The following is a 57671-nucleotide window of genomic DNA, read 5'->3' on the forward strand; positions in this document are numbered from 1 at the left end:
ATGCATTACATCGGCGCCGAATAAAGCTTCTTCTTCGCCGGATTTAAGCCGGATAGACATTTGGCCAATGCTGTGGCCGGGTGTCGGAATGAATGTAAATAAATCAAGGAATTCTCCGCCCTCAGGGCCAATGGTCTGCGTTACGCCGGCTTCAACAACAGGCAATACGCTTTCTTCGTAAACGTTAAAGTTTGCTTCGTTTGCTTTGTTGTGGCTGTCCTCGCTGGAGTAATATTGCTGCTCTGCGAGGGGAAATACGTATTTGGCATTGGGGAAGGTCGGTACCCATTTTCCATCCACAAGCTTTGTATTCCAGCCGACGTGGTCCACATGCAGATGCGTCAGCAGAACGTAGTCCACTTCCTCCGGTGTAACCCCAGCCTCCTTCAGCCGCTCGAGATAGGGGAGCCGGAGATTGGCGAGATCGGGATTTAAAGGCAAGTTTTTATCGTTTCCTGTAGCCGTATCGATAAGGATCGTATGCTTCGGGGTTTTCACCACCCACGTTCCAATGCTGACGATAAGCTGAGAATTGCCATCGATCAGGCCAGCCGGAAGAGAGTTCCGATTCTCCTCCAGGAACAGCGGGTTCCACGATCCCGGAAAATATACTTCCGGCGGAATACCGTCAAGCATCATCTCCGTGACACGCGTCACGGTAACATCACCGACTCGATAGATCTTGGGAATATTAGCGGTCATTCTATTAACTCCTTTCGTCCTTCTGCATATCCCTTTAATCCGGATAACAAGGTGCATCAATGTGTTTCGTTTCTTTTATCCATGAAAATTTCGCTGTAAATGAAAATAATTCTGTTGAAATGAACGGTGCTCAGATACCCGGGTAAGATTCGTTCGTCAACCTTAATTAAATGGTAGTCCAATAATGGCGCCAAATCAACGTTTTTACACCGTAATTCCGCACTAGTGAAAGGGCTTGATATTGCTCATGTTTACGCCTATTATAAAGTTATAAATTTCGCCGACAGCGAAATTTTATCGAAATTTAGGAGGCTTGCATATGAATTCGATCGGCGAAGCCATTCGAAGCACGCGAAAAAAACAGAAATTAACGCTCAAGAAGGTAGCTCAAGCGGCCTCTGTATCCTTATCTTTTCTCAGTGAAATTGAACGCGATAAGGCGAATCCGTCCATCAGTGTTCTGAAGCGCATAGCGAATGCATTAAACGTGAATTTTACCGATTTGTTCGGCGAGGAGAAACGAAGCATTATCGTTAGGAAAAACGAGCGCAAACCTTTGGTGCATTCCGAAGGTTCCCGTATTACCTGGTACGCGCTCAGTCAAGGAAGCAGCAACCGAATGGGACCGATATGGGGAGTGTTGGAAGAAGGAGCGGCTTATGGCGACATCGGCGTCGGCCATAGCGATGGCGAGGAATTTCTATTTGTCCACTCCGGGCGTTTGGAGTTTATGCTGGGCAATGAACGTTACACGCTCGAAGAAGGGGACAGCATCTATTATGATGCCAGAATCCCCCATAGTTATAAGAATATCTGGGATGGCGAAACGCTGCTAATAGCGGTTGCTACTCCGCCTACTTTTTGACGGAACGGAATTGGAGGTACATCCGTACGAACCGCAGAGGATCATTTATAAAGAACAGCGGAAGGGACCCCCTTTAGTATTTTTCGCCGATGGCGACGTTAAGCTGAGCCGTATCATGTAAAGCTACGGGCGCATCTTGCAGAGGAGCATGAGATCGAAGCGGAAATTACGCCTCAGTATCGGTAATCCAAGCCGGCTTGCTGGACAGGGAGATGACGCCGGACGTGCGCTGGCCTTGAAGATTCGAATATCCAGCCGACTGAACCGTCATCTTTCTTTATACTGACATTCCTGCAATGGGATACGGCATCGAAAATGAACTGGCGGTGCGTTTCCACTAGAGCTGTCCTCAAAACCAAGATAGCCATAACGTAGAGGAATTATGGAATCAAGTTTTATCTCAGCCTGAGAATAAGAACTTGATTCCATTGACATAATGGACGGTACTTGTTTTCAATCATAAACAGACCTTGCCGTAGCTGGGTAAGGGGGAGGCATTACACACCTCAAACGAATTACTACACGGTAATATTTCCGCACCAGCGAGTGATTCCTTCATTTATGGTTTGCATTGGATTCGGATCGGATAGAGAAATCGCCCAGGCAATATGTCCATCCGGCCGAATCAGCGCCGTGTGGACGTCGTTCCAATCCGCGTCTGCCTCAGCCACAGATGCATGCACAACTTGAAGGTTGCTATACGTTTCCCATTGACCGCTATGCTGTTCATTAGAATGGAAATGCAACAGAAGAAAAGTACCTTTGTGCAGGAGCGGATAGGAGTTCATCAATCGTCCATCTTTCAGCTTTAAGCTGAGATCCTTGAACCGTTTCCCGTTTAAAGGATGGGAAGACGCTTCGGCGTCGGGTGCATAATGTACATCCATGGCGGAAATCTGTGCAGCGATTTGATAATTAGCCTCCGGTATTTGAATCAGATCAGACAGCATGCTTCGCAGTTCCGTGATGGAAGGAGTCACGTCCAGAAGCAGGGTTTGGACCTCGGTATTCCGGAGCAAGGCCGTATTCCATGGGAAACGTTCGGCATGATAACTGTCCAATAGCCAGTCCGGAGCCCAGCCTTTGATTGCTCCTGCAAGCTTCCAGCCTAAGTTCATCGCTTCTTGTAAGCCGACGTTCATTCCCTGTCCACCAGCGGGAAAATGAATGTGCGCCGAATCTCCGGCCAAGAACAATCGACCATTCCGATAGCGTCCCGCTTGCCGCGTCGCATTTCCGAAACGGGACATCCATTTCACATCGTTCAATCCCAAGTCGCTTCCGGTCGTACGGATGAGCGATGAACGAAACTCTTCCAATGTAACGGTCTCATCCTTAGAGATGTTACGTCTCTCCATATCGATCATCAAGACTCGATAGATATGATCATTGATTGGCATGATGCTGACCAATCCTTGTTCTGTAATCCGGGATATGACACTCATAGGAGCCAAATCAGATAGAACGGCATCGCCCAGAATCGCTGTGAAGGTCGCATCTGTACCTTCAAAGGATATATTTGCATGTTTGCGGACCAAACTTCTAGCTCCATCCGTGCCTACCACATAAGCTGCTCTTAACGTTGTTTCGCCACGAGGTCCCGCGATCTTAACGTCAACTCCATCCTCATCCTGATGCACAGATAGAGCCTCAACTTCTCTCCAGACCTTTGCGCCAAGGCTAAGCGCCCATTCCTCCAGCACCTTCTCCGTCTCACTCTGCGGTAGAAAGAGCGTGTGGTTGGAGGAAGAATCCAGCGCGGAGAAATCCAAAGGGGTTTCTAATCCGGCGAAATGACCTCTCGAAAGTAAGCGGCCTTGCTTGATTAATTGTGATTTCACTCCACGCATATCTAATATTTCAAGGGTGCGTGGATGTACGGTAAGCGCACGTGAATATGGAGTTGTCTCCTTTAGTCGCTCAATGACGCAGACCTTTACACCGGCTAATGCCAATTCCCCAGCCAACATCATGCCGACAGGACCGCCACCGATAAGAATGACTTCATATTTCATATAAACAACCTCTTTTCTTAAACATTATGGGAAGATCACGATAGCGTCTATTTCGATAAGCCATTCAGGATCGGCTAGTGCTTGAACGCCTATATAGGTACTTGCTGTCTTCGGCCAGTGAGGGCCAAACACATAGAATCCTGCGTCAAAAATAATCGAAATCAATTCTGGGCTGTGGTTCACCACAAAAATATTCATTTTTGCAATGTACAATGGATCCGCTTGCGCGGCTTCCAATGCATACTTAAGATTGGTGAACACTTGAATCGCTTGCGCGTAATAGTCCCCTGAACCGACCAATGCTCCTGTTTCATCTACAGAAACCTGACCAGAGATGAAGGCCAGTTTGGAGGCAGTAGTTACCACGACATGAGAAATGACAGATGTAACCTTATCCGTCAGTGTCTTCGGATTCACGATTTCCATAGGCAGGCATGCTCCATTTCCATATTTATAAATCTTCTCTTGAAAAGTGGATAAGTGTTTCCAGCCACCTCCTTCATCAATTATTGTTTCGTTAGAACCTTTTTTATTGCTTGTTAAAACAAGTGTGATGGAAATTATATATAATTTTTGTTTCATATGAAACAATATTATTGTACTTGGTTGCCATTTATCCTGTCAACCCCAGTCTCAATATGAGTATGCCTGTTTGTTTCTCAGAGAACAATCTATGATATAATAAAACAAATAAGTCGAGGAGCCAGCATAATCATGGAAACTGCCAGTAAGAACAAAACCGCTATTCATGAATTTTTCGTTCAGTTTCTTGAGCAAAAAGAGCAATATGAAACCCGAATAACTGCCACATACCTGGAGGATATCCGGAAGCATATTGAATCGGAATTCAGCTTGAATATGACGGAACTGCACACCATTGCGTGCATTGGAGAGCAGGAGCCGATCAATCTCACTTCCATCGCGGAGAGAATAAATTTAAGTAAAGGAAATACCTCCAAGATCGCAAATAAATTACTAAAGGCAGGTTGGGTGCGAAAGGCCCAGTTCAACGACAACAAAAAGGAAGTGTATTTTCGGCTAACGCCTGTCGGCAAAAAGCTATTTGCCGCTCATGATGAGCTTCACGCGAAGGAAAGGCAAAGAATGTACGAATTTTTGGAAAGATATAACGAAAGCGAGCTCGAATTTATTAAACGGCTGTTTGGAGATATGGTTGACTTCTATCGCTAAACGTACCTCAACAAACCGTACATGAATACGCCGCCTTTTAGAAGGCAAGAAGCGATCCGGCCAAACGAGGCGGGAGATGGGGCCTCCGCCTTCAAAGGATCTCCGATCCGAATAGATGGGGTATGGTACCCACAATCTTTTGATTTTTTGCTGCTGATCAGAAAAAGAGAGTGAGCTCCCTCACAGGCATTGGGCCGGCGGGGGAGCTCGCTGTCTTTCTCTAGAGCTTTATTTGGATTCAATTCGACCAATTGAATGGGGCGTCTCGGACAAAGTCTGTTTCACTGCCGACCAGTTGGTCTGCTCAATATCGAGTACATGTCGAAGGTAAGCCCATGTAACCTTCTGGATCAGGGCGACTCGTTCTGGGTTTTCGTCTGTTGTTTCTTTAACCTCGTAACCAGCGATGCCTCCAAGTGAGTGTTCTGCACCAAAAAGGGTGAGCAGGCTCTCGGCTCCCGGGCTGAGGAAGTAAGGGTCGGTCATCCAATCCGGCCCGCGAACGGTCAGCTGATATTTGTTAGGAGTGTCGTCCTGATCCCCGACGACCACGAGGGTGGGCTTGGTCATGTGCTCGAAGCTCACGTTCAGATGCGGCATCTTCTCGGCCGCGAACGGTGTCAGGCTGTCCCCACCTTGCCCAGCGGTGGCGAATAGCACGCCTGCTTTGATGCGCGAGTCGGACAGGTCCTCTTCCTTCTTAGTCTCGGGGTTGAGGACTCGCAATCCTAACAGGTTGCCCGCCGTCTGGCCGCCGAAGGAGTGTCCGGCTGTGGCAATGCGGCTTCGGTCAAGGCGCCCGCTGAGGCCGGGAACGGCAGATTCCAGGAAATCAAGCTGATCAAGGATGCGCTTCATGTCTTCCACTCGGAAACGCCATATCCGTGGTGTGCGGGGATCGTCCTGAGGGAGACCCAATGTCCTTGAGTCGAGATAGGTAGGTTGAATGACTACGAAGCCGTGTGCAGCCCAGAAGTCAACCAAGGGGCCGTAACCCTCCAACGATGAGCCAGAACCGTGTGAGAAAACAATAATAGGTAAGTTGCGACCGGTCGTCGGCGCGGAGACTCTCACTTGCAGATTCTCGCCACGGCCTGGGGCTGGAAGCACTATCGGCTTCACCGAGACGACTGGAGAGGGTGCGGTAATCTTTAGTTCCATAATAAATGTTCCTGCCCTTCTTAAGATAGATTTTTGCCGGGAGTTTTCTCCCTGACAGATCCCATAATAAAAGTTGGAGTCGAATCCAAGTCAAGGGCCGAAAACAAAATAGTTGATTAAGGATAAATGATGGAAATAAGTTTGACTTGGAGTATGCTCCAAGATGTATAATGCTCAAAACGGCAATTTAGGGAGGAGACATAATGGAAGAACAAACTTTTACGATCAAGCAAGTCGCCGAGCAAACCGGTATTTCCGAGGATACAATCCGCTATTACGAAAAGATCATGCTGCTGCCTCAGGCAGAACGTAAGGAAAACAGGCATCGCTTTTATCGAAGAGAGGACATTTATAGGATCAAGCAAATAACCTGCCTCAAAAAAACGGGAATGTCGCTCGAGGCTATGCGGCCATTTTTGGCTGCCTCAGTCGACTCCGATTCCGTTCATTATCCTGAACTGGTGGATCAATTAAGAAGTCAACGTGAACATATTATGATTCAAATTTCCTCGCTTCAGCAGATCGTTGATTTTATTGACATAAAGCTGAAAGAAGGTAGGGTCCAATAATTAAAGCTCGATACGGGCTTTTTTATACACGATCGAGTTGTAATCAACGCAGTTACAGCTGTGGCGGTTACAACAAATCAAATATTGGAGGTGAAATGATGAAAAATTTAGTTACAGGTGCAACATGAAAATTTGAACATTATTGTATCCGGATACGATTTACGTCCAGGAGAAACCCTCATCATCGTCACTAATAGCGGAATAAATGCGGTTCCGATTGAAGTTGCATTGGAGTGTAAGAAACGCGGTCTGCATGTGTCTGCCTTGACGAACCTTAAACAAATCGGAAGAGCGTTCCCGACATTCGAGCGGTATGCAATTTTTCGAGGTGTCGGATGATGTCCTGGATACCTGTGGTGCCCCCGGAGATGCCAAACTTAGCATGACAAGTATCGGGAACATTAAGCAAACGGGTAATCCATAACGACGATTCCTTCAACAAACGGGCCAATGGATTGCAATAAACTTTGATGCAAGGGGTGCTGAATATAATCCCGGCAAGCCTGTTGATCCTCGAAAGTGACTCTGATTCCCAATGTTAACCCGTGCATATGCTCTATTTCCTCCGTAACGTTAATCCCGGCGCTAAGCTCCACGATCCCCGGAATGTTCCCTTTAAAGTCATATGCGCGCTGTATTGCACTTTCTTTTACTTCAATAGAAACATCGGGCTTGAATTTCAATAGCACGATATGCTCAAACATATTACTCCCTCCTAGGTTTCTGGTTATTTTTGACTTTGGAGCTGCTTCAATTGGGAGAGCTCTTTCATCCATTTCACGAAATTGTCAGTTACAAGATCAAGGTACTGAATGGTAGGATCATCAGTCAGCTCACCCTTCTCGTTAAACTTCTCATGAACAAGACCAATGTACACTTCATTTCCAGGCAACAGCGGCGAGGAAATACCGGATGCGAACAGAATGTCACGCAGATGGCCCTGCGCTTTGACCGAACCCAATAATCCCATGGAAGATCCGACGATCCATGAGGGCTTCCCGATCATGACTCGATCCACGCGGGATAACCAGTCAATCGCGTTCGCCATGACGCCGGGAATAGTCGAATTATATTCCGGAGTGATCCACAACACCGCATCGGCAGCAGCGACTTTCGCCTTAAAATCGATAACCGGCTGCGGCGGAACAGACTCGATATCCTGATCGTAAAAGGGGAGGTCCCGAATGTTCAGCACATCCAACTGAAAAAGATGCTGATAACGGTTTTGAATATAACGGGCTAACTTCAGGTTGTATGATTCCTTGCGAATGCTTCCGACTATGGCGGCTACTTTCATTTTCATCACCTCAATGATAGGGTCTGAATGGAGTTGAGCAGGTGGGGCCGATCATCACTGTCTATCCATTCTTGCTCTTCCTCCTAAGGAGGACATAAACTAGTCTAAATGGACCCGAAGAGGCTAGGAAGAGATCTAGTTATCGTAGGATTGGGAATCCTACGTTCATGAAGGGGTAGGAGGTATGGAGAACATGGCAAACAGATTGGACCGTTATGAGGAATTGTCCCGTTTTTTGCGTTCACGCCGTGAACGAATAACCCCAGAGCAAGCAGGGGTGCCGGATTCCGGACGGAGACGAACACCCGGACTTCGCCGCAGCGAGGTAGCTCTGCTGGCAGATGTGGGATTGGATTGGTACACCTATTTGGAACAAGGGCGTCATATCAACGTATCCGCTGAGGTCCTTGGTCGAATAGCGAAGGTGCTTCGGTTAGATGAGTCGGAACGCAGGCATCTGTACCATCTTGCCCGTAAACAATTTCCCTTGACCGGTACGAAGCAACCCTCTAAGGTAACGCCGGAGCTTCAACGTTTTTTGGATAGCCAGAACCTTTCCCCTACGAATGTGATGGATGCGCGCATGAACATTATTGCCTGGAATGATGCTTACTGCGCAATAAATGGGAATCTCGCGGTTATGTCGGAAAGGGAGCAGAATTTGGTGTGGATGACCTTTACTTCTCCCCGTTTCCGCTATCTAAAGGGAGACCAGTGGGAACTGCATGCCAGGCGAATCGTTGCTAATTTTCATGCCGGGTATGCTCGTCACGTCGACGATCCTTGGTGGTCCGAGCAGTTCGAGGCGCTTTCACAGGCTAGCAGGGAGTTTCGAGCATTTTGGGATTCCCATGAGGTTCTCGATGCTATTGATGCTCCTAAGACGCTGCATTGTCCGAATCTCGGGATCTTGAATTTTGATCTTGTTTCATTTCATTACTTGAACGATTCTAATTTGACCGTTTCCATTCATGTTCCTCATCCCGATGGCACGGTGGATAAGATGCAGCAACTGTTAATCAATTATCAGAGCCAGCATTCAGAGGAGCTTGAATCTTCTTCAAGAGTTTAGAATAGGAAGGCAATCATAAATGGGTTAAACTTAACGGGTACAAGAGCTCAATAATCATAAAGCAGCATAGTATTCATTCGGTTTGAAAAAAAGTCGAGTCTGTGCTATTATCAGAAAAATCCAAACATAGCGAAGAAGAGAAGGCTATGCAATAGCGTTTATGTCCAGAGAGCGGAGGGTTTGCTGAAACCTCCGTCGTAACGCATGTATAGTGTCGTCTCGGAGCTGTTGACCGAACGCGGAAGGCGTGATAACACGCCCGCAAGTAGGATCAACCGGCCTGGCATCCGTTAACATGCTGCAGGTAAAGCATCGGCTTTACCTCATGAGACTGCAATTGCGAGGTTGCAGTAAACCTGGGTGGTACCGCGATTCCCCTTTCGTCCCAAGGCTTCTAGCATTGCTATGAGCCTTGGGAAGGAAGGGGTTATTAGTTTAATACCAACAGGCGATGAAGAGAAAGCCGGCAAGGGCGGTTATGCCCAGAGAGCAGAGGAAACGCTGAAACCTTTGCCTTAACCCTTTGTATGGTGTCGTCTCGGAGCTGTTAACCGAAAGCGCGGCTGGTCTTTTTCTGTCCCGCAAGTAGGCTTAACCGAAATGGTGCTCGTTAACGCGCCGCAGGTAAGGCATCGGCCTTACCTCATGAGGCTGCATTCGCGAGGGTGCAGCGAACTTGGGTGGTACCGCGAAAAAATCCCCTTTCGTCCCTGTATGAGCTGACCGCTGTCAGTTTGCTCAGGAGGAGAGGGGGTTTTATTTTGCAAAGGAGGCTGCCCAAGTGGAACAACAATTAGGAATGACGAATGAAACAGCGACGCCATCAGAGGAATATATCACCGGTTCGGAGGTGCTTTTGCGCGGCTTGCTGCAGGAAGGCGTAGAGTGCGTATTCGGTTATCCTGGAGGTAATGTGCTCTATATTTACGACGCGATGGTACATCAGCCAGAATTCAAGCATATCTTGACCCGGCACGAACAAGGCGCGATCCACGCGGCGGACGGCTATGCCAGGTCAACGGGGAAGGTTGGGGTATGCATCGCGACATCCGGTCCCGGAGCAACAAATCTGGTGACCGGGATTGCAACCGCCTATATGGATTCGGTGCCGCTGGTGATCATAACGGGGAACGTATCTACGAATGTCATGGGCTCGGATGCTTTTCAGGAAGCGGACATCATTAGCATCACGATGCCGATTACGAAGCACAGCTACATGGTTCGCGATGTACACGAACTTCCTCGCATCATTCATGAAGCGTTCTACATTGCAAATACGGGCCGCAAAGGTCCTGTCTTGATCGATATTCCAAAAGACGTGACCAATCAGCGGATGGTATATCGTCCAGCGGACACGGTCCGGTTGCGAGGATACCATGGAGCCCCGGAACCGAATCCGGCGGAAATGGATGCGCTGCTTCAGGCGATTGCGGAAGCGCGCAAGCCGGTTATTATCGCAGGCGGCGGCGTTGTCTATTCGAACTCCTCGCAGGAGCTGATCAAGTTCGTCCACACTACGCGGATTCCGGTCGCGACCACTCTGCTCGGCCTCGGCGGGTTTCCGAGCGATGACGAGATGTGGCTGGGCATGCTCGGACATCATGGCGTATATGCGGCGAATATGGCGGTACAGAATGCGGATCTCATTATTTCGATCGGCTCGCGTTTCGATGACCGGGTCACGATGAAGCTGGACGGGTTTGCGCCTCAGGCCAAACGTATCGCCCATATCGATATCGATCCGGCGGAAATCGGCAAGAACGTCAAGACAGATCTTGCATGCATCGGCGATATTAAAAACTTGCTGGCTTATGCGAACACGAAAGCGCAAGCAGCCCAGACGGGCACCTGGCTTGAGCAGCTTCAAGAGTATAAGGTGCAGCATCCGCTTCGGTATACCGATTCGGATACAGTCATTAAGCCGCAATATGTGCTCGAGATGATTAGCGAGACGACGCAAGGAGAGGCAATCATCACCACCGATGTAGGCCAGCACCAAATGTGGACCGCGCAGTTTTACCGCTTCAAGCATCCTCGCTCGCTCATCACGTCGGGCGGTCTTGGCACGATGGGCTTTGGCTTCCCGGCCGCGATCGGCGCTAAAGTCGGAAATCCAGATCGTCTCGTCGTTTCGATCAACGGCGACGGGGGCATGCAGATGTGCGCGCAGGAGATGGCGATCTGCGCGATTCATCAGATTCCGGTCAAGATCGTGGTCTTGAACAACCAGGTGCTCGGCATGGTTAAGCAGCAGCAGGAATTGATGTACGAGCGACGCTACAGCCAGATTGATCTGTCCGGCAGTCCGGACTTCGTCAAGCTAGCGGAAGCATACGGGATCAAGGGATTAAGGGCAACGAACAAGGATGAAGCCTCCAAGGTCTGGTTAGAGGCGCTGCAGACGACAGGACCTGTGCTCGTCGAGTTCGTCATCCCGACCAATGAGAATGTGTACCCCATGGTGCTTGCCGGTACGACGCTGGACCAAATGATTCTAGGGGACGACGAATAATTGCGCTGAACGGGTAACATTAACGTTGAATGAAAAAGCGAAAGTCTAGGACATTATTTTCTCGTCCATGGCTGTCGCTTTTTCGATTTCAAGGGGTCAACTAACGCTTTATTTACGCCGGAATCGGATATGGACGCTTCACTTACGAAATGGCTTGCAAAATATGAACGATCTTCCTTTCCATATCGGAGTCGTCAATCATTTTCAGATATTCAGGTTTTAGCAATTGATACTGCTTCATGTAGTAGAAATCCATAATCGCTTGTTTCAAGGTGATATCATACTGAATCGAAAATGACGGCTCGATAAAGCGTCGCAGCACAGCGTCATCTTGAACCATAAACAACACGGCATTCAATCTGTTGAAAATCTGTTGCTCCATACCGGATTCAAAAAAAGTTTGCAAGCTTTTATTCCGGTTCTGTAGGGCAACGGACAGATTCTCAAAATGGTGTGGATAAAATTCCTTCAGATCTTGCAAGAACAAATCAGAGATATACGCGGCACACATCAAAGATTGTAAAAATGTTAATTGAAAACGATCCAAAAAAGAGACGGCATCGTCTTTCACAACGGTGTCGGCCTTCTTCGAATAATCAATGTAATAATCCACGACTTGTTCGATGATGTCGTCTTTGGAGGAAAAATGCTTATAGAGCGTCACTTTGCTGATATCCATATATTTAGCGAGATCGTCGACTTTCAGTTGGCTGAATTTTGTTTTTCTTATAATGGGTTTTATTTTTTCCACATAGGTATCTACACTCACAGCTTTTCTCACGGATAAGTACCTCCCTTTGATGCCTATACAACATATTATAACAAATATGCTGCCCTTTATGTATGAAATTAATTAAATGAACTAATTTAATTAAATTAGTTTACTTAATAAATTTATTGCTGTATAATCGCTCCTGTACCTAATCATCCGATTACGGATTATACAAAGGGAGGACGATTTAAATGGAACCATTCAGTAAGGGCAAATTTTCTGACAAAAAGGTCGTGATAACGGGAGGCAGCAGCGGAATCGGCCTTGCGGCGGCGAAGCTGCTGGTGGATGAAGGCGCACGCGTTCTGATTACTGGACGTACTCAGGCGACGCTGGATGCGGCTCGTGAACAACTCGGAAGCCACGCGATCGCGGTCTTAAGCGATGCCGCCTCATTGAAGGATATCGCCGCATTAGCCGATCGAGTGGAGTCTGAATTTGGAACAGTAGATGCCCTGTTCGTTAACGCTGGTGTCACGGGGTTTGTCCCTTTCGAAGCAATGACAGAAGAAAAGTACGACGAGATACTTACAATCAATGCCAAGGGACCGTACTTTACCGTGCAGAAACTCGCTCCGCTGCTAGGCTCAGGGAGCGGGGTAGTCCTTACCACCTCAATCGTGAACGTAGTGGGTCTCCCAATGCTCAGTGCTTACGCAGCTAGTAAGGCGGCGCTGCGCTCCATGACTCGAGGTCTGGCGCGCGAGTTATTACCTCGAAATATTCGCGTCAACGCAGTCAGTCCCGGCGTTATTGACACAGGCATCATGGAAAAGTCAATGCCGGCAGAAGCTGCCGAACAGACAAAGGCACAGATGAGACAGCAGATCCCAATGCTGCGTTTAGGCGATCCGGTCGAGGTTGCCAAAGCCGTAGCATTCCTGGCATTTGAGGCCACCTATACCACAGGGGCTGAGTTCCCTGTCGATGGAGGCGGCTCCCAGATCTAAGCTCCTCAGTTCGCACACCTGACTATTAAGCGAGGGAAGGGGCATAGCTTCCCCTCATGACACCCTGCCTTCTAGTGAATTTTATAGTTTAGGAGTTCGTTGTTTTCCTTGGAAGACCGTTCGAAATCACAGAGAACGCGATTTTATCAGAGCAAAATGGAGGGAACATCACAATGGAGAATACCATGCGGACCATCCGGTTTCACGAATACGGAGAACCAACGGATGTCTTGTGCTTGGATGAGGTGGCGATCCCAGAGCCAGGGCCGGGACGCATTCGCGTGAGAGTACGCGCTTGCGGCTTAAATCCGGTTGACTGGGTGACGTGCCAAGGCCATTTTGCCGGTCAATTGCCCTTGCCTCGCGGAATCGGGCTGGACGTGGCCGGTATTGTAGACGCAATCGGAGAGGGCGTAACCGATGTTGCCATCGGCGATGCCGTTCTGGGTGGGGCAGATTTCATGAATGGATCGAGCGCCGGTGCGTCGGATCAAGCGATTATGTACTATTGGTTCCGCATGCCGGCCGGACTCGACTTTGTTCAAGCTGCAGCGTTGCCAATGGCAGTCGAAACCGCTTACCGTGGCATTGATACTCTTGGGGTGAAATCGGGTCAGACCGTACTCGTGCACGGAGCCGGCACCACGGTAGGGTTCGCGGCCGTTCAAATTGCCCTCATGCGCGGTGCCCGTGTGATCGCAACCGCTGGACCCACCTACGCCGACAAGCTCCGCTCCATGGGGGCGTTGGTAACCTCGTACGATGATGGAATGGTCGAACGAGTGACCGAACTGGCCAAGCAGCCGGTTGATCTCGCCCTGGATACCGCGCCAATCAGCGGTTCATTGAAAGATCTGGTCGAAATCGTCAACGGGCATCCCCAGCATGTCCTAACCGTCAGCGATTTCGCCGCAGCCGCTGAACTTGGCGTTCGCACCAGCTTTGGAGAACTACATACCGCACGTTATGACGTTGTCGGCGACTTTGCCGGGTACGCAGCGGACGGCAAGTTCACGATTCCGGTCGCGAAGACTTTCGAACTCGAAGAATGGCGTTCAGCTGTTCAAATCAGCCTGAGCGGGGGTGCCCGCGGCAAACTGATCCTCCTGCCCGACTCCGACTGATGAACACATTAACCGATGAAATTCTGAATGAAGGAGGACATGCATTGAGTAAGAACCAACGAGAACATATTGCACTGATTACAGGCGCAAGTAACGGGATCGGGTTGGCATTGACCCGGAAAATGCTGTCGGAGAACTGGCAGGTGGTTGCTTTGAACCGGTCGGATTTTCCAGCGGACGATAGATTCCTCCAAAATCATCTCAAGGACGGACGGCTCCGAGCCTATAAAGTGAAGGATCTCACCGATTATGGCAGCTTGAGGCACTCTTTGGAAGAAATCAAAAGCAAGGAACAGCGGATCGATATTTTGTTTAACAACGCCGGAGGAGGCTTAAGTGAGCTGCGCTATTCGAAACAAGGCCGCGAATTGCATTATGAATTGTTGACGGTCGTTCCTTTTATAATTCTGATGGAATTGAAAGAGCTGTTGAAGAACGGCAGCTTAAAAACCGTGATTAACACTTCGTCGCAGGTGTTTAGATTTACGAAGGAGTTTACGATCGAAAAATTGGAGCATCCCAAAACCTTCCGCAAAATGTATGGACCCTATGCGACTTCAAAGCTGGCTCTTTCGTTGTGGACCCAAGCCGTCGCACCGCAGCTTGCAAAGGAAGGCATCAAGATCCGCAGCGTTGACCCAGGCATTAACAATACGCTAAGAAAAGGAAAAGATTCCGGACTGACCGCAGGGTTTGAACTGTTTATGAAGTTTTTTTCCTCTCCGCCTACTCATGGAGCCAACCTATTATATGAGGGAGCTCTCGGCAAAAACAGCAATGAGACCGGCGTGTTTCTGTTCAAAGATCGGATTGCGGACTTGAAATTTACAGAACATGCGCAGCGTGTGCTGGAAAAAATCTCCGATATATATAGCCTTGAATATCTTGGAGGGAATGTTCAAGTTAATGGCTGAGTTCCAGAAGTGCAAAGCGCCGGTTGGGTTGGAACGGCCGTTAACCTGCTTGCCAAGGGAGATGAAAGCAATTTCTGCCTGACTGTGAGTCAAAAAATATACTCACTTCGATCTAAACCAAATTGGTATTAAAGCAAATAAGGTCATATTACAGCTGAGCAGATCCAGGATTATTTTCTGACATTTGCTCGGCTTTTTTTGTTTAGGGAATAAGGGAAAGGGAAGGGATTTGTATGCTCAATCAATCCTCCCGAATATCGTGTTCAACAGATAACGAATCCCATACGCTCATCAAATGAGTTATGGCAGCTGCAATTTCCTCGTATGGAACACCGTCTCGGGCTTGTGTAGAAATCCCTCGTAAGAAGGTTTCAAATAACGTAATCACCATGGAGATATCCGTGGATCCTGGCAACTCCCCGTTGGTTATGGCTCGTTCTATACAATCTTTGATCCACCCCCGGACTCTCTTTCTTTCCTTTGACAGAAGGTCTTGGATATGTTGTTGCTCAGGAGAACAGTTAACTGTGGACAAAACCAACAGACAACCTAAAGGGTGAGTGTTCTCTGTCTGGAACCGAGCTGCTTCTAGCAATCCCATTTCCATGGCTGCTCTCGACGTTATGTTTGTATTTTTGAAAGTTTCCGAAGCATGTCCATACATCGATATGTAGCGATCAATCACTTCACGGAACAGTTCTTCTTTTGACTTAAACGCTGCGTAGAAACTTGCAGATGATATATCTCCCATTGCGGCCTTTAACTGAGCCAGTGAAGTGGATTCAAAGCCATATTCCCAGAAAAGAATCATGGCGGCGGCAACCGCCTCGTCACGATTAAATGTACGTGGACGTCCTGTTCGCGGCATAAGATGACCTCCTTTATTAATTTTATACTAATCGATCCAGAAATTCTTGACAAGAATTGAGCTGTTTGAACATAATATATGGAATGAATGGTCTGTAATTCGAATTGGCTGAAGAGAGACAACTTACTTTTACACAATCTTTTCTAATAAGGATGTGTCGACAGATGATAAACTTTAGAGACAAAGAATATCGGTGTACCTCGGAAATTGTACTCGGCTTAATCAGTGGGAAATGGAAGATATCCATTTTAAACCGCTTAGCAAAAGGTCCAGTACGGTACAATGAGCTGCGACGGGAACTTCCTGAAGCAACCCAACGCATGGTTACGATGCAGCTAAGAATGCTAGAAAGCGACGGACTTATTATTCGCAAGGTTTATCCAGCTTCACCGCCAAAAGTGGAATATTGCTTGTCTCGGCTAGGCGAACAACTGGCCCCTATGCTCACGATGTTATGCGATTTTGGAACCGACTATATCGAAAGCTTTCCCGATGAAGTATTGTACACAAATCACAAGAATGCATAAAAAAGCTACAATCTGTCCATTTACCATTCATCTTGCCTTGAATCGGGCTGCTCTTGTCACTCGAAAAGCAGGAGGTACTTTTCCCAATTACCTCCTGCTGCATTTATATGTCTTAATTATATATTTCCTTGGTATTGCTCATGCAGTGCATTATTCTCTTTAGTCGTACTGACAGTTCCTTGCTTCAAACGATAGTTGACCCATGCCAACACTGCCGCGAGTACGGCCACAATCCCACCAGACCAGGAAAGATCAATAAGCTTCATGTTCGTAGTGATAATTCCACCTAAAGCGGATCCGATCGCAATGCCAACATTGTTGGCAACGGAGGTTAAGGATGAAGCCAAATCTCTTGCCTCCGGAACATGCTCATCGGCATAATCAATGAAGTACAACTGCATCGTCGAGTTCATAAGATAAACAACGAGAGCCATGAATGAGATGCTGACCAGTCCCGCAACAAGAGAGCCGGAAGTAAAATAAAGTGACACCAAGATGACGGCTTGAGCCAGAAGCACATAGCGAATTTTTCTCATCCCGTCACCGACAGCCAGCTTTCCTCCGATTAGCGTGCTGAAAATAGACACAACACCATACAGTAAAAAGATGAGACTAATATAACGGGCCGGAACAAAAAGCACATCCTGAAGCAAAGGAGCTAAATACGTATAGATGCTATAAGTAGCTGCTATGCTTAACATCATAATGGCGAAAGCAAGCACAATTCTGGGGTAAGCGAGCAATCTGAGTTGTTTTGTGAGTGAACTGTGTTTTCCTTTTAGTCCTCTAGGAATGGTTGCGATGCTTGTTATCAAAGAAATGATTCCTAATACTGTGGTAAACCAGTAGGCCAAATGCCACCCGCCCCATTGTCCGATAAAAGTGCCAAGGGGTACGCCAAGGACGCTCGCCACAGTGAAACCAGTAAAGATGATAGAGATCACCGGCCCTCTTTTTTCTGGAGGCATGACTTCACTTGCCACTGACATCGCGAGTGCAATCAAGACGCCGGTAACCACGGCCGTGATTATTCTGGACACCAGAAGCAGGCCATATGATCCTGATAAAGCCGTAACGATATTCCCCACAATAAATATACTGAGCAAGACAAGGATGAGCGGGAATTTGGAAAATCGGCTGAATAATGCCGTGAAGACCGGGGTCCCTATAGCAAAGGTAAGCGCAAAAGCCGTCACCAGAAAGCCTGCAGTCGATATGGCGATTTTCATATCTGCGGCAATTTCAGATAATAATCCGACCATCAAAAATTCACTGGTCCCTAGAATAAAGGTCAATAAAAATAAATTCATTGTCAAAAACTTTTGTTGTCTGGTCAAAATAGGTTCTCCCTTTCTATCCAAAATGTCGGCGGATTTCATTTCACGACTTACAGTACTAGAAATTGCGTACCGAAGCCTTTGCCGGAAACATAAGCCGCTTCCAGTTCCTCCTGATCTCCTTTATCCAATAAAACTACATTTTCGGGATATAGTTTACCTAGTAAAGCCCGTAGGACAAGTTCATTTTTGCCAGTCGGAATGAAATGGATGCCATCTGCATTGGTGACTAATCCGGAGTGCGAGAGAATGTCTTCAGCAGGGTGCCAGTGGAGGTATTCGCGCTTTATAAATTCGCTCCCAGCATTGCTGTTTATCTGTGGCCGATATAAAAAGCGCTGCCCCCTAAAAAGCTGACCAAGATCTACTGCAAACTCGCTGCCTTTCATCTCGATACTGAACTGTAGAGTCGTTCGATCTGTAATTGTATTTGGCAGCAACCGGGCAATCGATGGTTCATCGTAATCCTCCCCATACTCAGGAAGCAATTTATTGTCTGCCGGTGTTCCTTTTCCTGCCTCCGTACGGGGCGCGGAATAATAATCTTCATATTCATAATCGAAGGAGACCGCAGTCAAACCTTCTCCATCAACTACCTGTATCGTTTGTACTGGATGCCATCTCAGGAGATAGCGGGATGCCGTACGGGCAGACTCACCCAAACCAGCCGGCAAAACGGTACCTAAACGATATTGGAAGCCGTAACCGGCCTTTTCGAGCCCTGAGCTAACCACACTTTGTGCATATTGGATGATCGATTTATGTGTCAATTTTTTCTTGAACAGTTGCGTTAAGAATACTTCCCGGGATGGCTCCAGAAAGCGCAATCCTTTGAATTCTCTATATTCCTTGACCTCAAACGGAACCTCTTCCCAATTAGCAAATGGCAACAAGGCATCCCGAAGTAAAACGAATTGGTGTAAGTATTCATTATAAATCTGCATAATCCTTGGTCCGCCGAATGGTCCCCAAACCTGAGCAGTGGCTTCCGGGGTCAGCGGATGACCATAACAGTGGCTTCGAAATTCCAGTTCACTAAGCGTTTCTGACCCATACTCAGCCAATGTCTTTTTCTCAGCATTGATTTCTCTGGCCCAGCTTACCAATTGTTCTCCGATGCGTACCGCTTGAGCTCTAATCTCTGTACCGGCATGATCTTCAAGTTCCAATGATTTTAAGGGCAAAGAAGACAGGCGTCCGGAAATCGCCAGATTGGCTAGCAGGCTATCTAAGAGTACTGTCGGATCGCTGTTCACTGGTTCGCCCAGCTGAACCAGCATGGCCTCCAGCATTTTATCGAGTTCGATAACAATTTCTTTGGCTCGATATACGCCTGCAGGCAAATTCCAATCCATGTTCGAGTTTTCGCCCTGTCTGATGGAATTGACTGGTTTGTTATCAATGAACTGTTCAATATCTATGGTTTCTCCCCAAACGATTTTCTTCTCTTTCAAAATAAGTTGATATTCCTTCATTTCTTAGCACCTCACCTATGATTTTTTTAACGACCGTGTGTCGCTCAATTAATTATGGATCGATCGTTCTGTATGTAAGGTTATCACCCTGACCAATTGGTGAAAAGTACGCACTTTTTTGTGTGAACGGAACATTTTTGTGGGGTAGGATACATTTTGATACTTAGAAATGGATTAGAGACAAAGACCGTAATAAATCAAATCAAGGAACCATTATTGAACTAACGGGAGAGGATGGGTCATATAGCCTTTTGAAGGCAGCCGGAGATGACCCTATTGCTCATTCTGCAGCGGTTTAACCCCATACTGTGTACGCCTATCGTAAAATTCGGCCTACTTTCCATCGCTGGCAGCGATGAGGTCAGGGGTTCGATGCCCTCAGGCTCCATACGAAGAAAAACCCTAGAGAAATCAAGGCTTCTTGTTTTTTATCGGAAATTTTGACCGGGCGGAATTTACCCGGCCACAATAACCCAAAGCGTCCCACAAGTCTTTTTTCAAGGCTTGCGGGACGCTTTTCTTCTGTTCCAGAATAAATCACTGATATGGAATATGGGGTTCAGGAGATCGGATTTACGATTTAACATAGAATTTACGAGACTTTTACATTTATATCATTGAATATGTCAGTGACATAAATTAACTTCAAATTAGATCCCTTGCGGATACGAGTCGACTCAACGATTAGAGGGATAATTTGATGAAAGATGCACGTTTGAAGAAACAGAATCAATTATATCACCGGGTGGCTGATCAGGTAATCGAGATTATTCAGAGTCGTCGGCTGCGGCCGCATGATCCTGTTCCATCCGAAGGAGAGCTTGCCAAGTTATTTGGCGTGAGTCGAATGACGAGCAAGCTGGCGCTTCAAAAGCTGGCAGAGCAAGGACTGGTCTACCGCCTGCCCCGCAGAGGGACCTTCCTTGCCCAGCCGCAAGATGGATTGATGGCCGATGGAGGAACTTCACCCCAGGTCGCCGAGGCGGCACTGAACGTGGAGAGGCCGTTCGGACAGATCGCACTCATTATGCCCCATCTATCCGATTACACTTCCAGAATCATCGCCGCCGCCGAGGCTGAAGTGCGAAAGCACGGGTGCGACCTCATTTTAAAAATGACGAAGGACCGCGACGATGAGGATCTTTGTCTGGAAAGGCTGGCCGAAGGAGGGATCACCGGCATCATTCTGTTTCCTCAGGGGCGGAAGACTTGCAGCGATCAGGTGCTGCGACTAAAGCTTTGCAAACTGCCGCTGGTGATCATCGACCGTATTTTCCATGAAGTGGAGATCGATTGCGTGTATCACGACCACTATATGGGCTCTTATCAAATGACCAAGTATTTGATCGAGAAGGGGCACCGGGAGGTGGGATACACTTCGAACCCGATCGACAATATCACAAGCCGGAAGGAACGGTATCAAGGCTATATCCAAGCGCTGCTCGATCATAAAATTCCGGTGAAGATCCAGAACATTCATTTTCGAAGCGTCACTTGCGATACCAGCCGCATTAATGAGCTCGATCCGGAACAGGAGCGCTTTATTCAGGACAATCCCCGGATGACGGCCATCATGTGCGGGGATGACCATGTCGCCATCTCGACAATTCACACCGCATTGCAAATGGGGATTCCGGTTCCTGAAAAGCTGTCCATCGTCGGGTTCTCCGATATCCAGTTAGCGGCATATATTCCGACACCGCTTACGACGGTTCGACAAGATACCGAGAAGCTTGCCCGATCGGCCGTTGATTTGCTGATGAAGCGCGTTGGCAACTCCAACGAGAATCCCATCACCATTAAAATTCAAACATCGATAGTAGAACGGCAATCCGTTCAGTCCTGGACGTAAAATGAATCACTATCGTTTGCATGGCAAGGAGACATGACTTTGAAAATTCACTTTCTAGGAACCGCAGCCGCAGAGGGTTTCCCCAATGCATTTTGCCGCTGCGAGCATTGCAACAAAGCGCGGGAGCTTGGGGGAAAAAATATCCGCACAAGAACTTCCGCCATCCTGGACGATGTCATCAAATTTGACTATTCCCCGGATTCCTATATGCAGGCGCTGCGGGACAATATCGATCTGGGAGCAATCGAGCATCTGCTCGTCACCCATTCGCATTCGGACCATTACAATGCCGTTGATCTGGAATGCCGCAGGGAAGGGATTGCGCACGGCCTCCAGCATCCGTTGCACATTTATGGGAATGGTACCGTGATGCATCACACGCGTGCTGCCATCGGCCGCTTTGAAGGACAAAGGTATCAATTCCATCTGTTGCGCCCGTATGAGACCTTCGCTATGGGCGATGCAAGGGTAACGCCATTATTGGCGGATCATGACCGGATGGAAACCTGTCTATTATACGTCATTGAAAAGGAAGGAAAAAAACTGCTGTACGGGCATGATTCGGGCTGGTTCCCGGATGCGACATGGGCATGGTTGAAGGGCAAAAGCCTGGATTGCGCCATCCTCGACTGCACGCATGGATATACGGGGAACTCCCGCGACCGCAATCATATGTGCGTGGAAACGGTGCTGGAAGTCCAGCGCGAGTTCCAAAAAGAAAATATCCTGAAGCCTGAAGGCCAAATCGTCGTCACACATTTTAGCCATAATTCCAAGTTGCTACATGAGGAGTTTGTCCGCATCTTCAGCCCCGTCGGTATTGTGCCGGCATATGACGGGTTGATTATCAACATTTAAACAAAACAAAATGACACGATCAAAGGAGAGTTAAGGAATCATGAGAAAACTTTCAATGGCGCTTCTTCTCATTATGTGTGTGATTGTATCGGCTTGCGGAGGCGGCAACAATGCCGGCAATGCAAACGCAGGCACTTCGGAGGGGACACCGGGTGCGTCGGAATCATCGTCCAATGAACCAGTCCAGAATGAAAAGCTGATCGTGTACACCAATGCGAACTCGGACGGCCGCGGCGAATGGCTGATGGAAAAAGCGAAAGGCGCCGGCTTTGACATCGAAATTGTCGGAGCGGGCGGCGCCGACCTGACGAACCGGTTGATTGCCGAAAAGAACAACCCGATCGCAGACGTCGTATACGGCTTGAACAATATGCTCTATGAGAATTTGAAAAAGGAAGACGCTCTGGCTAAGTTTGTACCGAGCTGGGCCGGAGATGTTGAGCAGGGCTTGAACGATCCGGAAGGCTACTATCATGGGCTTGTGAAGCAGGCGATTCTGCTTGGTTATAACCCGAACGAATTCACGGCAGATACTGCGCCAAAGGACTGGACGGACCTTTATAAGAAGGATGCGTATAAAGGGAAATACGAAGCTCCTACGCTGCTTGGACAAAATACGCCTCGCCTTGTTGTAGCGGGCATTCTGACCCGTTTCCAAGATCCGAACGGTGATCTCGGCGTATCCGAGGAGGGCTGGAATGAAATTCAGCAATTGTATGACAACGGTGTCAGCGCAGTCGAGGGCGAAGACTTCTACGCCAATTTGGCCAGCGGTAAAACGCCGCTAGGAGCGCTCGTCTCCGGAACCCTGCAGCAGAAGGAAGAGCAATATAACGTAAAAGCAGGCATTGTCAGTCCGGAAATCGGCGTACCGATGGTCGTGGAACATGCGGCGATCGTGAACGGAACGAAGAAGCAGGCAACGGCGGAGCGGTTCGTGGAATGGCTCGGATCCAGCGAAATCCAAGGGGAATTTGCGGCTGAGTTCAATGCCATGCCGGCAAATACGAAGGCGGTCGAGCAAGCCAATGAGTCCGTCAAGGAGCTGTTCACTTCGTTAAAACCACAAGATTTCGATTGGGCCTTTATTGCCGAGAATATGGATCTGTGGGCGGAGAAAATCGAGTTGGAGATTATGCAATAAATAACGGAATGGAGTCAAGCCGGCTGCATATTGGGAACGCCAATGTGCAGCCGTTCATTCAAGTACAACAAAAAGGAAGAGAATACTATGATTACATTCCAGAACGTTGACATTAAATTCGGAGAATTTCATGCGGTCAAAAACCTTAATTTGCATATTCGGGAAGGGGAATTCTTCACGTTCCTCGGTCCCTCGGGTTGTGGGAAGACGACGACCCTCCGCAGTCTGGTCGGGTTTATTATGCCTACGAGTGGACAGATCCTGCTGAAAGACGCCGATATTACCCGTTTGCCGATCGAAAAAAGAGAGATCGGGATGGTATTTCAAAGCTATGCATTGTTTCCAACGATGAATGTGTATGAGAATATCGCTTTCGGCTTGCGGGTCAAGAAGTTTTCCAAGGCGGAAGTGGACCAGAAGGTAAAGGACATTGCCCGGAAGGTTGACTTGAAGGATGATCAGCTGTTCAAGAAGGTATCGGAACTATCCGGAGGCCAACAGCAGCGCGTCGCGATAGCCAGGGCGCTGGTTTTGAAGCCGAGCATCTTGGTACTGGACGAACCTTTATCCAACTTGGACGCCAAGCTTCGGGTGCAGCTGCGCAATGAGCTGAAACAACTGCAGAAGAAATTCGGGATCACCACGATTTATGTCACGCACGACCAGGAAGAAGCGTTAACGCTGTCCGATCGGATTGGAGTATTCAATCATGGCGTCCTGGAGCAAGTGGGCACGCCCTTGGAAGTTTACAATCAATCGCAAACGGAGTTTGTATGCAATTTCATAGGAGATATTAATCGGATCGATCCGCGGATGGTGGAGAACAGCCGGTTGAACGATGTTGTTCAGCCAGGGAATATCGCCTATATCCGCAATGAAAAGGTAAGCCTGCTGCCCCTGCAGGGGATCGATACGGTCGAACTGAAAGGCAAGATCGCGGACCGGGAATTTTACGGTTTATACAGCAAGTACGTATTGGAGATTGCCGGCGGCGGACGGCTAAAGACCATCGAAATCGAAAGCCGGCAAGTCCAACATGAGGTCGGCGACGATGTGGACATCTACCTCCCGGTCCGCGATATTTTGCAATATCCGTTGAAGGAGGGGGAAGCATGAATGCCCGGAACCTGAGCGCCCGGCTGGCTTCCGTAAACCCTGTTTCGATCCTTTTATATGGGTTGATTGCCTGGTTTGTCATTGCCTTTCTGATTTATCCGAACTTGAATATTTACGGCGAAATTTTCTTTAAGGACGGCAAATTTACGCTCGAAGCGGCAGAGAAGCTGTTTTCTTCCGAGCGCGCGATGAGAAGTTTATATAATAGCTTTATTCTCGCTTTTTCCCTTGTCATTACCGTAAATGTGGTGGGTATAACGCTGGTTTTGATTTCGGAATATTTCGATATCAAAGGGGCGAAATTTTTGCGGTTGGGTTATTTTACGACCTTGATTTACAGCGGAGTCGTGCTGGTGTCCGGCTATAAATTCGTCTATGGCGAAGAAGGGTTTATGACCAAGCTCCTGGTTCAATGGTTCCCTTCTTTTAATACGACATGGTTTCATGGCTACTGGGCGGTCCTATTCGTCATGACGTTCGCCTGCACGTCCAACCACTTCCTGTTCCTGAGCAATGCGATTCGCAAAATCGACTTCCAAACGGTGGAGGCCGCGAGAAATATGGGGGCATCTACTTGGTATATCCTAAGGCGGGTCGTACTTCCGGTCCTGAAGCCTACGATCTATGCGTTGACGATCCTGACTTTTCTCACCGGCCTGGCTGCGACATCCGCGCCGCTTATTCTCGGGGGGAAGGAATTCCAGACGATCACGCCGATGATTCTGACGTTCTCGAAAAGCATGACGTCAAGAGATTTGGCTGCGCTGCTGGCCCTTATTCTCGGAGTAGCCACACTGGTGTTGTTGACCGTGATGATCCGGTTTGAACGTAAAGGCAACTTCATGTCGGTCTCCAAAGTCAAATCGGAGCTGGTCAAACAAAAAATCCGCAGTAAATTCGGTAACATAGCCGCTCACATTCTGGCTTACGGCCTGTTTGTCCTCTATATCGTTCCGGTTGTGCTGATCATCATCTTTTCGTTCACCGATGCGGCAAGTATTTCTACCGCCACGTTGAATTTAAACAGCTTCACGTTGGATAATTACATTCAAGTGTTCTCATCCATGTCGGCATTCAAGCCATATCTTGTGAGTATTCTATATGCCGCGGCAGCCTCGGTCATTGTCGTCGCATTGGCGCTGGCCGCGTCAAGGATAGTGCATAAATATAAGAACAAGTGGGCGCTTGCCCTGGAATATGCATTGCTGATTCCGTGGATTCTGCCGTCGACGCTGATTGCGATCGGACTGATCGTAACCTTTAACACGCCGAAGCTGATGATCGGGAATACGGTATTGGTTGGCACGATCTGGATGCTTCTGATTGCCTATGTGATCATCCATATTCCTTTCACCCTGCGAATGGTCAAGGCCTCCTTCTTCAGCTTGGACAGCAATCTGGAAGATGCTGCAAGGAATTTGGGTGCCAAACCGTTCTATACGTTCAGAAAAGTATTGCTGCCGATCATTCTACCGTCGACGCTAGCTGTTCTTGCCTTGAATTTCAACGGAATTTTGGCCGATTATGACGTTACCGTGTTCCTCTACCATCCTTTGTACCAGCCGTTAGGAATCGTCATCAAGAACAGCACGGATGCGCAGGCGCTAGCGGATACCAAAGCGTTGACATTGGTTTATTCGGTAATATTGATGATCATGTCCTCCGTTACGTTATATTTCGTTTACGGAAGAAACAGCAGATCTTGAAAGTGACGTGGTTGTGTGAAGCATAGGTTTTTCCTCCTGAACACCGGCTTTTGGTGAAGAATTCAAATACTAAAAAATATCTAAGGCGGATCTGGATGACTTTTGTCCAATCCGCCTTTTTGATTTGACTCCAAGCGATGTCTGATTGCATAAGCCTGGCCAAGCTCGAAGTATACCTGAACCGTACGGGTTGTGAAGCTGGCGGGAATGCATAACCGTGTCCAAAATCAACATAATAAGAAAAAACATCCAGTGAGGAAGGGAGCCTAACATGATGAAGGAACGTTCTGCCAACCATGAGCAAGAGGAACAAATTACTCCGTGTCTAAACGAGTCAATAGGCAGAATCCAAGACATGTTCACGGATACTCCCGACCTGATCGTACGCAAACTAACCATTAAACAAACCGGGGAAAAAGCAGCAATCGTGTATATGGAGGAATTAACCGATAAGACATGCATTAATCACGATATTCTTGCTCCGCTTCAGCTTGAGTCCGGGAACCCGTCCGATGATTTTATTACAAATGTAGGGTATGTAAAGCCTGAATCTTTATGGGCTAAACTTAGGCTGAACCTTATGCTCGGTAACAGCGTATTGTTCATCGAAGGTCGCGGCACCGCGTATATACTGGACACCAAAGGACTGCCTACACGCGCAATCGAAGATCCGCAGCAGGAACCCTCACTCAAAGGGGCGCATCAAGGATTCATTGAAATCGGCTCTCAGAATATTGCCATGATCCGTCGTTATATCCCAGACCAAGAGTTGAAGCTAAGGCGCTACATCGTTGGAAGAAGGGGACAAACGGCGGTTACATTAATGTATTTGGAAGATGTCGCTCACCCGGAAATTATTAAGGTGTTCGAGGAACGCATTCAATCCATCGATGTCGATGCGATTATTAATACCGGCGAGCTGGCCGAATTCATTGAAGACCAGCCCCTTGCGCTGCTTCCGCAAATCCTTACGACCGAAAGGCCGGATACAGCCGCTTCGCAAATTTTGCAAGGACGCTGCGTCGTCGTTGTGGACGGTTCACCGAGTGTTTTGGTTGCGCCTGTAACCTTCATGTCTTTTTTTCAGACGGTGGATGATTACAGCTCTCGTTGGTCCATATCGTCTTTCCTTCGAATGTTGCGAATCTTTGCATTTTTTATCGCTATTTTTTTGCCAGGATTTTATATTTCGGTCATCTCCTATCATTTCGAGATCATCCCCATGAAACTGCTGTTGACACTCGGCGAATCACGCGGGCAGGTTCCGTTCCCCCCATTTGTGGAAGCGATCATTATGGAAATTACGCTTGAAATGCTGAGGGAAGCCGGGGTAAGGCTTCCGGCGCCGATCGGTCAGACCGTAGGGATTGTCGGCGGGATCGTGATCGGGCAGGCTGTGGTACAGGCAGGGTTGATCAGCAATGTCATGGTGATCGTAGTTGCTTTTACGGCCATCTCCTCTTTCATTATCCCGAATCAGGATATGATGGCTGCGGTCCGTCTCATGCGGTTCATGATCATGGTTCTTGCGACTTGGTTCGGTTTCATTGGCATGGTCGTGGGCATGATGACAATCATGGGTAGACTCATCACGTTGAACTCGTTGGACACCTCCTACAGTACGCCGATCGCTCCGTTTAAAGCTGCGGACTGGAAGGACACTCTTCTGCGGGTTCCGCTATGGCTGATGAACAATCGGCCACTTAGCACCAGAGCAATACAAGCAAAACGGCAAGGAAGGAACAGGGGCTGGAAGGAGAAACAATAACAGATGAAGACCATTCGTCAGGTATCCACGCTTCAATTCACGCTGATGGTTTCGGCTTTTCAAATCAGCGTTGCATTTTTATCCCTTCCTAGAGAACTGGCCAGGCAAGCGGGAACGGATGGTTGGATCGCGATTTTTTTTGGCTGGGGAATGGCAACATTGGCATCCGCAGCGCTCGTTAAGGTGATGAAAAATAGCCCAGATGGTTCAATACTAGATTTGATACAGCGTTATATGGGAGTCTGGCCATCTAAAATGGCTGCTTTCATATTCATGGCCTATTATTTGTTACTGGCTTATGACGGATTTATGATTGCTTCACTTGTTATCAAACTTTGGTTATTGCCAAGCACGTATATCTATGTTCTAGTGCTGCTGCTGCTCATTCCTACGTTTCAAATTGCGCAGCACGGGTTCCAGGTAATCGGGAGATATAGCGAAATCGTGGCGCTTATCTCCATATGGATTCCATTCGTGTATTTAACTACATTACGCCATGCCCGCTGGCTTTATTTACTGCCTGTCCTAAAGGATGGCTGGCTTCCGGTGCTTTCAACTGTAAAAATCATGTTCTATCCGATGCTGGGCATCGGGCTCGCGTTCTTTATTTACCCCCATCTCGTTAAAAAAGAAAAAGCTTTGACGGCCATGGTGATATCGAACACGCTCACTTGTTTGGTTTACCTCGGCATCACCCTTGTTTGTTATGTGTATTTTAGTCCTGATGAAATCGGTAAATTCAATGATCCAGTCATCAGCATCATGAAGTCGATCGAGCTTCAGTTTATCGAGCGGATAGAAGTTCCCTTTATTGCATTCTATTTGTTTGTGTTCTCTTGCATATGGATCCCTTCCATGCATCTTGTCTCCATGAATTCGGCATGGCTATTGGGGAAAGACAAAGAAAGGGGTCACTTAGCCGTTTGGTGTTTTGCAGTTGCGGTTAGTTTTTTTATCTATAGGCCAAGTTTTATCGATGTCGCTCGAGTTAATAACTTCCTAAATCTCGCTGGTTTTGTGATGGAATTTGCTTTGCCTGTATGCGTTCTTCTGTATGTGGCCATGACCAAAAAAGTAAGAGGGGGGAGGCGATCATGAGATGGGTCAAAACATTATCTGCTGTCGTTATGGGCTGCACAATATTTCTTGCTCTAACGGGCTGCAGTAATGACAAAACCAATCTTGAAGATGCAACCGTACCTTTGGCCCTCGGTCTGGACGTCATAGACGAGAAGCTTCGTTATTATATCTCAGCACCGGTATTCAGTAGAGACATTAAGAAGAAGAGCCGTGAAGGGGGGGGAATAGCAGAAGGTTTAAGACAGTCAAGAAACCAACAGGATGCCCAGTTTCCAGGGGCAGTTGCAGGCCGTAATTACCAGGTAATTATTGTGGGGAAAAAGCTGCTCCAATATAAGGATTGGTTTAAAGTGCTCGATGTAAAGTTCCGCGACCCTCGCAATACGGTTACGGATCGCATTATTGCTTATGACGGTCCCGTTACCGATGTCATTCATTTTCAAGCAAAGGATCAGCCGCCGACTTCCGTGTTTTTAAGAGGACTCATCGATTCGGGAAGCAGAAGATCAACAACGGTAAAAACAACGGAACAAGAGCTGCATAGACAAATGCATGATCGTGCAATAACCCCTGCTATCTCGGAGATTATGATCGAGAATGGCAAGATTTTGCTCAAGGGCACGACGCTGCTATCTCAAGAAGGACAGTACCGGGACTCTCTTAGCTATCAAGAAACTTCGCTTCTGCAAATTTTAAAAAAAGAAGCTAAGCCAGGAGTCAGCCTCACTTTTCCTGTTGAGGGGATGCAAGAACAATTGCCGTTTAACACCGATTTGGTGAGTTTTAGCATAGGGGATATTTCGGTGAAGGTTAAATCTTCTCATGATCATGACAGGTTCCAATATCACATTAAGATAAACGCGTTTATCAGCATTACGGAAAAGTTTCTTGAATATGAGCTTTTGGAGAATTCCGAGGAAATGGCAAGTCATTTAAGCAAGGAAATGAAGAAAAGCATTGAGAAGCTTATCGACAAATTTCAGAAGCACAAAATTGACCCGGTAGGATTCGGCCTGTATGCAAGAGCCTACCATTATCCGTTATACAAGGCTGCCCAGGATAACTGGGGCGAAGAGCTTGCCCGAGCTCAATTTCACGTAGACGTTGATCTTCGGATCGGTGCGACGGGGGCTGTGGAGTAAACCGTGCCGAATGAAAGGATGCGATTTTTGCCAAGACACGATGAACCGGGCAGTCGCAAAGTTGAACCATATCTTATACAGGCCATGGGGCCTGTTTTTTTTGCCCCTTTCACTAGAGTACATTTTTGCACAAATCGGGTTCCATGAATTGAACTGTCCTTGAACAATTGCCTATAGGTATAATCAAATTGCAAAAAGAACGAAACTAACGGCAAAGGAGTTGATGCCGTATTCTGGATGAACGCAGTACCAAGATGTTGACGCTGCTCCATGAGGCAGCCGATTATGTATCGCTGGAAGAACTGATGCAGAAGCTCGGCATCTCCAGACGAACCGTTTACTATGATATGGACAAAATAAACGACTGGTTGAAAGCGGTTCAACTTCCATCGGTCCAATATGTCAGGACAGCAGGCTACTATTTGCCTGAAGAAAGCCGGGCGGGGCTTCCGCAGTTGAGTGAAAAGCCCCATGCACAGCAGTACTATTTGTCCCCGCGTGAAAGGCTGGCCTGGATGTCGCTTTACCTATTGTCGGCGGAGAGTCCGCTCTTCGTTCACCATCTGACCGAACTTCTGCAGGTTAGCCGCGGAACCGTGCTCAAGGATTTGAACATGGTCCGCTTGGAGATGAAGTCCGTAAAACTCAAGGTAATCTACGATCGTAAGCGGGGCTACGGCGTACAAGGGGAGGAGCGTGACAAGCGGAAGACGCTGAGCCATTACTTCGGGCAGATTTTCGGTCATGCGGGCTGGGAACAGGCATTCAACCTGAACCCGGAATCGGGAATTCCCGATCTCGCCCCACTCCTGTTTCCGCCTATGGAAGAGGGAGGTTTGGAGCAGGTCTATCGCCTGATCTCGGATAGCGAGATCACGCTCGGCGTAGATTTGACGGATGAGATGCTGTTTCATCTGACCGCCCGCTTCCTGTTGTATGTAAGACGGATTCAAACCGCGCAATGGGTCTCGATCGACGATGATGAACGAAGCGTTCTGCGGAGGACGCCAGAGTATGAAGCTGCCGCGCGTATTGCGGAAGGCCTCGGGCAAATGTTCGGCGTTTCCGTTCCGGATGATGAAGTCTGCTACTTCGCGATGCATCTGCTGGGGGCGAGAGTCAACCGGATGGAACAGATGACGGGGTCCGAAGAAGTGCTGAAGCAGCTTCGGAACGTGACGACGGAGATGACCGACCATTTTCAACGTTATGCCTGCGTATTTCTGCCGAACCGGGAAGCCATGGAGGAGAATCTGCTGGTCCATTTGAAACCGGCTTATTACCGGATCTTGTATGGTCTAAGCCTGGAAAATCCGCTGCTCGAAAATATCCGTTCCAAGTACGGGGAAGTATTCGAACTTACCCGCCGTTCAGCCGCACCGTTCGAGCAGTTGGTTGGACGTAAACTTGACGATCACGAGATCGGATACCTCGCGATGCATTTCGGCGGTTGGCTGCGCAGAGAGAATACGAAGCCGGCCGTAAGGCGGCAGGCCGCCATCGTCTGCGTGAACGGCATTTCCGCATCGCGGATGCTGAAATCGCAGCTGGAGAACCTGTTCTCGGCAGTGGACATCACAGCCGTATTGTCGCTCCGCGATTATGAGTCGTTTCGCGAAGAAGATGTCGATTTTATATTCTCGACGGTACCGCTCCCGGACAGCAAAGTGCCCGTTCTCCTGGTGAATCCGATTCTGAGCGATAAGGATAAAGAGCATTTGCTGAACCAGATCAACATGGTTTCCGGACGCAAATCAAGAACCCAGGCCAACACGGTCAAAGCGCTGCTGGACATCGTCCATAAATACGCGGCGGTAAGGGATGAAGCCGGACTTGCGGAGGAGCTTAACCGCTACATGTCCTTAGGGAAAACTTGGCTCAGCGAGGCCCGCAAGCCATCTCTGACGGATCTGCTCACCGGGCAAATGATTCGGATGAAAAGAGAAGCGGCAGATTGGCGGAGCGCCATACGCGAAGCCTCCGAACCGCTGTTGAAGGATGGACGCATCGAAGAAGCTTACATTGATGCGATGATCTCCAAAGTGGAAGCGCTCGGCCCTTACATTGTCGTAGCACCTGGCATCGCCATCGCGCACGGCAAGCGGCAGGATGGAGTCCGGCGGCTTGGGATCAGTCTGCTCCGGCTGGAGCAGCCCGTCGCCTTTTCGGAGGAAGCGCGCCATCAGGTGCAGATCATTCTGGTCCTGGCGGCGATTGACGGCGAATCCCACCTGAAAGCACTGTCGGAGCTGACGCTCCTGCTGAGAGATAAGGAAAACCTGATCCGACTGAAAGAGGCCAGGACAAAAGAACAGATACTTCAACAATTACAAACCGGTCCTTAGCACCGAACAGAATACCGGATTTGGGAGAGATGAGAATGAAATTTTTGGAACCGTCACTAATTGCCTTGGATGTTGAGGCTGAGACGGCGGAAGAAGCAATCCGTTTGGCAGGGGCACTGCTGGCGAATGCTGGAGCGGCGGAAGAACGTTATGCCGATGCCATGGTGGAATCGTATCGTGACAAAGGGCCGTACTTTGTTCTTGCGCCGCACATCGCCCTGCCGCATGCCCGTGCGGAGGACGGGGTGAGGGAAGCCTCCGTCTCGCTGCTTCGATTGAAGACACCCGTCGTTTTTGGCCATGCCGCTAATGATCCGGTCCAGCTTGTATTCGCGCTCGGCGGCTCCTCAAGCTCGGAGCACATCGCCATGCTGCGCAAGCTGACGACATTGCTCAGCAATCCGGACAACGTGGAACGATTCAAGCAGGCATCGGATGTAGAGTCAATCCAACAACTAATTAGGGGGAACGAACAATGAAAATTTTATGCGTATGCGGTTTAGGACAAGGAACCAGCTTGATTCTGAGAATGAATGTGGAGAATGTGCTGAACGGCATGGGAGTAAACGCCGATGTGGAGCACACGGACGTTTCGACGGCATCGGGAACCGCAGCCGATTATATCATTACAAGCAACGAGCTGGCACAAAGCCTGCAAGGGCATGAAGCCAAGGTCGTTATCGTCAACAACTATTTTGACAACGACGAGATCAAACAGAAGCTGGAAGAAGTGCTGTAAACCATTAGAAAGGAAGAGGGCTTATGGACGTACTTTTTTGGATCGCTACCAACATTTTTGGAACGCCGGCCATTCTGCTCGGGTTTATCGTTCTGATCGGTCTGCTGCTGCAGAAGAAATCAACGAGTCAGCTCGTAAGCGGCACCTTTAAAGCGATCATCGGCTTCCTCATCATCGGCGCAGGCTCTGACGTTATCGTAAAAGCCTTGAACGTATTCGAGCCGATGTGGAAAGAAGTCTTCGGATTGGAAAGCGGATCCCTCGGTGCCTTTATGGGGCAGGAGGCATTCAATTCCAAATTCGGCAGCGCCGTTACGCTTGCCATGCTCATCGGCTTTCTGATCAACGTTCTGCTGGCACGCTTCACCCGGTTTAAATTTATTTATCTGACCGGGCACATGATGTTCTGGACGTCGACCGTTTTTGCGGGCGTCATCGTCCATGCGTCCAGCGGAATTCCGATCTGGAAGCTGGTACTGATGATCGCCGTGGTTCTCGGGGTGTACTGGACGTTCCAGCCGGCGCTGGTTCAGCCGTTCCTGCGTAAAATCACGGGCAACGATAACATTGCGCTTGGACACACGTCGGCTTCGGTTGCGCTATTGGCTGCCTTGTTCGGCAAATTGCTCGGCAACAAAAACAACGATTCCGAGAAAATCAAAGTACCGAAGGGCTTCGAATTTCTTCGCGATTCCAACGTCATCACGGCGCTCAGCATGGGCGTGTTATTCCTGATCGGGGCCATTATTCTCTCGACGAAGGGCACGCCGGCTGCGGCAGAACTGATGAAACAATCGGGTGACCAGAACTTTATCATCTATTCCATTATCCAATCGTTTACGTTCGCAGGCGGAATCGCCATCGTTCTGATGGGGGTCCGGATGTTTGTCGGCGAGCTGGTGCCGGCCTTCAACGGGATTGCTACCAAGCTCGTGCCAGGCGCCAAACCGGCACTGGATGCGCCAGTCGTATACCCTTACGCACCGAATGCGGTAGTGCTTGGCTTTCTGGGAGCTTTCGGTGGCGCGATTATCTGGCTGCTCGTACTGGGCAACACCGTTTCTTACATCTTCGTGCCGACGATGATCGTTCTATTCTTCCACGGCGCTACGGCAGGGGTGTTCGGGAACTCGACAGGCGGTGTCCGCGGTGCCGTTATCGGCGGCTTCATCACGTCAACCGTAGTCGCTTGGGGTCAGTTCCTGATGGTCCGCTTCTTCATCGCCTCGACGGTGCCGGATACGGCCATGTGGGCAGCCGATTCCGACATGTTCATCATCGGACCGATTCTGCACTTCCTGGCGAAACTGTTCTTTTAGAGGTTAAACCAAAAAGTCGGCTTTGGATCACGAGGTAGATCAGAAAGCGGTCTAAGGCGTTGAGAAAAGCCGGCTTTTTGAACTTGCATTTTTATGAATCGGTCAAGTTCTTATTTTATAGAGAGTGGAGGAGAAACGATATGGGCTTTATCCGTACCTTGCATGGAGATATCAGCAAAGAGGAATTGGGCTTTACGTATTCCCATGAACATATCGTATGCCGTCCGGCCTACTGGCAGGAACGGGGAGTGGACGATTTGCTGTTGGATGATAAAGAGAAGTCCAAGCGCGACGTTCTGGATTTCAAACAACACGGCGGATGCTCCATCGTGGATGCTACAGCCGTCGATTATGGACGGGATGTTCAAGCGGTGCAGGAAATCGCGCTTGAAACCGGCATTCGCATTGTAGGAACGGCGGGCTTCAATAAAAGCTTCCTGTGGGATGCCAAAATCAAAGAGGAGCTGAAGCCGCTGATCGGCGATTATGAGAGTTATGCGCAGTGGATCGAGGCCAAAAGCATCAACGAGCTGGCGAATTTCGTCATCCGGGAGGTGGAAGAAGGGCTTGAAGGCACGCCATTCAAAGCAGGCCAGGTTAAATTCGGGACGGGCTATAACCGTATCACGCCGCTGGAGGAGAAGACGCTGCGCGCTGTAGCCCGCGCTCATCACGAAACAAAAGCCCCCATCCACTCCCATACGGAAGTCGGCACTATGGCGCTGGAGCAAATCGAGCTCCTGAAGAGCGAAGGCGTGGATCTATCCTACTTGAGTTTAGGGCATATGGACCGGAACCCCGACCCGTATTACCATGAGCAAATCGCCGCAACCGGAGCCTACATGAGCTTTGACGGTATCGGCAAAATCAAGTATGCGCCGGAAAGCACCCGCATCTCGCTGATTCTGGAGCTTGTCCGAAAAGGCTATGAGGATCAGATTCTCATCAGCGGAGATACCGCCCGCAAAACCTACTACAAGCATTACGATTACGGTCTCGGGCTGGAGTACATTATTTCCAAATGGGTGCCGCGCTTTGTAGATGAGGCGAATCGCAGCGGCTTTGACGGCCGGAAGCTGGTGGAGAAATTTTTCGTCAGCAATCCGGCCGACTGCTTCTCGTTCAAAAAGTAAGGGGGGCTTAGCGTCATGAAATTCGAACTTGAGAATTCGGTTGAGGTGGAGGAGAAAATCCGCAAACTCGGCGCGGCCATACTTCCAATCGGGGCCGTTGAAGCGCATGGTCCCCATCTGCCGCTGGGCACGGATAACCTGCTTGCGTCCAGGCTCGCGGACAAATTGGCGGAACGGACGGACAGCTTTGTTCTGCCGACCCTTCCTTATGGTCAAGTGTGGAGTTTGCGCAATTTTCCGGGTAGCATCAACGTGTCGAACGAAGCGCTCATCCGGCTGCTTGCCGATATCGGCGAGAGTATATATCATCAGGGATTCCGCCTATTCATCATGGTCAACGGCCATCTCGGCAATGCGGTAGCGCTGAAGGAAGCGGCGAGAATTTTATACGAACGGGTACCCGAATTGAAAGTGTTCTACTTCTTTTATCCAGGCACGAAGGAAATCACGGCGGAAGTACGCGAGGCTTCGGCCGCTCACGGCAGCTACATGCATGCCGATGAAATCGAGACGTCCTACATGCTTTATCTCGCGGGCGAATACGTGGACATGAGCAAGGCGATCGACGGCGCTCCGCAGATCCCGATTGAAGCGGACTTCACGCCTACACCCTGGGAGGAAATGACGGCTTCCGCGGTGCTTGGGGATGCAACGTTGGCAACGAGGGAGAAGGGAGAGCGGATTATCGAGCGAAGCCTGGAAGTCATGGCCGACATGGTACTCCGGGCGAAAAAAGCGATATGAACCCGTTCACTCGCGGAAGAAAAACAGAAATCTATACAAATACAGGAACCACGAGGTGAAAGCGATGATGATGGACACCTATTTTGATGTGATTGGCGGGTTGTTTGACAAAGTACGAGCGGAGCAGGCCAAGTCGATCCGTGAAGCGGCGGAAAAGGTGGCGGCCTGTATTCAGCAGGGCGGCATTATTCATCTGTTCGGCTGCGGGCATTCGCATATATTGACCGAGGAAGTCTTCTACCGGGCAGGCGGACTCGTACCGATCCGTCCGATTCTCATAGAGAAGCTGATGCTGCATGAAGGCGCGGTACGTTCGTCCGAGCTGGAAAGACAAAACGATCTTGCCGTCGAATTCATGAGCAAGCAGGACATCCGCAAGGGAGAGGTCGTATTCGTCCTGTCCACCTCGGGCCGCAATCCGGTTCCCGTGGATGTCGCTTTGATGGCGAAGGAGAAGGGAGCCTTCACCGTAGGCATTACCTCACTGGAATATTCCAAAAGCATGCCGTCCCGGCACAGCAGCGGCAAGCATCTGGCGGATGCCGTGGATCTGGTGATCGACAATTTCTCGGTCAAGGGCGATGCGGTATTGAGCCATCCCGGCCTTCAGGTCCCCTTTACCCCGAGCTCGACAGTGATCGGAGCCTTGATTTTGAACGCCCTGTTCGCCGAATCCATTGAGATTATGATTGAACAAGGCTTTAACCCCCCTGTATTTCTTAGCGGAAATATCGACGGCTCCGATGAGCATAACCAAGCGCTGGTCGAGGCGTATAAAGGCCGGATAACCTTGCTGGCCTGACAAGGGTCGAGCGGATGAACGGCAGGAAACAACAGAGAAACCGCAACTTTACGTTTCAGTAAGTAACAGCCCCGGGCTGGCGGTTACAGGATGAGGAGGAAAGACATGTTCACACAAACGGTAACCATACAGAATGAGCAGGGCTTTCATGTACGTCCGGCTCAGCTATTCTCGGAAAAAGCAGGACAATTTGGAGGAGAGGTTCGTCTGAAGACAAACGAAGGTCGATCGGCGGATGGCAAGAGCATGCTGGAGCTGATGACGCTTGGCATTGAACAAGGAGCCGTCGTGACCATCGAAGCAAACGGAGACGGTGAACAAGAAGTCGTCGAAGCCCTGATACAGCTCGTCGAAAGCAAGTTTGGTGAAGCCTGATGAATAGGCTGGATATTCAAGGAATCGGCGTATCGGAGGGTGTCCGGATTGCAAAGGCCTATATCTACAAATCTTCGGTGGGGGCCAGCGGCGAAAGCAGCCCCGAAGGGAATTATATTCCCGATACCTCGGCTGCGGTCCAAGACGAGCTTCATAAGCTTCGCGAAGCCAAAGCGGGCTGCGCCGAGCAAATGGAGAAGCTGATTGAAAAAGCGAAGGAAGCGGTAGGCGAAGAGCAAGCCGGCATTCTTGCGGGACACCGAAAGCTGCTGGACGATCCGGCTTTCTACCCGAAAATGGAGGCGCGGATCCGGGAGAAATTGGAGACGGCCCCGAGGGCCGTTGCCGAGGTGGTCAACCAAGTCGCCTCCATGATTGAAGGCATGAGCAATGATTATATGAAGGAGCGCGCAACCGACATCCGCGATATCGGCGGCCGTCTTCTCGCCTGTCTGTCGCCTGGACAATCGCAGGGACTTGCCGGAATCACCGAGCCGGTGATTCTCGTTGCCGACGATTTGACGCCTTCGGATACGGTGCAGCTGGACCCTGCCTTGGTGGTCGGCTTTATCACCCGTACCGGGGGAGCAACCTCGCATACTGCGATACTCGCGCGGTCGCTCGGCATTGCCGCTGTCGTCGGCGCGGGAGACGGGATTGACGGCATCGGGGACGGCGATCTGCTCGTCCTCGACGGATCAGCCGGGCTGTGCATCGCTCGGCCGGAAGCGGCGGAGGCGGAGCAGCATCGGCTCCGCATGCAGCAGGACCTCGAGCGCAGGCAATCGCTCGAGGACTACACTGCGCGTCCGGCGGTGACCGCCGACGGTACGCGCGTGGAGCTCGCGGCGAACATCGGCAGCGCCGCGGAAGCCGAGGCCGCCGTCCGGCAGGGCGCGGACGGCGTAGGGCTGTTCCGCACGGAATTCCTGTTCATGAACGCCACGGCCATGCCGGGCGAGGAGGAGCAGTTCCGTGCTTACCAGGAAGCGGCCCGGCTGATGGTGGGCCGCCCCGTGATCATCCGCACGATGGACATCGGCGGGGATAAGGAGCTTCCGTACCTGCAGCTGCCAAAGGAAACGAATCCCTTCCTGGGCTACCGTGCAATACGGGTAGGACTTGTCCGCCAGGAGCTGCTGCGCACGCAGCTGCGGGCCGTGCTGCGGGCCAGCGCCTTCGGTGGGGTGAAGGTCATGTTCCCGATGATCTCCGGTTTGCAAGAATGGAGGCAGGCGAGATCCATCCTGGCGGAAGTGCAGGGTGAATTGAGGGAGGAGGGCGTACCGTTCGACGAGAAGATGGAAGTCGGCATTATGGTCGAGATTCCCTCCACGGCCGTGTTGGCAGGACTTTTCGCGGACGAAGTCGATTTCTTCAGCATCGGTACGAATGATCTCGTTCAGTACACGGTTGCCGCGGATCGCATGAACGAACACGTATCGCACCTGTACGATTATTTCCATCCCGCCGTGCTTCAGCTCATCCGGACGGTGATCGATGCTTCCCATAAGGTCGGTAAATGGACCGGCATGTGCGGCAGCATGGCGGGCGACCCGTTGGCTGCACCGCTCTTGCTCGGTCTGGGACTTGACGAATGGAGCATGGAGGCTGGCAGACTCAGCTCGATCAAGGAAAGGCTCGAAGGATTGGATCGAGCGGAATGCCGCGATCTGGCGGAACGCATTCTTCGCCTGGACACGCCCCAAGCCGTTCGACAGGAGCTGGAGGCATTTTGCGGCGCTACGATTCCCTGCTGATTGGTCTTCGAGAATTTCATAGCGAAGCGATTCCGTTCGCGGCTCCGCAAGAGGAAAACCCTTGATGATCATCAAGGGTTTTTAGTCTTATTCATATCAATGTTTCACACCAAGCCATATCAGAACAACCAGGGGACCTCGATATTTATTGACCAGGTTCGGAGGACTCCATAGAATGAATAGAGAAGGACTGCGTATTAGAAGCCTCATAGAAAGAGGATGGAACATGGAAAACAGTGAAAAGAGCTTTGTGATCAGTATGGAGCGCTTTAAGCCTCACACCTTTCAGGCCGAGCAGGGAGAGGGCCTCTTCCAGTCACATGCCCATGAATACGATGAGATGACGCTGGTATCGGATGGGGAAGGGTACTACAGCTCTTCTGAACAGAATATCAAGGTAGCTGCCGGCGATCTTATCCTGATACCTGCCCGGCTTCATCACGGCTTCGTTTGTACGAGGCCTTGGCAGGGGATATCCGTTCATTTCTTCCACGATAGGCTTCCGGTCCATTGCCAATACCTCTTTCATGAAATAGAGTCCGAACCACATCGGATCCGGTGCGCCCATCTTCACGAAGATGATATGCGGTGGGCGGAAATCAGTTTTTTTCAGCTGGAGAAAGAATGGAATTCCAAGAGGCAAGACATCGATGCCTACAACATGATGCGGATTGCCTTTGAGACAGCCCTGCTGATATTCCAGCGTAACAGGGAAACGTCGATAAGGGCGGCAGGTACCGATCAAGTCGTATTGGAAGCGATATTAAAAGAAATTCATAGCAGCTATCATACACAAATTACGGTTAACGAGCTCGCAGCTCGCCATTTTATTTCCGAAAGCAATCTCCGCAGGAAGTTCTCGGAATCCTTCGGCGTCTCGCCAAAGCAGTATATCATCAACCTTCGTTTGATGGAGGCTAAACGGCTGTTGCGACAAACCGATAAGGCGATCGAATCGATCTCCGCCGAGGTGGGCTTTACCTCTTCCAGTCGGTTTTATGAGTTCTTTACGAAATCGAATGGAGCCACACCGCTTGAATGGCGTAAGCAGAATCCATGAATCGAATCGTTTATGAGGACCGTCCGTCAGGGCGGCCCTTTTCTTTTTCGACCGTCGAAAACGATTCGGTATTGCTTTATTTTGCATATATACTAAAGCGTTTTCATAATTGTTTGCCCAGAATTCGTCCCTGATAATTAATGGAAGTAGGAATAAACCGAAGGGGGGACTTCGCTGAAGGCTTTACCTTGACTGGAATGAAGGGATAAAAGGAGAGAGAGCATGTCAAATCGCACAACGACGTTTAGCAATCCAATCGTAGCAAACGCAGCCGATCCTTGGGTGCTGAAGCACACGGATGGCTATTATTACTTTATGTCCACGCAGCCGGGTCGCCTGGAACTTACCCGATCCTCCACCTTGACCGGTCTTGCAGAGGGCCGAAGGAAGACCATATGGTCTCCAGAACCGGGAGGTCCCTACAGCTATAACTTGTGGGCACCGGAAATACACTATCTGAATGACAAATGGTACATCTACTATACGGCTAACGATGGCGGAGGAGACGAATCGCGGGGGCTATGCGTGCTGGAGAACGAACATAGCGATCCGCTCGAAGGCGAATGGGTTTGGAAAGGGGCGATGAAGACTCCCGTTCCGGGCTTGGACGGCACCGTGATGACGGTACGGAATCGGCTTTATTTTCTATATGCCGGATACGGACATTTTCCCGAATACGGATCTGCTATTTATATTGCGCAAATGGCTAATCCCTGGACATTGACCGGGGAACACCGCTTGCTAACGGCTCCAACGCTTACGTGGGAAAAACAAGGCGGAATGGCCATTAATGAAGGTCCCGTCACGCTGCATAGGAACGGCCGCATTTTTCTGGTTTATTCCGCCAGCACGACCTGGTCCGAGGATTATGCCCTGGGAATGTTGACGATGGATGAAGATGCCGATCCGATGGATCCGGCTTCATGGCAAAAGTCGATGGAGCCTGTTTTTCGCAAAAGTATAGAGAACGGAGTCTATGCGACCGGCCACAACAGCTTTACGAGGTCTCCGGATGATCAAGAGGACTGGATCGTCTTCCATGCGCTTCCTTCAGCCGACGCCGATGCGAGCATCCGCTCGACGCGCATACAGAAATTCGGCTGGAAACTTGATGGTACGCCTGATTTCGGGGTTCCTTGGAGCGATGCGCATCATCAGCCCGTGCCATCGGGGGAGTAATCAATGAATGCCTTTAAACAGGTTTGCATATGAAATGATCCATTATCTATTATGGAGGGATCGAGATGAATACCAGGCTGAAACGTTTTGCGCTGCTTGCAGTCATCGTTATGCTGTTCATGTCAACCTTAGCCGCGCCAACGGCGCAGGCGGCTGCTATCGGAACGGTTGTTTACAGTAATCCGGCTGAACCGGAGCCTTATTATGTAAGGGCGGTCAAGCTTGAACATGGAGATATTCTGACCACCTTCACCCCGCGGTTTCCCGGCAACGCAGGATGGAGCGGCATGCAGCCCTTTCCCTTTTACAAGAGCACGGACAACGGGGCAACCTGGTCCTTATTCAGTGAAATTGATCCGAATGATTACGGACTGAACCGGAATCAGCAAGGCATGACAACGCTGTATGTACTGCCTCAGCAGGTTGGGGATTATCCGGCAGGAACCTTATTGTTTGCATCCACGGATTGGGACAACTCGGCACCGTATACGATTCATATCTGGAGGAGCACGGACAACGGCGCCACTTGGCAGTTTCACAGCAACCTGGCTGCAAGGGGAACTGAGGGGACAAAGCGTACATGGGAGCCGGAGTTTGCGATCACGGCCGATGGCCGGTTGATCTGCTATTACTCGGATGAGCGGAAACCGGGGTATAACCAGGCAATCGCGCAGGAGATTTCCAGTGACGGTGGACTGACCTGGGGAAATTACAGCATCATTGTGGGCAATCAGGCAGATTGGAATTGGCGTCCGGGGATGCCGCGGGTCATACAAGCGAAGAACGGAAGCTATTTCATGTTTTTTGAGATGCTGGGGGCAGCCCCTAACTTTGCGGTCCGGTTCAAAACCTCGCCTGATGGCATCAATTGGGGAAGCCCGACGGATCTGGGGGAGGTTGTAGGCACAGGAATATATCGCGCATCCCAGACACCGGAGGTTGCTTACATCGATGACGGAACCGCGAATGGCCGCTTTTACGTTCGGGGCATGACGGATGTGGTTTCTTCCGCTAACAAAATGTTTACGAGCGCCGATTATGGAGCGACCTGGACGCAAATGGACGCGCCGCTGACCGTTAAAGGGTCAAATCAGAGCACGCCGGCAGCCTGGAGCGGAACGCTGCTGCCGTTGGGTCCGTCATTGCTCCTGGAGGTCAATACCGTACAAGTGGGGAGTCGGAATGAAATCCGTGCCAATGTAGCCCAGGTGGACAAGGAATTCTCCATTGTTTCCGGGGGGACCTATAAGCTGGTCAATCAGAATAACCAGCTTCTGCTGGATAATGCCGGCGGCGGTTCGCCGGCCGGGACAAACGTGATCCAGTGGAACGATCTCGGGGCAGATACCCAGTGGTGGCGGTTGGATTACAGAAACGGCGGCTTCTTCCGGGCAATGAATGTAAACAACAACCTGATCCTGGATAATCCCAATGGAGCCACGACACCGGGTACAAACGTGATCATGTGGACGAATAATGAATGGGATACTCAGAGGTGGAAATTTACGCACAAGGGCAACGGATACTATACCAGCATGAACGAGCGCAGCGGATTGATGCTGGACAATGCGGGTGCCGGCACTCCGGCAGGTACCAAGGTCATTCAATGGACGGCCAATGGTTTGGATACGCAGAATTGGAAAGCGGTGCGAGTGGATGCGGAAATTCCGGTCAACCAGCTGGAAAGCTATAACATCGCCAACAGTTTTGTTCGTTATCATGAGGGCCGAGGCAAGATTGACGGGGGGCAGTACAGCGCTGAATCGCAATGGAGAATGGTTCCGGGACTGGCCGATCCATCCGCCGTCTCCATCGAATCGGTGTCCTTTCCAGGTCAATATCTCAGACATCGTGACGGCAAGATTTGGCTGGAGTCCAATAATGATACCGCTCTGTTTAAACAGGATGCGACATGGAAGTTGCGTACCGGATTTTCAAGTCCATGGGCGGCCTCCTTCGAGTCTTATAACATATCCGGAACATTTATCAGGCACCGGGACGGCGTGTTGGAGATTTCGCCGATCACGACTACATTGGATCAGAAGGATGCAACATTTTACGTGAAGTGATTCATATGGAGGAATAAGCCTTCTGCAACATAATTAACGAGAGAAGACAGCTGATCAGGCGATCAGCTGCCTTCTTTTCTTGCAAAATTTAACATTTCACTATCCGTTCTTTTATTGCGAATACGAAATACTTTTATATAACAGGAATGAATCCGGTTTTTAAGTGGACATGCAGCGGGTCCTGTCGGCCGGGTGGGTACAGAAGATGCCACGCGTTAAATGTAAGGAGGGAGCATAAACTTCATGAATACCATGTCCAGCATTCTAGATAACAAAATAATAGCGATTATTCGCGGCGCCAATTCAAAAGATGTCTTGAACATGGCAAAGGCGCTGCACGAAGGCGGGGTGAACATTCTAGAAATCACCATGAATTCACCAAACGCATTGTCTGCCATCGAAGAGATAACCGTTGAACTTGGAGATCGAGTGGTGGTGGGGGCGGGTACCGTTCTGGATTCTGAAACTGCGCGGGCCGCTATCTTAGCAGGCGCCAAATTCATTCTGTCTCCTACGGTTGACATAGAAACGATACAAATGGCAAAACGATACGGAGCAGTAAGCATCCCGGGTGCCTTTACTCCGACGGAAATTCTATCAGCCTATGAAAATGGCGGCGATATTATCAAAGTGTTTCCTGCGACGTTGGGACCAAGCTTCATTAAAGATATACGCGGACCGCTTCCGCAAATTCCGTTGCTGCCGACTGGCGGCATAGATTTAAACAATATTCAGGAATTTATGAAAGCGGGCGCCATTGGTTGTGGCATTGGAAGCGCGCTCGTGAATACGCAGCTGGAGATAACAGATGAGTATTTCGTGCAATTAACAGAAAAAGCGAGACAATTTGCTTCAGCTGTAAAATCTAACGAGGATTAAGGAGGGTATTCATAATGAAAATTACGGGTTACGAATTATTCCTGGTGCCGCCCCGCTGGTTGTTTTTAAAGATGGAGACGGATGAAGGGATTATCGGCTGGGGCGAACCTGTCATTGAAGGAAAGGCGAGAACGGTAGGAACCGCAGTAGAAGAGTTAATGGAGAATTTAATAGGGAAAGACCCATTAAGAATAGAGGACCATTGGAATCTCATGTATCGATCAGGCTTTTATCGGGGCGGCCCCATCTTAATGAGTGCAATTTCGGGCATTGATCAAGCCCTATGGGACATCAAAGGGAAATATTATAACGCGCCCGTTCATCAATTGCTTGGGGGAAAAGCAAGGGAGTCCATCAAGGTCTATTCATGGATTGGGGGAGATCGTCCATCAGATGTCGGCAACTCGGCAAAAGAAGTGGTCTCCCGAGGATTTACGGCCGTAAAAATGAACGGTACGGAAGAACTTCAATATGTCGATTCCTATGAGAAAATAGACCAGGTCATTGAACGCATTGCAGCCGTTAGGGAAGCGGTGGGTCCGTATGTTGGAATCGGCATTGATTTTCACGGTCGCGTGCATAAGCCCATGGCCAAAATCTTAGCCAAAGAGCTGGAACCTTTTCGCCCGATGTTTATCGAAGAACCAGTTTTGCCCGAAAATAATGAAGCGCTGCGCGACATTGCTAATCATGTAGCCATCCCTATTGCAACCGGTGAACGAATGTTCTCCAAATGGGAGTTTAAACGTATATTGATGGATGGATATGTTGATATTATTCAGCCGGATCTATCCCATGCAGGCGGTATTACAGAATGCAAAAAAATCATCTCCATGGCTGAAGCGTTTGATGTGGCGGCAGCTCCGCATTGTCCACTAGGACCGATTGCATTAGCCTCCTGCCTTCAAGTCGATGCCACTTGCCACAATGCATTTATTCAAGAACAGAGCCTTGGCATTCACTATAATCAGGGGAGCGATTTACTCGATTACATTGTGGATAATCTTGTGTTCGAGTATGAGAACGGTTACGTAAAAATACCGGAGGGTCCTGGCTTGGGAATTGAAATCAACGAAGACCATGTGCGTAAAATGGCCGATATCGGACACAATTGGAGAAACCCCGTTTGGCGGCATACGGATGGAAGCATTGCGGAGTGGTGATAACCCAAACGGATGTCATTCCAAATCATCGGCATTTGTATGTGGTTTACATATAGCTTTTCTGCAGCGCCGGCAGCCCCTTCTGTATCCAGTAGAAGGGGCTGTTTTTTATGGGATGTATCCTTTATGAAGTGGTTTCTTATAGGTTATCCATGGCTATCGGGCAATCCTCAAGAAAAGATCCCGGAATACCTCGTCACGACGAATGAAATGAACGCAGCGAATCATGTGCCGGAACGGATCATGCATCCATCGGAAATCCTCGGATATGCGCGGACTGTGAACCAGAGCGCTCGGGCGCGTAAGCGTCGCAAACGGATCGTCGATTTCATTGAACGCGTCGGTATCCAGCACCAGGCGGATTTTACGTCCCGGATGCTCCAGACGCTGCACCCATTGGCTTGCCGGGATCGTTGGAAAAGTAGTCATCGCCATATCCTCCAATCATGTTTAGGCTAGGCCGCCAGAAGCCGCTCCAGCTGATTCATCTGGCATTAGGAAACGAACTTTATACGCTGATCGTGGGTTCGACCACCGTTATGGCATTACGGATGGAATCGAGATTAACGGTTGCGCCAATCGGCAGAGCTGCTTTATACATACCATGGCCCGTGGCAAGATTCGTGATCAACGGCTTGCCGAGAGGCACGATGAACTCGTTGATGACATCCTCATAGGCTTTGCCGTAAGCCGTCTGGCAGCCTGTACATTCCCCCATGATGATGCCGATGCAGTCACGAAATTTTCCGGCGAGCTTCAAATCGTTGAAGTATCTGTAGACGGTATTGGTAGGTTCATGCGTTTCTTCAAGAACAATGATTTTCCCCCGTGTATCGATTTCGAAGGGAGTCCCTAGCGTATCAACAAATGACGTTAAATTACCGCCTACAAGCGGCCCCGTAACGTTGCCCGGAATCCGGCCGATCAGGGGCATTCCAGGCGGGTTCAGGATGGGACGCGTTAATGAATACAGGGACGTTGCCGCAAAAAACTGATCGAAATTATAGGCTGGCGTTTCGGGTTTGAAGTCAATAAGCAATAGACTATGGAAGGTAATTAAATCGACCAGTTGATGCAGGGCGTTTAATAGAACCGTGATATCGCTGTAGCCCGTCAAGATTTTCGGGTGATTCCGGATAACCTGATAATCCAGGTACGGGAGGATTCCGGCAACGCCTGTGCCGCCTCTGGTAGGCAGTATCATTTTAACCTGCTCGTTTTGGAACATCATCATTAAATCGGATGCCCGCTGTTCGTCGGTGCCGGCCAGAAACCCGTTTTGCGCATAAACATATTGACCCAATACGATATTGAACCCCATTGCTCTCAAATATTCGATCCGTGCATCAATGATGTTGGCCGCGAGAGGGCTGCCCAAGGTAACGATTCCAATGGTATCGCCTCTCTGTAGGATTGGCGTACGTATCGGCATATTCCTGCCTCCTGCCTTGAATTAGAAGAAGCCTCGTATTCCCGTGTTTCTTTCTAGATTATATTGGATACGTCATCTTCACAGTACTGAAATGAAGCGGGAATAGTGAATCGTTAGTTGGATCTACTTCCGATATAAGATTGGAGGCTTTCTTTCAGCGTTGTTACCGGGCGGCATATTAAATTCTCCAGATCGCCAGAAGTGGAAGCCGTATCGATTTTTCTTAAAAAGCTAAATATCCAATGCTGCACCTCAGTGGTAGGACATAGGGATATCGGATTGCCTGATAGCTCTGAAAGAGCGGAGACCAAATCATTGAAGGTCCAAACGGACGGCGCAACAAGCTCATAAGTTTTATTCGAATGGCCCTCACCGGATAATGCTCCCGCTATGGCGGCCGCCAGATCGGTGCGCGTAACCGCGTTGAACTGCCACGATCCCGGATGGACGAGAAGGTTGCCTGTCGACATGGCGGCTTGCAAATCCAGTGCTTCAACAAAGTCCATATACAAACCGCTGCGAAGAAAAGTATAAGGAATTCCGGTAGTGCGAATGGCATGCTCGGTAGCCAAATGCAAATGGGTCATCGACATATCGCTATGTTCAGGAAAGGCGAAACCGGTGTATAAAATATGGCTGACGTTCGCTTTTTTTGCAGCTTCGATCACATGGGCATGCTGTCGCAAACGAACGGTGTCATCGGGGTAGGGGCTGGAAATGAACAACAGGCGAGAAGCGCCGGCGAATGCCTCCTTCAGGGAAGAGGGTTCGTCGTAGTCGCAGTAGCGGACCGCAATTCCCTGCTCCTCCAATGCTGCTGCAGAGTGCATCTGGCGAATGCAAGCAACGATTTGATTGGGCTGAACATGGTGTAGAAGCTCTTTAATAATGAGCCGGCCGAGCCGGCCGCTGGCTCCAGTAATGACGATAGACATCGAATGTCATCCTTTCCTTATTTGGTTAAGTGCTTAACTAAATTGTCGTAAAAATACCGTTACGCTTCCTTTAATTTTTGGAGAAGGCCCAAGAGTTGCTTTAATTCATGTTCAGTCAGCACGTTCATTTTTTCGGATATCCGCTGCCTGTTCGCTGGCAGGTTGTGAATCAATAGACGCTGACCTTCGCTTGTAATGGTGATGACCGACTTTCGACCGTCCCCGGGATGGGAATCCCGGCGAATCAAGCCTTCATGCTCCAAGGGGGTAAGCAGCAGACTGATATTGGATTTGGTTACACCGATTGTTTGTGCCAGCTTGGAAGGAAGCATCGTGCCCCCCTCTTTCATAAGCTCAACTAGAATCCGGATTCTGGCTCCGTTCAACCCTTGCGATTTCCAATAACTTTCGGATACGTCGACGAGTTTTGCCGTTGTCTCCACCAATGAGAAAAAAGCAAGGGCAGGCAGCGGCAAATCCAGCACGTATTGCTGCAGGTCATTCAAAGTGATCATGCCTCCCATATAGTTAAGTCCTTAACTATATTTAATGTAATTCTAGAGGGAGCCGTTGTCAACGGACGAAGTTCTTGAATCCTTTCGTTCCAGGTAAAGCAACAAGCCCTTGCTATGGTCGCAAGTGCTTGTTGACGTGTCTTAACGATGGGAAACAGCTTGCTTCCTGTACGCTCCCGGGGTCATGCCCGTCAATTTTTTGAAATTGCGATGAAAGTGCGTCAGCGTGGCGTATCCGCAGATTTCAGCGATTTGCCCGACAGACTCCTCATAGTTTCGTAGGAGCTCTTTGGCACGGGCAATCCGTTTAGCATGCATGTAACCTGTCACATGCAAACCGGTGTATTTCTTGAACATGCGGGAGAAATGGGCAGGGGCCACCGCAGCTTTGGCCGACAGAGCTGCTAGTCCGATAGGCTGATCCAGGTGTTCGTGAATCCATTGGATGGAATCCATCAGCCAGGCCGGGCCAATCTGGGAGTGGGCCGTTTGTTCTGCGGACAGGGTGCTGATATTACGATTGATATGCAGCAGCAAGGAGCGCAGCTGAAGGACGAGCGCCTCGCGGAATCCTAGCTGAGCAAGCCGGATTTCTTCCGAGATTCCATTCAGCATGTCCTCGATATAGGCTTGGTCCGATTTGGGCAATTGATGACGATAAGCCCCTGTTTTTTGAGCATATTCAAAACAGCTGAGAACGGAGTATTGCAAATCGCTTCCGTTTGCACCGAGTACAAGCGAAGGCGCAAAGAATAAAGCACTCGAAACAATGGGCTGGTCCGGGTCAGGGAAAGAGCTGTGAATCGTGTTCCCGGGTATGATGAAAAGGTCCCCTTCTTTTTTCTGCATCAGCTTGTTTTCAATAAAAAAAGTGCCTTTTCCCTGGTATACATAAACCAATTCGTAAAGATCATGCAAGTGATGAGGCAGCTCCAGTTGGGGGCTTTTTTTAGTCCGATAAACCAATTCCATCGGAAACAGGGGGTCCCCTTGAAAGGGTTTACGCAGGGGAGTCATGTTTACACCACTCCTTATTCTCTATTAAGGACAACAATATCAAAATAGGTTATAAAAATGCAATCCGTGGCTATTTTTGTACACAGATTATGAACGTACAATAAAGATAGCGAACATAACATCTAAAAGGCAGGGATGCATATGAGATTGGATGCCCACCAGCATTATTGGCTGATTGAGCGAGGGGATTACGAATGGATCACGCCGGAGGTTCCGGAGCTTTACCGAAATTTCCTGCCCTCCGATCTTAAGCCGCATTTGGATTCGCATCAATTGGACGGCAGCATAACGGTTCAGGCGGCACCGACCTTGGAAGAGACGGACTATCTGTTATCGTTGGCGGATCGCCATGCTTCCATTGTCGGAGTGGTAGGATGGATCGACCTGTTCGATCCGGAGCACCGCCGGCATTATGAGCGATTTCGCGAACATCCGAAATTTATCGGCTTTCGCATCATGATTCAGGATATGCCGGATGCCAATGTGATCCTGGAGCCGGCTTTTATCCAAGCATTGAATGAATATGTCAAGGAAGACGTTCCGATCGATCTTCTTGTTCGGAGTCATCAGCTGGAGCCGTTGTTGAAGCTGATTGAGATGGTCCCCGGCATCCGCGGCGTCATCGATCATCTGGGCAAACCGCCGATCCGAAGCGGACAGATGGAACCTTGGGAGAGCATCATGAAGCAAATCGCCCGTTTTCCGCGCATCTACTGCAAGCTATCCGGTATGGTCACCGAGGCGGAGCATCGCCGGTGGAGCCAGGAAGACTTTAATGAGTATGTACATAAAGTGGTCGCGATGTTCGGTCCCGATCGGATCATGTTCGGCAGCGATTGGCCCGTGTGCCTGCTATCGGCGGAATATGACCAAGTGGTTGACGTATTGGCAGAAGCGCTGCCGAAGCATTGGGGAGAACGGGAACATGCGCGTTTGTTCGGTCTGAACGCCAAGGCGTTCTATAAGTTGGAAAAGGGTGGTGTTCATCATGAAATACCGTAAGTTAGGCCGAACCGGTCTGGATGTTTCGGTATTAGGCTTCGGAGCGTCTTCCCTAGGCTCCGTCTTTCGGGAAACCGACGACAGCGAGGGAATCCGTACCGTGCACGCAGCAATGGATGCGGGCATCAATTTGATCGATGTATCCCCTTATTATGGATTGACGAAGGCGGAAACCGTGCTGGGCGAAGCGATCCGACAATTAACCCGGGGTCAATTTATTCTGTCTACGAAAGCAGGCCGCTATGGCGAGAATGATTTTGATTTCACGTCCAAGCGGATAATCGCCAGTATCGATGAGAGCTTGAAGCGACTCCAAACCGATTACGTGGACATTCTCTTTTTGCATGATATTGAGTTCGTTCCCGCATCCGTTGTAATGGAGGAAGCCCTTCCTGCACTCCAGCTTTTAAAGGAAAAGGGGAAAATCCGTTTTGGAGGGATTTGCGGTCTGCCTCTGCAGCTGTTCGATAAATTGCTGCCCCAAATCGAAGTGGACGCCATCATTTCTTACTGCCATTATTCTTTGAACGATCAGACGCTTACAGGTTTGCTGCCGCTGCTTGACGAGGAGGGAATTGGGCTTATTAACGCCTCTCCCTTATCCATGGGCCTTCTCGGTTCCCGAGGAGCGCCGTCTTGGCATCCGGCTTCAACGGAAATCAGGGAAGCCTGCAGACGTGCGGCCGAGTATTGCACTAAAGCCGGAACGGATATCGCGAAGCTAGCCGTGCAATTCTCGACTTCGAATGAACAGATCCCGACAACGCTGGTCAGTACAGCCAATCCCGACAATATACAACGTAATGCCGCTTGGAGCGAAGAGCCGCTGGATCAGACCCTCTTGGCGGAAGTATTGAAGATATTGGAGCCCGTACAAGGGCGGACTTGGACAAGTGGACGCCCGGAATACAATGAAGGCATCCGATGATGAAGAGGAGGCAGCTGGGATGAAGGGTATCGTATGTCAAGAGATCGGGAAATTTCAATACCGTGGGGATTTGCCCGAGCCTCCATTGCTCGAAGGAGAAGCCATCGTCAGCATCAAGCGGATCGGGATTTGCGGCACGGATCTGCATGCCTTTCGCGGGAATCAGCCCTTTTTTACGTACCCGCGTATTCTCGGCCATGAGCTGTCCGGCATCATTGAAAAAGTCGGAGCTAACGAAGAGGGATTGAAGCCCGGAGACACCGTCTGCGTCATTCCTTACATTCACTGCGGGGAATGTATGCCTTGCCTTAGAGGCAAAACAAACTGTTGTAGATCGTTGAAGGTGATGGGTGTGCATATCGACGGCGGCATGCGTGAGCGCATCTCCGTTCCGACTCGCCATTTGATGCGGGCGGAAGGGCTGACCTTGGATCAGGCTGCCTTGGTAGAACCGCTTGCCATTGGCGCGCATGGCGTTAAACGAGCGAATGTGACCCCGAAGGATACGGTTTTAGTCACCGGAGCCGGTCCGATAGGACTCGGGATCATGGTTTTTGCCAAAGCGCTGGGGGCAACCGTTATTGCCATGGATATGAACGCCGATCGGTTGGACTTCTGCAAAACCTGGGCGAAAGTGGATCATATCATCCAGGTTGGAGATGAACTGTCCGATCTTTCGGCTCTAACGGATGGAGAATATCCCTCCATCGTTTTGGACGCAACGGGAAACCAACCCTCCATGACCAACGCTTTTAACATGGTTGCACACGGGGGGACCTTGGTGTATGTCGGTTTGATCCAGGGGGACATTTCATTCCGGGATCCCGAATTCCATAAGCGGGAATTGACGCTGATGGGCAGCCGTAACGCGACCAGGGATGATTTCCATGATGTGATGCAGCGGATCTCGGAGGGCGGCATTGATGTAGATACGTACATCACCCATCGATGCGGGTTTGACGATTTGATCCAAGAATTCCAGGGCTGGCTCCGTCCTTCCGCCAAGGTCATTAAGGCGATGGTGGAATTTTGAACCATTCTCTTGAATTGATTGAACATGGTTCGGATGAAGAGGATCATGGAAGCTCATACGGCAGATGGAAATGGACAGCATATTTCTTAATTGCATTTTGCAGTGTATGATAACAGTATGTCTTAATTCCTTCCACTCGAGGTTCTCTTCCATTTAACGGATGAGGTTAAGCCATATCCAGTGAATCGTAAACGGTTACATTAGGAATCAAGGCTGGGATGGAAGGGGTGTGCCCTGGTAATTCAGGGCTTTTTTTAAATTGTATTCATACCGTGTATGACTGTGAAAGGTTGCAAGCTGCAAGGGGGGAGCCGATATGAAACCCGTATTCAAGATCATGATCGTAGACGACGAAATGCTTGTCAGGCAGGGGATTAAGCACCTTCTGGATTGGGAACAGGAGGGGTACCGAATCGTAGGCGAGGCTTCTAACGGTCAGGAAGCACTGAATTTGATGAATGAGGTGAGCCCTCATGTCATTCTTACCGACATCGTAATGCCTGTCATGGGCGGGGAGAAGCTGGTCAAGGTCGTTAAGGAGAAGTATCCCCACATTGAAATCATCGTTCTTAGCAGTTTCAGCGAATTCGATTATGTTCGGTCTACTTTTCAGAGCGGCGTAGCGGACTATATCCTGAAGCCGAAGCTGGAAGCTGATTATCTGTTGTCCATCCTCAATAAGGTTACGGCCAAAATGGTCGCCATGAAGCCGGTCGCCGATCCACGTGCGGATCAAGGGGAAGCGCAGATCCTGCAAGCCATCGAGAAACTCATGACGGGGTACGAGTCCGCGCCGGATCCCTTGCTGCTGCATTCGAGGTTTCCTTTCGGACAGTATTTGTTTTTTGGTGCGGATCTGAAGCATATGAAAGAATCCGGGGACAGATGGAGTTTCGGAAACGAATTGGAAAGCGAACTTCGAAAGATAGCGATGGCCGACATGGTGTTTATGCGGTTGAAGTTTGTCAACGATACGGCTCTTTTTTTGCTGAACGTGAATCCCGAGCGGAGGAACGAACTTGTCATTGAACTCCGGCAACTGATCCCCAAACTGGCTCATGATACGAGCGAGACGCATTTTGTTATCAGCCAGTTTTTCACCGACTTTAACAGTCTCGGCCAGGTATACCATGACCATTATCTGAAACTCATGCGATATGGCTTCTTCCTTAAGGATCGAACGCTGATTGAATACGAACATTTGCCGGGCATTCCGGATTCGCCTCTCGAATACGACATGGGCGAGCTCTTGGAACAGTTGAAACGCAAGCAGTACCGGAAGGCCTTCACCGGCTTTTTGGAATACGCCTGCCTGCGCTCTATGGATTATCGTACCGATATTTTCGAATTCAAATCGTCGTTGGGGAATTTCATATTTAACGTGGCGACCACGCTTGGAAAAATGAAGGTCGAGACCGGAAGCCTGGAGAATGCCAAATACGACTATTTCCGAAAAATAGACGAAGCCAGGTATGCCGGCGAAGCTATCGCCGTTGTCGAAGCGTTCATCCGCGAAGCGGAACGTGCGATAGGCGAGACGAATACATCCGTTAATCCCAATATGGACCGGCTGCTTGAATATATTCAGGACCATTATGCCGACCCCATCACACTTACCGGAGTGGCCAGGCAGTTCCACTTTAATGCTTCTTATCTGTCGAGTTATTTTGCTTCGTATAATGGGGAGGGATTCAGCGAATACCTCAATAAAATCCGTTTGGAAAAAGCCATGGAGCTGCTTCTGACAACGGAACTTACGATTTCCGAAATCAGCGCCAGCGTAGGGTACTCCGATCAGAGTTACTTCACTAAGGTGTTCAAGAAGCAGACAGGCATCTCTCCGAGTCAGTTTAGGAGACAAGACGCGCGGGAGATACGGGAATCATGATCGGAAATGTTATAACCAAGCTGCGAAAACAGGGCTTATTCCTTAAGCTGTTTCTTGTGACCCTCATCAGCATCGTTACCGTTTCCCTCCTGACGCTGTCCATTACCATCAGCATGTCGGAGAAGTTATTTCTGCAGACCTTCAGCATCACGAACGGCAAGCTGTTGAACCAGATGAAGTCAAACCTGGAGTCCTATAATAACGCCATAGCCACCGGTGCCACCATGATCGCCCAGAATGCGGCGATCCGTAGCTATTTATCGGGCGGAGAAACGGAGGCCGTGGCTCTGGCGATGAAAACGTACCGGATGACAGAGGGCATGAAGTCGATTCAGTCCAACTTTAGCGCCTATGACGTCGGCATCATGATCGTTGGAGCGAACGGCAGAAGTTATTCCACCGATCCTTGGTATTGGTCGGTCTCGGCCGAGGAACTGAAGGATCACCCGATTACCAAGACAACGAAGGCCCATCCTGCGCAAATCCTGTACCAGCTCTATCGCGGCGATGATCCTAATAACGCACAGGAGCCCATGCTCGTCGCCTCCAAAGCTCTCTTTGACCAGTCTACCGGCAGAATTTACGGCACCTTGTACGTAGTCATTCGCGACCGTAATTTTAAGCCCTTCTATGCGAATTTTACAAGCGAAGGCAATGACGTCGTGCTGTTGAACAAGGAAGGGGTCATTGTTTCCAGCAACAGGACCGAATTGATCGGGATGTCGGATAAGGGACTGCTTCAGGAGGTCGTAACGGATCAAGACGAGGGAGAAGAAGATCAGTCTGCCTATGTAATGGGGAACGAACGAATTGTGTTCTCGGAATATTTGCCCGAATTCGAATTTTATTTAGTGAATATGATCGACAAGAAAGCCGTGACCGGACAGATGGTGAATGCCAAAGCCGTCACGTTGACAATCATGGCTATCGTTGCGATATCGCTTGTCATTGTTTTTCTGATCACCCGACGAATGACACAGTCGCTCCGCGTACTCGTCGAACAGATGTCGAGCATTCCGACGAGCGGGTTCGATCATCATGTAGATGTTGCAAACAGCAGTTATGAAGTGAAGGAGCTGGGGAACGCCTTCAACTTTATGCTGGATGCGCTGCATGATTATGTAGACCGATTGATGGAAACCCAGAAGCAGCAGCGAAATGCGGAGCTGGCCGCGCTTCAAATGCAGATCAATCCGCATTTTTTGTATAACACGCTGGCTTCGGTCAAATTTCTGGTGCAGCAGGGCAACAAGGATAAAGCCGCAGGTACGATTAACGCGCTCATATCGCTTCTGCAAAATACGGTCAGCGATATTCATTCCACCATTCCTGTGCGGCAGGAACTCGAGACGCTCAAGCATTATGTGTATATTAATCATGTGCGGTACGGAGAGAAAATCCGCGTCCATTACTTCGTGGAGCCGGATAGCCTGGATTATCATATGCCCAAGCTCATTCTCCAGCCTTTTATTGAGAATGCATTCTTCCACGCATTCAACATCAAGGGAGAGGGAAGAATTTTGATCATGATTGCCGTTCAGGAAGACCAGCTTGTGTGTGAAGTCGTAGATGACGGGGACGGTATGAATCTTGAGCAGAACCCGCCCAAAGAAGACTCGTTGCCTGCACCGATGAGCAAACGCCAATTGTTCTCCGGCATTGGGATACGCAATGTGGATGATCGAATTAAATTGATGTACGGCGAGAAATACGGGGTCCACATTACAAGCAAACGCGGTGAAGGAACAAAAATCATCCTTACGCTTCCATTGACCAAAGCTAAAGATATTACAAGAATCTAAAGATAGTACCAGAGCCTGTATGAAAGCGAAAACAGGATCCAATAATAGCACCAAAGCTGACAAAGATAGTGCCAATGAAAACGAATACAAAGTGATAAGATGGATGCGTAACAGAGAAAACGCTTCCATCTTTTATTATTTTTTAGATTAAAAGGGGGTTTACGCATTGAAAAAATTAATGAGCTTACTGCTGGCTGGCGTTGTACTCTTGTCGGCATGTTCTTCGGGCGGTAAGGAAGGCGGAACAGACAGCAACGGCAATTCCGGCAATGAAGGCAGTACCGGGACAAAAGAGATTACGGTTTGGGCTTGGGACCCGGCATTTAACATTGCGGCCATGAATGTTGCCAAGGAAGCCTACGCTCAAGTGAAACCGGATGTCACGATTAATGTGGTAGAGAATGCACAGGCCGATATCGTCCAAAAGCTGAACACCGGGTTGAATTCCGGTTCCACGAAAGGGTTGCCTAACATCGTGCTCATTGAGGATTACCGTGCACAGAGCTTCTTGCAAGCGTATCCGGATTCCTTCTACGAATTGACGGACGTCGTGAAAGTGGACGATTTCGCGGATTACAAGATTGGCCCGACCAGCGTCGACGGCAAGCAGTACGGCGTTCCGTTTGACTCCGGCGTGACGGGAATGTACGTACGAACGGATTATCTCGAGCAGGCAGGCTACAGTCTGGACGACCTGCAGGACATCGACTGGAAGCAGTACATCGAGATTGGCAAAGCCGTCAAAGAGAAAACCGGCAAAAGCATGATTACGCTGGATCCTAATGACCTGGGACTTATCCGTATGATGATCCAATCCGCGGGGGCATGGTATACGGCGGAAGACGGCCATACGCCGACGATTGCAGACAATGCTCCATTGAAGGAAGCCTTTGAATTATACAAAGAAATGATGGATTCCGGCATCGTGAAGGTGAATTCGGACTGGAGCCAATTCGTCGGAGCATTCAACAGCGGTGAAGTGGCTACCGTGCCGACCGGCAACTGGATCACGCCTTCGATCAAAGCCGAAGCTTCCCAATCCGGTAAATGGGCGGTAGCCCCGCTGCCGAAGCTTGCAGCAACCGAAGGCTCTGTCCATGCATCCAACCTGGGCGGCAGTTCCTGGTATGTTATGAATGTAGAGGGAAAAGAAGCAGCTGCGGAGTTCCTCGCGAAGACGTTTGCTTCCGATGCTGAGCTGTATCAGACATTGAACACAAAAGTCGGGGTGATCGGCACCCTGAAAGCCGCTGCAAGCGGAGAAGCTTACGCGGCAGCGGATGAGTATTTCCAAGGGCAAAAAGTCGTTTCGGACTTTGCCGCTTGGACCGAACAAATTCCTAACGTGAACTACGGCATGAACACGTACGCCATCGAGGACATTATGGTCGTTGCCATGCAGGCATATCTCGGCGGTAAAGACGTGGAAACCGTTCTGAAAGATGCGCAGGCGCAAGCCGATACGCAAATCCGTTAAAAACACTTAGGCAGTACGATCTATGCCCTTGCTCCTTCTTCTCCTGTAAAGTGGACAT

52 protein-coding genes and 1 pseudogene (1 of these 53 cut by a window edge) are annotated in these 57671 nt (G+C 49.5%); 38 read left to right on the forward strand and 15 right to left on the reverse strand.

Features of this window, described 5'->3' with window-relative positions; all coding sequences use genetic code 11:
- Nucleotides 1-702: the 5' portion of an MBL fold metallo-hydrolase gene (locus BMX45_RS08085; RefSeq protein ID WP_090909221.1), read on the reverse strand. It extends 195 nt beyond the left edge of the window; only the first 702 of its 897 coding nucleotides appear in the window; it begins with the start codon at nucleotides 700-702; the stop codon falls past the left edge of the window.
- 319 nt (nucleotides 703-1021) lie between these two features.
- On the opposite strand from BMX45_RS08085, the gene BMX45_RS08090 reads away from it, so the two are divergent.
- Nucleotides 1022-1567 carry a helix-turn-helix domain-containing protein gene (locus BMX45_RS08090; RefSeq protein WP_090909222.1) on the forward strand — a complete coding sequence of 182 codons (546 nt, stop codon included), beginning with the start codon at nucleotides 1022-1024 and terminating at the stop codon, nucleotides 1565-1567.
- A 518-nt stretch (nucleotides 1568-2085) separates the two neighbouring features.
- On the opposite strand, the gene BMX45_RS08095 is transcribed toward BMX45_RS08090, so the two are convergent.
- A complete protein-coding gene (locus BMX45_RS08095; protein ID WP_090909223.1) occupies nucleotides 2086-3582 on the reverse strand; it encodes a monooxygenase in 1497 nt (498 codons plus the stop codon).
- Nucleotides 3583-3606: 24 nt separating this feature from the next.
- Nucleotides 3607-4164, reverse strand: coding sequence for a RidA family protein (locus BMX45_RS08100; protein WP_254777998.1), 558 nt, complete (start codon nucleotides 4162-4164; stop codon nucleotides 3607-3609).
- A gap of 132 nt (nucleotides 4165-4296) precedes the next feature.
- Between BMX45_RS08100 and BMX45_RS08105 the strand changes: the two genes are divergently transcribed.
- On the forward strand, nucleotides 4297-4773 hold the full coding sequence (locus tag BMX45_RS08105; protein ID WP_090909224.1) for a MarR family transcriptional regulator: 477 nt from the start codon (nucleotides 4297-4299) through the stop codon (nucleotides 4771-4773).
- Between the two features lie 228 nt (nucleotides 4774-5001).
- On the opposite strand, the gene BMX45_RS08110 is transcribed toward BMX45_RS08105, so the two are convergent.
- Nucleotides 5002-5934, reverse strand: a complete 933-nt coding sequence (locus tag BMX45_RS08110; RefSeq protein ID WP_090909225.1) for an alpha/beta hydrolase family protein — start codon at nucleotides 5932-5934, stop codon at nucleotides 5002-5004.
- 200 nt (nucleotides 5935-6134) lie between these two features.
- On the opposite strand from BMX45_RS08110, the pseudogene BMX45_RS08115 reads away from it, so the two are divergent.
- Nucleotides 6135-6500 (forward strand): annotated as a pseudogene (locus tag BMX45_RS08115) (MerR family transcriptional regulator); the annotation flags it as partial.
- 120 nt (nucleotides 6501-6620) lie between these two features.
- Nucleotides 6621-6842, forward strand: coding sequence for an SIS domain-containing protein (locus BMX45_RS32215; protein ID WP_090909227.1), 222 nt, complete (start codon nucleotides 6621-6623; stop codon nucleotides 6840-6842).
- Between the two features lie 62 nt (nucleotides 6843-6904).
- Here BMX45_RS32215 and BMX45_RS08125 read toward each other — a convergent pair whose 3' ends face one another.
- Together BMX45_RS08125 and BMX45_RS08130 are read right to left on the reverse strand one after the other, a co-directional pair.
- A complete protein-coding gene (locus BMX45_RS08125) occupies nucleotides 6905-7207 on the reverse strand; it encodes a Dabb family protein (protein ID WP_090909228.1) in 303 nt (100 codons plus the stop codon).
- 23 nt (nucleotides 7208-7230) lie between these two features.
- Entirely contained in the window at nucleotides 7231-7800 is a 570-nt protein-coding gene (locus BMX45_RS08130) for an NADPH-dependent FMN reductase (RefSeq protein WP_090909229.1), read from the reverse strand.
- Nucleotides 7801-7993: 193 nt separating this feature from the next.
- Between BMX45_RS08130 and BMX45_RS08135 the strand changes: the two genes are divergently transcribed.
- Both BMX45_RS08135 and ilvB read left to right on the forward strand, forming a co-directional pair.
- Nucleotides 7994-8872, forward strand: coding sequence for a helix-turn-helix transcriptional regulator (locus tag BMX45_RS08135; protein ID WP_090909230.1), 879 nt, complete (start codon nucleotides 7994-7996; stop codon nucleotides 8870-8872).
- Between the two features lie 799 nt (nucleotides 8873-9671).
- Nucleotides 9672-11384: a biosynthetic-type acetolactate synthase large subunit gene (gene ilvB, locus BMX45_RS08140; protein ID WP_254778015.1), complete on the forward strand. Its 1713-nt coding sequence runs from the start codon at nucleotides 9672-9674 to the stop codon at nucleotides 11382-11384.
- Nucleotides 11385-11526: 142 nt separating this feature from the next.
- On the opposite strand, the gene BMX45_RS08145 is transcribed toward ilvB, so the two are convergent.
- Nucleotides 11527-12165: a TetR/AcrR family transcriptional regulator gene (locus tag BMX45_RS08145; protein WP_090909232.1), complete on the reverse strand. Its 639-nt coding sequence runs from the start codon at nucleotides 12163-12165 to the stop codon at nucleotides 11527-11529.
- A 182-nt stretch (nucleotides 12166-12347) separates the two neighbouring features.
- Here BMX45_RS08145 and BMX45_RS08150 point away from each other — a divergent pair, with 182 nt between their 5' ends.
- The 3 genes from BMX45_RS08150 (at nucleotide 12348) to BMX45_RS08160 (ending at nucleotide 15144) form a co-directional block, all read left to right on the forward strand.
- Nucleotides 12348-13106: an SDR family oxidoreductase gene (locus tag BMX45_RS08150; protein WP_090909233.1), complete on the forward strand. Its 759-nt coding sequence runs from the start codon at nucleotides 12348-12350 to the stop codon at nucleotides 13104-13106.
- Between the two features lie 173 nt (nucleotides 13107-13279).
- Nucleotides 13280-14230, forward strand: a complete 951-nt coding sequence (locus tag BMX45_RS08155) for an NADP-dependent oxidoreductase (RefSeq protein ID WP_090909234.1) — start codon at nucleotides 13280-13282, stop codon at nucleotides 14228-14230.
- A 44-nt stretch (nucleotides 14231-14274) separates the two neighbouring features.
- Nucleotides 14275-15144, forward strand: coding sequence for an SDR family NAD(P)-dependent oxidoreductase (locus BMX45_RS08160; protein ID WP_090909235.1), 870 nt, complete (start codon nucleotides 14275-14277; stop codon nucleotides 15142-15144).
- 241 nt (nucleotides 15145-15385) lie between these two features.
- Here the strand turns inward: BMX45_RS08160 and BMX45_RS08165 are convergent, their stop codons facing one another.
- Nucleotides 15386-16012: a TetR/AcrR family transcriptional regulator gene (locus tag BMX45_RS08165; protein WP_009593242.1), complete on the reverse strand. Its 627-nt coding sequence runs from the start codon at nucleotides 16010-16012 to the stop codon at nucleotides 15386-15388.
- 164 nt (nucleotides 16013-16176) lie between these two features.
- On the opposite strand from BMX45_RS08165, the gene BMX45_RS08170 reads away from it, so the two are divergent.
- A complete protein-coding gene (locus BMX45_RS08170; RefSeq protein ID WP_036659734.1) occupies nucleotides 16177-16539 on the forward strand; it encodes a winged helix-turn-helix transcriptional regulator in 363 nt (120 codons plus the stop codon).
- A gap of 116 nt (nucleotides 16540-16655) precedes the next feature.
- Here the strand turns inward: BMX45_RS08170 and BMX45_RS08175 are convergent, their stop codons facing one another.
- Nucleotides 16656-17876 carry an MFS transporter gene (locus tag BMX45_RS08175; protein WP_090909236.1) on the reverse strand — a complete coding sequence of 407 codons (1221 nt, stop codon included), beginning with the start codon at nucleotides 17874-17876 and terminating at the stop codon, nucleotides 16656-16658.
- Nucleotides 17877-17926: 50 nt separating this feature from the next.
- Nucleotides 17927-19351, reverse strand: a complete 1425-nt coding sequence (locus BMX45_RS08180) for a hypothetical protein (protein ID WP_090909237.1) — start codon at nucleotides 19349-19351, stop codon at nucleotides 17927-17929.
- Between the two features lie 700 nt (nucleotides 19352-20051).
- On the opposite strand from BMX45_RS08180, the gene BMX45_RS08185 reads away from it, so the two are divergent.
- From BMX45_RS08185 to dgoD, 22 genes are all read left to right on the forward strand, one after another.
- A complete protein-coding gene (locus BMX45_RS08185; RefSeq protein WP_090909238.1) occupies nucleotides 20052-21203 on the forward strand; it encodes a GntR family transcriptional regulator in 1152 nt (383 codons plus the stop codon).
- A gap of 39 nt (nucleotides 21204-21242) precedes the next feature.
- Nucleotides 21243-22061 carry an MBL fold metallo-hydrolase gene (locus BMX45_RS08190; protein ID WP_090909239.1) on the forward strand — a complete coding sequence of 273 codons (819 nt, stop codon included), beginning with the start codon at nucleotides 21243-21245 and terminating at the stop codon, nucleotides 22059-22061.
- Between the two features lie 40 nt (nucleotides 22062-22101).
- On the forward strand, nucleotides 22102-23205 hold the full coding sequence (locus BMX45_RS08195) for an extracellular solute-binding protein (protein WP_175495060.1): 1104 nt from the start codon (nucleotides 22102-22104) through the stop codon (nucleotides 23203-23205).
- A gap of 87 nt (nucleotides 23206-23292) precedes the next feature.
- Nucleotides 23293-24321: an ABC transporter ATP-binding protein gene (locus BMX45_RS08200; RefSeq protein WP_090909241.1), complete on the forward strand. Its 1029-nt coding sequence runs from the start codon at nucleotides 23293-23295 to the stop codon at nucleotides 24319-24321.
- The gene (locus BMX45_RS08205) at nucleotides 24318-26027 is read left to right on the forward strand and encodes an ABC transporter permease (protein WP_090909242.1); all 1710 of its coding nucleotides are present in this window, start codon (nucleotides 24318-24320) and stop codon (nucleotides 26025-26027) included. Before BMX45_RS08200 ends, BMX45_RS08205 begins: the two co-directional genes overlap by 4 nt.
- Before the next feature lie 271 nt (nucleotides 26028-26298).
- The gene (locus BMX45_RS08210; RefSeq protein WP_090909243.1) at nucleotides 26299-27795 is read left to right on the forward strand and encodes a spore germination protein; all 1497 of its coding nucleotides are present in this window, start codon (nucleotides 26299-26301) and stop codon (nucleotides 27793-27795) included.
- 3 nt (nucleotides 27796-27798) lie between these two features.
- A complete protein-coding gene (locus BMX45_RS08215) occupies nucleotides 27799-28893 on the forward strand; it encodes a GerAB/ArcD/ProY family transporter (RefSeq protein WP_090909244.1) in 1095 nt (364 codons plus the stop codon).
- A complete protein-coding gene (locus BMX45_RS08220; protein ID WP_090909245.1) occupies nucleotides 28890-30017 on the forward strand; it encodes a Ger(x)C family spore germination protein in 1128 nt (375 codons plus the stop codon). Before BMX45_RS08215 ends, BMX45_RS08220 begins: the two co-directional genes overlap by 4 nt.
- Nucleotides 30018-30271: 254 nt before the next feature.
- Nucleotides 30272-32362 carry a BglG family transcription antiterminator gene (locus BMX45_RS08225; RefSeq protein ID WP_254777999.1) on the forward strand — a complete coding sequence of 697 codons (2091 nt, stop codon included), beginning with the start codon at nucleotides 30272-30274 and terminating at the stop codon, nucleotides 32360-32362.
- A gap of 35 nt (nucleotides 32363-32397) precedes the next feature.
- The gene (locus tag BMX45_RS08230; protein WP_009593208.1) at nucleotides 32398-32841 is read left to right on the forward strand and encodes a PTS sugar transporter subunit IIA; all 444 of its coding nucleotides are present in this window, start codon (nucleotides 32398-32400) and stop codon (nucleotides 32839-32841) included.
- Complete coding sequence (locus BMX45_RS08235) at nucleotides 32838-33101, forward strand: PTS sugar transporter subunit IIB (protein WP_009593269.1); 264 nt, start codon at nucleotides 32838-32840, stop codon at nucleotides 33099-33101. Before BMX45_RS08230 ends, BMX45_RS08235 begins: the two co-directional genes overlap by 4 nt.
- Nucleotides 33102-33124: 23 nt before the next feature.
- Nucleotides 33125-34420: a PTS ascorbate transporter subunit IIC gene (locus tag BMX45_RS08240; protein ID WP_009593268.1), complete on the forward strand. Its 1296-nt coding sequence runs from the start codon at nucleotides 33125-33127 to the stop codon at nucleotides 34418-34420.
- Between the two features lie 140 nt (nucleotides 34421-34560).
- The gene (locus BMX45_RS08245; protein WP_090909246.1) at nucleotides 34561-35553 is read left to right on the forward strand and encodes a phosphotriesterase family protein; all 993 of its coding nucleotides are present in this window, start codon (nucleotides 34561-34563) and stop codon (nucleotides 35551-35553) included.
- 15 nt (nucleotides 35554-35568) lie between these two features.
- Nucleotides 35569-36297, forward strand: coding sequence for a creatininase family protein (locus BMX45_RS08250; RefSeq protein ID WP_090909247.1), 729 nt, complete (start codon nucleotides 35569-35571; stop codon nucleotides 36295-36297).
- Between the two features lie 67 nt (nucleotides 36298-36364).
- Nucleotides 36365-37099: an SIS domain-containing protein gene (locus BMX45_RS08255; RefSeq protein WP_036659682.1), complete on the forward strand. Its 735-nt coding sequence runs from the start codon at nucleotides 36365-36367 to the stop codon at nucleotides 37097-37099.
- Between the two features lie 105 nt (nucleotides 37100-37204).
- Nucleotides 37205-37474 (forward strand): HPr family phosphocarrier protein, encoded by a 270-nt coding sequence (locus BMX45_RS08260; RefSeq protein WP_009593276.1) that lies wholly within the window; start codon nucleotides 37205-37207, stop codon nucleotides 37472-37474.
- Nucleotides 37474-39234 (forward strand): phosphoenolpyruvate--protein phosphotransferase, encoded by a 1761-nt coding sequence (ptsP, locus tag BMX45_RS08265; RefSeq protein WP_090909248.1) that lies wholly within the window; start codon nucleotides 37474-37476, stop codon nucleotides 39232-39234. The genes BMX45_RS08260 and ptsP overlap by 1 nt, the downstream gene beginning before the upstream one ends.
- Before the next feature lie 226 nt (nucleotides 39235-39460).
- A complete protein-coding gene (locus BMX45_RS08270; RefSeq protein WP_175495061.1) occupies nucleotides 39461-40294 on the forward strand; it encodes a helix-turn-helix domain-containing protein in 834 nt (277 codons plus the stop codon).
- A gap of 222 nt (nucleotides 40295-40516) precedes the next feature.
- The gene (locus BMX45_RS08275) at nucleotides 40517-41473 is read left to right on the forward strand and encodes a glycoside hydrolase family 43 protein (RefSeq protein WP_090909250.1); all 957 of its coding nucleotides are present in this window, start codon (nucleotides 40517-40519) and stop codon (nucleotides 41471-41473) included.
- 65 nt (nucleotides 41474-41538) lie between these two features.
- A complete protein-coding gene (locus BMX45_RS08280) occupies nucleotides 41539-43542 on the forward strand; it encodes an AbfB domain-containing protein (RefSeq protein ID WP_090909251.1) in 2004 nt (667 codons plus the stop codon).
- Nucleotides 43543-43785: 243 nt separating this feature from the next.
- Nucleotides 43786-44421: a bifunctional 4-hydroxy-2-oxoglutarate aldolase/2-dehydro-3-deoxy-phosphogluconate aldolase gene (locus BMX45_RS08285; protein ID WP_090909252.1), complete on the forward strand. Its 636-nt coding sequence runs from the start codon at nucleotides 43786-43788 to the stop codon at nucleotides 44419-44421.
- A gap of 14 nt (nucleotides 44422-44435) precedes the next feature.
- Complete coding sequence (gene dgoD, locus BMX45_RS08290; protein ID WP_036659668.1) at nucleotides 44436-45584, forward strand: galactonate dehydratase; 1149 nt, start codon at nucleotides 44436-44438, stop codon at nucleotides 45582-45584.
- Between the two features lie 156 nt (nucleotides 45585-45740).
- Here the strand turns inward: dgoD and BMX45_RS08295 are convergent, their stop codons facing one another.
- The 5 genes from BMX45_RS08295 to BMX45_RS08315 all read right to left on the reverse strand — a co-directional run bounded on the left by BMX45_RS08295 (nucleotide 45741) and on the right by BMX45_RS08315 (nucleotide 49483).
- Nucleotides 45741-46013, reverse strand: a complete 273-nt coding sequence (locus BMX45_RS08295) for a hypothetical protein (protein WP_090909253.1) — start codon at nucleotides 46011-46013, stop codon at nucleotides 45741-45743.
- A 79-nt stretch (nucleotides 46014-46092) separates the two neighbouring features.
- A complete protein-coding gene (locus BMX45_RS08300) occupies nucleotides 46093-47016 on the reverse strand; it encodes a S66 peptidase family protein (RefSeq protein ID WP_090909254.1) in 924 nt (307 codons plus the stop codon).
- Nucleotides 47017-47129: 113 nt separating this feature from the next.
- Nucleotides 47130-47951, reverse strand: a complete 822-nt coding sequence (locus tag BMX45_RS08305) for an NmrA family NAD(P)-binding protein (RefSeq protein ID WP_090909255.1) — start codon at nucleotides 47949-47951, stop codon at nucleotides 47130-47132.
- 59 nt (nucleotides 47952-48010) lie between these two features.
- On the reverse strand, nucleotides 48011-48475 hold the full coding sequence (locus tag BMX45_RS08310) for a MarR family winged helix-turn-helix transcriptional regulator (RefSeq protein ID WP_090909256.1): 465 nt from the start codon (nucleotides 48473-48475) through the stop codon (nucleotides 48011-48013).
- Between the two features lie 132 nt (nucleotides 48476-48607).
- The gene (locus BMX45_RS08315) at nucleotides 48608-49483 is read right to left on the reverse strand and encodes an AraC family transcriptional regulator (RefSeq protein ID WP_090909257.1); all 876 of its coding nucleotides are present in this window, start codon (nucleotides 49481-49483) and stop codon (nucleotides 48608-48610) included.
- A gap of 141 nt (nucleotides 49484-49624) precedes the next feature.
- On the opposite strand from BMX45_RS08315, the gene BMX45_RS08320 reads away from it, so the two are divergent.
- From BMX45_RS08320 to BMX45_RS08345, 6 genes are all read left to right on the forward strand, one after another.
- On the forward strand, nucleotides 49625-50485 hold the full coding sequence (locus BMX45_RS08320; RefSeq protein ID WP_175495062.1) for an amidohydrolase family protein: 861 nt from the start codon (nucleotides 49625-49627) through the stop codon (nucleotides 50483-50485).
- Nucleotides 50472-51413, forward strand: a complete 942-nt coding sequence (locus tag BMX45_RS08325; RefSeq protein ID WP_090909259.1) for an aldo/keto reductase — start codon at nucleotides 50472-50474, stop codon at nucleotides 51411-51413. The genes BMX45_RS08320 and BMX45_RS08325 overlap by 14 nt, the downstream gene beginning before the upstream one ends.
- 19 nt (nucleotides 51414-51432) lie before the next feature.
- Nucleotides 51433-52446, forward strand: a complete 1014-nt coding sequence (locus tag BMX45_RS08330; RefSeq protein ID WP_090909260.1) for a zinc-binding alcohol dehydrogenase family protein — start codon at nucleotides 51433-51435, stop codon at nucleotides 52444-52446.
- Nucleotides 52447-52762: 316 nt separating this feature from the next.
- Nucleotides 52763-54334, forward strand: a complete 1572-nt coding sequence (locus BMX45_RS08335) for a response regulator transcription factor (RefSeq protein ID WP_090909261.1) — start codon at nucleotides 52763-52765, stop codon at nucleotides 54332-54334.
- Nucleotides 54331-56136, forward strand: coding sequence for a cache domain-containing sensor histidine kinase (locus BMX45_RS08340; protein ID WP_090909262.1), 1806 nt, complete (start codon nucleotides 54331-54333; stop codon nucleotides 56134-56136). Before BMX45_RS08335 ends, BMX45_RS08340 begins: the two co-directional genes overlap by 4 nt.
- A gap of 166 nt (nucleotides 56137-56302) precedes the next feature.
- Nucleotides 56303-57613, forward strand: a complete 1311-nt coding sequence (locus tag BMX45_RS08345) for an ABC transporter substrate-binding protein (protein ID WP_090909263.1) — start codon at nucleotides 56303-56305, stop codon at nucleotides 57611-57613.
- Nucleotides 57614-57671: the final 58 nt, after the last annotated feature.

Source organism: Paenibacillus sp. cl141a (assembly GCF_900109305.1).
Classification (GTDB): Bacteria; Bacillota; Bacilli; order Paenibacillales; family Paenibacillaceae; genus Paenibacillus_AQ; species Paenibacillus_AQ lautus_A.

Coding starts and splice junctions, on each gene's coding strand:
- BMX45_RS08260 (WP_009593276.1), top strand. CDS start 37,205: ATGTTCACACAAACGGTAACCATACAGAATGAGCAGGGCTTTCATGTA.
- BMX45_RS08245 (WP_090909246.1), top strand. CDS start 34,561: ATGGGCTTTATCCGTACCTTGCATGGAGATATCAGCAAAGAGGAATTG.
- BMX45_RS08210 (WP_090909243.1), top strand. CDS start 26,299: ATGATGAAGGAACGTTCTGCCAACCATGAGCAAGAGGAACAAATTACT.
- BMX45_RS08305 (WP_090909255.1), bottom strand. CDS start 47,951: ATGTCTATCGTCATTACTGGAGCCAGCGGCCGGCTCGGCCGGCTCATT.
- BMX45_RS08340 (WP_090909262.1), top strand. CDS start 54,331: ATGATCGGAAATGTTATAACCAAGCTGCGAAAACAGGGCTTATTCCTT.
- BMX45_RS08135 (WP_090909230.1), top strand. CDS start 7,994: ATGGCAAACAGATTGGACCGTTATGAGGAATTGTCCCGTTTTTTGCGT.
- BMX45_RS08205 (WP_090909242.1), top strand. CDS start 24,318: ATGAATGCCCGGAACCTGAGCGCCCGGCTGGCTTCCGTAAACCCTGTT.
- BMX45_RS08195 (WP_175495060.1), top strand. CDS start 22,102: ATGAGAAAACTTTCAATGGCGCTTCTTCTCATTATGTGTGTGATTGTA.
- BMX45_RS08270 (WP_175495061.1), top strand. CDS start 39,461: ATGGAAAACAGTGAAAAGAGCTTTGTGATCAGTATGGAGCGCTTTAAG.
- BMX45_RS08255 (WP_036659682.1), top strand. CDS start 36,365: ATGATGGACACCTATTTTGATGTGATTGGCGGGTTGTTTGACAAAGTA.
- BMX45_RS08215 (WP_090909244.1), top strand. CDS start 27,799: ATGAAGACCATTCGTCAGGTATCCACGCTTCAATTCACGCTGATGGTT.
- BMX45_RS08250 (WP_090909247.1), top strand. CDS start 35,569: ATGAAATTCGAACTTGAGAATTCGGTTGAGGTGGAGGAGAAAATCCGC.
- BMX45_RS08125 (WP_090909228.1), bottom strand. CDS start 7,207: ATGTTTGAGCATATCGTGCTATTGAAATTCAAGCCCGATGTTTCTATT.
- BMX45_RS08280 (WP_090909251.1), top strand. CDS start 41,539: ATGAATACCAGGCTGAAACGTTTTGCGCTGCTTGCAGTCATCGTTATG.
- BMX45_RS08315 (WP_090909257.1), bottom strand. CDS start 49,483: ATGACTCCCCTGCGTAAACCCTTTCAAGGGGACCCCCTGTTTCCGATG.
- BMX45_RS08300 (WP_090909254.1), bottom strand. CDS start 47,016: ATGCCGATACGTACGCCAATCCTACAGAGAGGCGATACCATTGGAATC.
- BMX45_RS08185 (WP_090909238.1), top strand. CDS start 20,052: ATGAAAGATGCACGTTTGAAGAAACAGAATCAATTATATCACCGGGTG.
- BMX45_RS08165 (WP_009593242.1), bottom strand. CDS start 16,012: ATGCCGCGAACAGGACGTCCACGTACATTTAATCGTGACGAGGCGGTT.
- BMX45_RS08095 (WP_090909223.1), bottom strand. CDS start 3,582: ATGAAATATGAAGTCATTCTTATCGGTGGCGGTCCTGTCGGCATGATG.
- BMX45_RS08335 (WP_090909261.1), top strand. CDS start 52,763: ATGAAACCCGTATTCAAGATCATGATCGTAGACGACGAAATGCTTGTC.
- ilvB (WP_254778015.1), top strand. CDS start 9,672: ATGACGAATGAAACAGCGACGCCATCAGAGGAATATATCACCGGTTCG.
- BMX45_RS08230 (WP_009593208.1), top strand. CDS start 32,398: ATGAAATTTTTGGAACCGTCACTAATTGCCTTGGATGTTGAGGCTGAG.
- BMX45_RS08150 (WP_090909233.1), top strand. CDS start 12,348: ATGGAACCATTCAGTAAGGGCAAATTTTCTGACAAAAAGGTCGTGATA.
- BMX45_RS08285 (WP_090909252.1), top strand. CDS start 43,786: ATGAATACCATGTCCAGCATTCTAGATAACAAAATAATAGCGATTATT.
- BMX45_RS08235 (WP_009593269.1), top strand. CDS start 32,838: ATGAAAATTTTATGCGTATGCGGTTTAGGACAAGGAACCAGCTTGATT.
- dgoD (WP_036659668.1), top strand. CDS start 44,436: ATGAAAATTACGGGTTACGAATTATTCCTGGTGCCGCCCCGCTGGTTG.
- BMX45_RS08105 (WP_090909224.1), top strand. CDS start 4,297: ATGGAAACTGCCAGTAAGAACAAAACCGCTATTCATGAATTTTTCGTT.
- BMX45_RS08180 (WP_090909237.1), bottom strand. CDS start 19,351: ATGAAGGAATATCAACTTATTTTGAAAGAGAAGAAAATCGTTTGGGGA.
- BMX45_RS08170 (WP_036659734.1), top strand. CDS start 16,177: ATGATAAACTTTAGAGACAAAGAATATCGGTGTACCTCGGAAATTGTA.
- BMX45_RS08110 (WP_090909225.1), bottom strand. CDS start 5,934: ATGGAACTAAAGATTACCGCACCCTCTCCAGTCGTCTCGGTGAAGCCG.
- BMX45_RS08130 (WP_090909229.1), bottom strand. CDS start 7,800: ATGAAAGTAGCCGCCATAGTCGGAAGCATTCGCAAGGAATCATACAAC.
- BMX45_RS08295 (WP_090909253.1), bottom strand. CDS start 46,013: ATGACTACTTTTCCAACGATCCCGGCAAGCCAATGGGTGCAGCGTCTG.
- BMX45_RS08225 (WP_254777999.1), top strand. CDS start 30,272: ATGTTGACGCTGCTCCATGAGGCAGCCGATTATGTATCGCTGGAAGAA.
- BMX45_RS08155 (WP_090909234.1), top strand. CDS start 13,280: ATGGAGAATACCATGCGGACCATCCGGTTTCACGAATACGGAGAACCA.
- BMX45_RS08090 (WP_090909222.1), top strand. CDS start 1,022: ATGAATTCGATCGGCGAAGCCATTCGAAGCACGCGAAAAAAACAGAAA.
- ptsP (WP_090909248.1), top strand. CDS start 37,474: ATGAATAGGCTGGATATTCAAGGAATCGGCGTATCGGAGGGTGTCCGG.
- BMX45_RS08325 (WP_090909259.1), top strand. CDS start 50,472: ATGAAATACCGTAAGTTAGGCCGAACCGGTCTGGATGTTTCGGTATTA.
- BMX45_RS08200 (WP_090909241.1), top strand. CDS start 23,293: ATGATTACATTCCAGAACGTTGACATTAAATTCGGAGAATTTCATGCG.
- BMX45_RS08310 (WP_090909256.1), bottom strand. CDS start 48,475: ATGGGAGGCATGATCACTTTGAATGACCTGCAGCAATACGTGCTGGAT.
- BMX45_RS08100 (WP_254777998.1), bottom strand. CDS start 4,164: ATGAAACAAAAATTATATATAATTTCCATCACACTTGTTTTAACAAGC.
- BMX45_RS08220 (WP_090909245.1), top strand. CDS start 28,890: ATGAGATGGGTCAAAACATTATCTGCTGTCGTTATGGGCTGCACAATA.
- BMX45_RS08275 (WP_090909250.1), top strand. CDS start 40,517: ATGTCAAATCGCACAACGACGTTTAGCAATCCAATCGTAGCAAACGCA.
- BMX45_RS08320 (WP_175495062.1), top strand. CDS start 49,625: ATGAGATTGGATGCCCACCAGCATTATTGGCTGATTGAGCGAGGGGAT.
- BMX45_RS08330 (WP_090909260.1), top strand. CDS start 51,433: ATGAAGGGTATCGTATGTCAAGAGATCGGGAAATTTCAATACCGTGGG.
- BMX45_RS08240 (WP_009593268.1), top strand. CDS start 33,125: ATGGACGTACTTTTTTGGATCGCTACCAACATTTTTGGAACGCCGGCC.